This window comes from Pseudonocardia asaccharolytica DSM 44247 = NBRC 16224, assembly GCF_000423625.1.
GTDB lineage: Bacteria > Actinomycetota > Actinomycetes > Mycobacteriales > Pseudonocardiaceae > Pseudonocardia > Pseudonocardia asaccharolytica.
Window position 1 is genome coordinate 56,900 of sequence record NZ_AUII01000008.1, and the last position, 55,931, is coordinate 112,830.

General features: G+C 72.5%; 59 protein-coding genes, 1 pseudogene and 1 riboswitch (2 of these 61 running past the window's edge). Of the genes and pseudogenes, 35 read left to right on the forward strand and 25 right to left on the reverse strand.

Annotated elements, in window-relative coordinates; genetic code table 11:
• The 13 genes from G567_RS0111295 to proB form a co-directional block, all read left to right on the forward strand.
• Positions 1-62 carry the end of an ABC transporter ATP-binding protein gene (locus G567_RS0111295; protein WP_028930078.1) on the forward strand. It extends 862 nt beyond the left edge of the window, so 62 of the gene's 924 nt are visible here — the last part of the coding sequence; its start codon lies beyond the left edge, outside the window; its stop codon occupies positions 60-62.
• A gap of 13 nt (positions 63-75) precedes the next feature.
• On the forward strand, positions 76-918 hold the full coding sequence (locus G567_RS0111300; protein ID WP_037056836.1) for an ABC transporter permease: 843 nt from the start codon (positions 76-78) through the stop codon (positions 916-918).
• Positions 915-1,742, forward strand: a complete 828-nt coding sequence (locus tag G567_RS0111305) for an ABC transporter permease (protein ID WP_028930080.1) — start codon at positions 915-917, stop codon at positions 1,740-1,742. Before G567_RS0111300 ends, G567_RS0111305 begins: the two co-directional genes overlap by 4 nt.
• A 103-nt stretch (positions 1,743-1,845) precedes the next feature.
• Positions 1,846-2,724, forward strand: a complete 879-nt coding sequence (gene dapA, locus G567_RS0111310) for a 4-hydroxy-tetrahydrodipicolinate synthase (protein ID WP_028930081.1) — start codon at positions 1,846-1,848, stop codon at positions 2,722-2,724.
• A gap of 132 nt (positions 2,725-2,856) precedes the next feature.
• Positions 2,857-4,812 (forward strand): TIGR03960 family B12-binding radical SAM protein, encoded by a 1,956-nt coding sequence (locus G567_RS0111315; protein WP_028930082.1) that lies wholly within the window; start codon positions 2,857-2,859, stop codon positions 4,810-4,812.
• Entirely contained in the window at positions 4,805-5,305 is a 501-nt protein-coding gene (locus G567_RS0111320) for a GNAT family N-acetyltransferase (protein WP_028930083.1), read from the forward strand. The genes G567_RS0111315 and G567_RS0111320 overlap by 8 nt, the downstream gene beginning before the upstream one ends.
• Before the next feature lie 612 nt (positions 5,306-5,917).
• Entirely contained in the window at positions 5,918-6,268 is a 351-nt protein-coding gene (locus tag G567_RS0111330) for a hypothetical protein (RefSeq protein WP_147200917.1), read from the forward strand.
• Positions 6,269-6,341: 73 nt separating this feature from the next.
• A complete protein-coding gene (locus G567_RS0111335; RefSeq protein ID WP_028930086.1) occupies positions 6,342-7,124 on the forward strand; it encodes a TIGR03936 family radical SAM-associated protein in 783 nt (260 codons plus the stop codon).
• Between the two features lie 157 nt (positions 7,125-7,281).
• Complete coding sequence (locus tag G567_RS0111340) at positions 7,282-10,431, forward strand: translation initiation factor IF-2 N-terminal domain-containing protein (RefSeq protein ID WP_028930087.1); 3,150 nt, start codon at positions 7,282-7,284, stop codon at positions 10,429-10,431.
• Positions 10,432-10,558: 127 nt separating this feature from the next.
• Positions 10,559-10,867 (forward strand): 50S ribosomal protein L21, encoded by a 309-nt coding sequence (gene rplU / locus G567_RS0111345; protein WP_028930088.1) that lies wholly within the window; start codon positions 10,559-10,561, stop codon positions 10,865-10,867.
• A 13-nt stretch (positions 10,868-10,880) separates the two neighbouring features.
• On the forward strand, positions 10,881-11,138 hold the full coding sequence (gene rpmA, locus G567_RS0111350) for a 50S ribosomal protein L27 (RefSeq protein WP_028930089.1): 258 nt from the start codon (positions 10,881-10,883) through the stop codon (positions 11,136-11,138).
• 92 nt (positions 11,139-11,230) lie between these two features.
• The gene (obgE, locus tag G567_RS28215) at positions 11,231-12,718 is read left to right on the forward strand and encodes a GTPase ObgE (protein WP_037056841.1); all 1,488 of its coding nucleotides are present in this window, start codon (positions 11,231-11,233) and stop codon (positions 12,716-12,718) included.
• The gene (gene proB, locus G567_RS0111360) at positions 12,715-13,845 is read left to right on the forward strand and encodes a glutamate 5-kinase (protein ID WP_028930090.1); all 1,131 of its coding nucleotides are present in this window, start codon (positions 12,715-12,717) and stop codon (positions 13,843-13,845) included. The genes obgE and proB overlap by 4 nt, the downstream gene beginning before the upstream one ends.
• A 43-nt stretch (positions 13,846-13,888) precedes the next feature.
• On the opposite strand, the gene G567_RS0111365 is transcribed toward proB, so the two are convergent.
• Positions 13,889-15,676, reverse strand: a complete 1,788-nt coding sequence (locus G567_RS0111365) for a helix-turn-helix domain-containing protein (protein WP_084796059.1) — start codon at positions 15,674-15,676, stop codon at positions 13,889-13,891.
• Positions 15,677-15,793: 117 nt separating this feature from the next.
• On the opposite strand from G567_RS0111365, the gene G567_RS0111370 reads away from it, so the two are divergent.
• From G567_RS0111370 to G567_RS0111380, 3 genes are all read left to right on the forward strand, one after another.
• Complete coding sequence (locus tag G567_RS0111370; protein ID WP_028930092.1) at positions 15,794-16,888, forward strand: LLM class flavin-dependent oxidoreductase; 1,095 nt, start codon at positions 15,794-15,796, stop codon at positions 16,886-16,888.
• Positions 16,889-16,991: 103 nt separating this feature from the next.
• Positions 16,992-17,600, forward strand: coding sequence for a TetR/AcrR family transcriptional regulator (locus G567_RS0111375; RefSeq protein WP_028930093.1), 609 nt, complete (start codon positions 16,992-16,994; stop codon positions 17,598-17,600).
• Positions 17,601-17,653: 53 nt separating this feature from the next.
• The gene (locus G567_RS0111380) at positions 17,654-18,061 is read left to right on the forward strand and encodes a nuclear transport factor 2 family protein (RefSeq protein ID WP_028930094.1); all 408 of its coding nucleotides are present in this window, start codon (positions 17,654-17,656) and stop codon (positions 18,059-18,061) included.
• Between the two features lie 38 nt (positions 18,062-18,099).
• Here the strand turns inward: G567_RS0111380 and G567_RS0111385 are convergent, their stop codons facing one another.
• Positions 18,100-18,849 carry an SDR family NAD(P)-dependent oxidoreductase gene (locus G567_RS0111385; RefSeq protein WP_245585631.1) on the reverse strand — a complete coding sequence of 250 codons (750 nt, stop codon included), beginning with the start codon at positions 18,847-18,849 and terminating at the stop codon, positions 18,100-18,102.
• Positions 18,850-19,059: 210 nt separating this feature from the next.
• Complete coding sequence (locus G567_RS0111395) at positions 19,060-20,103, reverse strand: LLM class flavin-dependent oxidoreductase (protein ID WP_084796060.1); 1,044 nt, start codon at positions 20,101-20,103, stop codon at positions 19,060-19,062.
• Positions 20,104-20,216: 113 nt separating this feature from the next.
• On the opposite strand from G567_RS0111395, the gene G567_RS0111400 reads away from it, so the two are divergent.
• Complete coding sequence (locus tag G567_RS0111400; protein ID WP_037056843.1) at positions 20,217-21,281, forward strand: phosphotransferase family protein; 1,065 nt, start codon at positions 20,217-20,219, stop codon at positions 21,279-21,281.
• A 141-nt stretch (positions 21,282-21,422) separates the two neighbouring features.
• Positions 21,423-22,631: a methyltransferase domain-containing protein gene (locus G567_RS32000; protein ID WP_051232790.1), complete on the forward strand. Its 1,209-nt coding sequence runs from the start codon at positions 21,423-21,425 to the stop codon at positions 22,629-22,631.
• Here G567_RS32000 and G567_RS0111410 read toward each other — a convergent pair.
• Positions 22,619-24,727, reverse strand: coding sequence for a RecQ family ATP-dependent DNA helicase (locus G567_RS0111410; protein ID WP_037056902.1), 2,109 nt, complete (start codon positions 24,725-24,727; stop codon positions 22,619-22,621). The genes G567_RS32000 and G567_RS0111410 overlap by 13 nt on opposite strands.
• Positions 24,728-24,900: 173 nt before the next feature.
• On the opposite strand from G567_RS0111410, the gene G567_RS0111415 reads away from it, so the two are divergent.
• The 3 genes from G567_RS0111415 to nadD all read left to right on the forward strand — a co-directional run bounded on the left by G567_RS0111415 (position 24,901) and on the right by nadD (position 28,176).
• Positions 24,901-25,785 carry an AAA family ATPase gene (locus tag G567_RS0111415; RefSeq protein WP_028930099.1) on the forward strand — a complete coding sequence of 295 codons (885 nt, stop codon included), beginning with the start codon at positions 24,901-24,903 and terminating at the stop codon, positions 25,783-25,785.
• 253 nt (positions 25,786-26,038) lie between these two features.
• Complete coding sequence (locus G567_RS0111425; RefSeq protein ID WP_028930100.1) at positions 26,039-27,487, forward strand: vWA domain-containing protein; 1,449 nt, start codon at positions 26,039-26,041, stop codon at positions 27,485-27,487.
• 74 nt (positions 27,488-27,561) lie between these two features.
• Positions 27,562-28,176 (forward strand): nicotinate-nucleotide adenylyltransferase, encoded by a 615-nt coding sequence (gene nadD, locus G567_RS28230; RefSeq protein WP_037056846.1) that lies wholly within the window; start codon positions 27,562-27,564, stop codon positions 28,174-28,176.
• Here the strand turns inward: nadD and G567_RS28235 are convergent.
• Positions 28,169-28,897, reverse strand: a complete 729-nt coding sequence (locus tag G567_RS28235) for a GPR1/FUN34/YaaH family transporter (protein ID WP_084796063.1) — start codon at positions 28,895-28,897, stop codon at positions 28,169-28,171. The genes nadD and G567_RS28235 overlap by 8 nt on opposite strands.
• 316 nt (positions 28,898-29,213) lie before the next feature.
• On the opposite strand from G567_RS28235, the gene rsfS reads away from it, so the two are divergent.
• The 6 genes and pseudogenes from rsfS to G567_RS28240 form a co-directional block, all read left to right on the forward strand.
• Positions 29,214-29,621 (forward strand): ribosome silencing factor, encoded by a 408-nt coding sequence (gene rsfS / locus G567_RS0111440; protein WP_028930101.1) that lies wholly within the window; start codon positions 29,214-29,216, stop codon positions 29,619-29,621.
• A complete protein-coding gene (locus G567_RS0111445) occupies positions 29,618-30,250 on the forward strand; it encodes a histidine phosphatase family protein (protein ID WP_028930102.1) in 633 nt (210 codons plus the stop codon). Before rsfS ends, G567_RS0111445 begins: the two co-directional genes overlap by 4 nt.
• A gap of 2 nt (positions 30,251-30,252) precedes the next feature.
• On the forward strand, positions 30,253-31,002 hold the full coding sequence (gene octT, locus G567_RS0111450) for a diglucosylglycerate octanoyltransferase (RefSeq protein ID WP_028930103.1): 750 nt from the start codon (positions 30,253-30,255) through the stop codon (positions 31,000-31,002).
• A gap of 8 nt (positions 31,003-31,010) precedes the next feature.
• Positions 31,011-31,862, forward strand: a complete 852-nt coding sequence (locus G567_RS0111455; protein WP_028930104.1) for a DegV family protein — start codon at positions 31,011-31,013, stop codon at positions 31,860-31,862.
• A gap of 147 nt (positions 31,863-32,009) precedes the next feature.
• Complete coding sequence (locus tag G567_RS0111460) at positions 32,010-32,852, forward strand: ComEA family DNA-binding protein (protein WP_245585633.1); 843 nt, start codon at positions 32,010-32,012, stop codon at positions 32,850-32,852.
• 74 nt (positions 32,853-32,926) lie between these two features.
• Positions 32,927-34,999 (forward strand): annotated as a pseudogene (locus G567_RS28240) (ComEC/Rec2 family competence protein); the annotation flags it as partial.
• A 249-nt stretch (positions 35,000-35,248) separates the two neighbouring features.
• On the opposite strand, the gene thrC reads toward G567_RS28240, so the two are convergent.
• Complete coding sequence (gene thrC, locus G567_RS33125; RefSeq protein WP_084796064.1) at positions 35,249-36,514, reverse strand: threonine synthase; 1,266 nt, start codon at positions 36,512-36,514, stop codon at positions 35,249-35,251.
• A 9-nt stretch (positions 36,515-36,523) separates the two neighbouring features.
• Positions 36,524-36,644, reverse strand: a riboswitch (SAM riboswitch).
• 136 nt (positions 36,645-36,780) lie between these two features.
• Here thrC and holA point away from each other — a divergent pair.
• Positions 36,781-37,770 carry a DNA polymerase III subunit delta gene (gene holA / locus G567_RS0111470; protein WP_037056848.1) on the forward strand — a complete coding sequence of 330 codons (990 nt, stop codon included), beginning with the start codon at positions 36,781-36,783 and terminating at the stop codon, positions 37,768-37,770.
• Between the two features lie 120 nt (positions 37,771-37,890).
• On the opposite strand, the gene rpsT is transcribed toward holA, so the two are convergent.
• The 5 genes from rpsT to G567_RS0111495 form a co-directional block, all read right to left on the reverse strand.
• The gene (gene rpsT, locus G567_RS0111475; RefSeq protein WP_028930107.1) at positions 37,891-38,163 is read right to left on the reverse strand and encodes a 30S ribosomal protein S20; all 273 of its coding nucleotides are present in this window, start codon (positions 38,161-38,163) and stop codon (positions 37,891-37,893) included.
• 112 nt (positions 38,164-38,275) lie between these two features.
• A complete protein-coding gene (locus tag G567_RS28245; protein ID WP_037056850.1) occupies positions 38,276-39,460 on the reverse strand; it encodes an MFS transporter in 1,185 nt (394 codons plus the stop codon).
• Between the two features lie 72 nt (positions 39,461-39,532).
• Positions 39,533-39,997, reverse strand: a complete 465-nt coding sequence (gene cynS, locus G567_RS0111485) for a cyanase (protein WP_186814179.1) — start codon at positions 39,995-39,997, stop codon at positions 39,533-39,535.
• 76 nt (positions 39,998-40,073) lie between these two features.
• Positions 40,074-40,271: a type II toxin-antitoxin system antitoxin gene (locus G567_RS0111490; RefSeq protein ID WP_028930109.1), complete on the reverse strand. Its 198-nt coding sequence runs from the start codon at positions 40,269-40,271 to the stop codon at positions 40,074-40,076.
• Between the two features lie 3 nt (positions 40,272-40,274).
• Positions 40,275-41,210 (reverse strand): SPFH domain-containing protein, encoded by a 936-nt coding sequence (locus G567_RS0111495; RefSeq protein ID WP_028930110.1) that lies wholly within the window; start codon positions 41,208-41,210, stop codon positions 40,275-40,277.
• A gap of 172 nt (positions 41,211-41,382) precedes the next feature.
• Here G567_RS0111495 and mscL point away from each other — a divergent pair, with 172 nt between their 5' ends.
• Complete coding sequence (mscL, locus tag G567_RS28250) at positions 41,383-41,838, forward strand: large conductance mechanosensitive channel protein MscL (RefSeq protein WP_051232792.1); 456 nt, start codon at positions 41,383-41,385, stop codon at positions 41,836-41,838.
• A 79-nt stretch (positions 41,839-41,917) separates the two neighbouring features.
• A complete protein-coding gene (gene lepA / locus G567_RS0111505; protein WP_028930111.1) occupies positions 41,918-43,759 on the forward strand; it encodes a translation elongation factor 4 in 1,842 nt (613 codons plus the stop codon).
• A gap of 41 nt (positions 43,760-43,800) precedes the next feature.
• Here lepA and G567_RS0111510 read toward each other — a convergent pair whose 3' ends face one another.
• Together G567_RS0111510 and G567_RS0111515 are read right to left on the reverse strand one after the other, a co-directional pair.
• Complete coding sequence (locus G567_RS0111510; RefSeq protein WP_028930112.1) at positions 43,801-44,253, reverse strand: MarR family winged helix-turn-helix transcriptional regulator; 453 nt, start codon at positions 44,251-44,253, stop codon at positions 43,801-43,803.
• A 114-nt stretch (positions 44,254-44,367) separates the two neighbouring features.
• Positions 44,368-45,333 (reverse strand): zinc-binding dehydrogenase, encoded by a 966-nt coding sequence (locus G567_RS0111515; protein WP_028930113.1) that lies wholly within the window; start codon positions 45,331-45,333, stop codon positions 44,368-44,370.
• A gap of 44 nt (positions 45,334-45,377) precedes the next feature.
• On the opposite strand from G567_RS0111515, the gene G567_RS0111520 reads away from it, so the two are divergent.
• A complete protein-coding gene (locus tag G567_RS0111520; RefSeq protein ID WP_028930114.1) occupies positions 45,378-45,569 on the forward strand; it encodes a hypothetical protein in 192 nt (63 codons plus the stop codon).
• A gap of 4 nt (positions 45,570-45,573) precedes the next feature.
• On the opposite strand, the gene G567_RS0111525 is transcribed toward G567_RS0111520, so the two are convergent.
• Positions 45,574-46,452: a Sir2 family NAD-dependent protein deacetylase gene (locus G567_RS0111525; protein WP_028930115.1), complete on the reverse strand. Its 879-nt coding sequence runs from the start codon at positions 46,450-46,452 to the stop codon at positions 45,574-45,576.
• A gap of 68 nt (positions 46,453-46,520) precedes the next feature.
• On the opposite strand from G567_RS0111525, the gene G567_RS28255 reads away from it, so the two are divergent.
• A complete protein-coding gene (locus G567_RS28255) occupies positions 46,521-47,123 on the forward strand; it encodes a TIGR03086 family metal-binding protein (protein WP_147200918.1) in 603 nt (200 codons plus the stop codon).
• Positions 47,124-47,139: 16 nt separating this feature from the next.
• Here G567_RS28255 and G567_RS0111535 read toward each other — a convergent pair whose 3' ends face one another.
• Positions 47,140-47,934: an enoyl-CoA hydratase-related protein gene (locus tag G567_RS0111535; RefSeq protein ID WP_028930116.1), complete on the reverse strand. Its 795-nt coding sequence runs from the start codon at positions 47,932-47,934 to the stop codon at positions 47,140-47,142.
• A 28-nt stretch (positions 47,935-47,962) separates the two neighbouring features.
• Entirely contained in the window at positions 47,963-48,769 is an 807-nt protein-coding gene (locus tag G567_RS0111540) for a helix-turn-helix domain-containing protein (protein ID WP_245585634.1), read from the reverse strand.
• A gap of 87 nt (positions 48,770-48,856) precedes the next feature.
• On the opposite strand from G567_RS0111540, the gene G567_RS0111545 reads away from it, so the two are divergent.
• Positions 48,857-49,258 carry a PaaI family thioesterase gene (locus tag G567_RS0111545; RefSeq protein WP_028930118.1) on the forward strand — a complete coding sequence of 134 codons (402 nt, stop codon included), beginning with the start codon at positions 48,857-48,859 and terminating at the stop codon, positions 49,256-49,258.
• Here G567_RS0111545 and G567_RS35460 read toward each other — a convergent pair.
• The 9 genes from G567_RS35460 to G567_RS0111590 all read right to left on the reverse strand — a co-directional run bounded on the left by G567_RS35460 (position 49,230) and on the right by G567_RS0111590 (position 54,360).
• Positions 49,230-49,832, reverse strand: coding sequence for a phosphoadenosine phosphosulfate reductase domain-containing protein (locus tag G567_RS35460; RefSeq protein WP_084796066.1), 603 nt, complete (start codon positions 49,830-49,832; stop codon positions 49,230-49,232). The two genes, G567_RS0111545 and G567_RS35460, sit on opposite strands and share 29 nt — an antisense overlap.
• Positions 49,829-49,996 carry a hypothetical protein gene (locus tag G567_RS0111555; protein ID WP_028930119.1) on the reverse strand — a complete coding sequence of 56 codons (168 nt, stop codon included), beginning with the start codon at positions 49,994-49,996 and terminating at the stop codon, positions 49,829-49,831. The genes G567_RS35460 and G567_RS0111555 overlap by 4 nt, the downstream gene beginning before the upstream one ends.
• Positions 49,993-51,669, reverse strand: a complete 1,677-nt coding sequence (locus G567_RS0111560) for a nitrite/sulfite reductase (protein ID WP_028930120.1) — start codon at positions 51,667-51,669, stop codon at positions 49,993-49,995. The genes G567_RS0111555 and G567_RS0111560 overlap by 4 nt, the downstream gene beginning before the upstream one ends.
• A gap of 121 nt (positions 51,670-51,790) precedes the next feature.
• Positions 51,791-51,943 (reverse strand): putative leader peptide, encoded by a 153-nt coding sequence (locus G567_RS37150; protein ID WP_373865879.1) that lies wholly within the window; start codon positions 51,941-51,943, stop codon positions 51,791-51,793.
• Positions 51,944-51,962: 19 nt separating this feature from the next.
• Complete coding sequence (locus tag G567_RS0111570; protein ID WP_028930121.1) at positions 51,963-52,490, reverse strand: hypothetical protein; 528 nt, start codon at positions 52,488-52,490, stop codon at positions 51,963-51,965.
• A complete protein-coding gene (locus G567_RS0111575) occupies positions 52,487-52,990 on the reverse strand; it encodes a hypothetical protein (protein WP_028930122.1) in 504 nt (167 codons plus the stop codon). Before G567_RS0111575 ends, G567_RS0111570 begins: the two co-directional genes overlap by 4 nt.
• A 121-nt stretch (positions 52,991-53,111) precedes the next feature.
• Complete coding sequence (locus tag G567_RS0111580) at positions 53,112-53,393, reverse strand: hypothetical protein (protein ID WP_147200919.1); 282 nt, start codon at positions 53,391-53,393, stop codon at positions 53,112-53,114.
• Positions 53,390-54,127 (reverse strand): PIN domain-containing protein, encoded by a 738-nt coding sequence (locus G567_RS35465; protein ID WP_211223899.1) that lies wholly within the window; start codon positions 54,125-54,127, stop codon positions 53,390-53,392. The genes G567_RS0111580 and G567_RS35465 overlap by 4 nt, the downstream gene beginning before the upstream one ends.
• A complete protein-coding gene (locus G567_RS0111590) occupies positions 54,112-54,360 on the reverse strand; it encodes a type II toxin-antitoxin system Phd/YefM family antitoxin (RefSeq protein ID WP_028930124.1) in 249 nt (82 codons plus the stop codon). The genes G567_RS35465 and G567_RS0111590 overlap by 16 nt, the downstream gene beginning before the upstream one ends.
• A gap of 87 nt (positions 54,361-54,447) precedes the next feature.
• Between G567_RS0111590 and hemW the strand changes: the two genes are divergently transcribed.
• Positions 54,448-55,617, forward strand: coding sequence for a radical SAM family heme chaperone HemW (gene hemW / locus G567_RS28270; RefSeq protein ID WP_037056853.1), 1,170 nt, complete (start codon positions 54,448-54,450; stop codon positions 55,615-55,617).
• Between the two features lie 139 nt (positions 55,618-55,756).
• A protein-coding gene (hrcA, locus tag G567_RS0111600; RefSeq protein WP_245585635.1) for a heat-inducible transcriptional repressor HrcA crosses the window boundary here: on the forward strand, positions 55,757-55,931 show its start. It continues 848 nt past the right edge of the window; the window shows 175 of its 1,023 coding nt (coding positions 1-175); it begins with the start codon at positions 55,757-55,759; its stop codon lies off the right edge, out of view.

Sequence of the window (55,931 nt, forward strand, 5' to 3'; positions counted from 1 at the left end):
TGCGCCGTTCGTCGCTGGAGGACGTCTTCCTCCGGCTCACCGGCCGGAGCCTGGTGGATTGAGGAGGATGGACCGATGGCCGAGGTGACCGCCGCGGTCGTCCCCGCCCCCAGCGCGTCCGGCCGGGTTCCGGGCCGCGCCGGTGGGATCGGGATCGTCGTCGAGCACCACTGGCGCTGGTACCGGCGCAACTGGCGAGCCACGGTCGTGTCCTCGGTGCTGCAGCCCCTGCTGTTCCTGCTGGCGTTCGGCGTGGGTTTCGGCGCGCTGGTGAGCGGTTCCGGGCGGGTCGAGGTGGCCACCGGCGGCGTCGGCTACCTGGTGTGGCTCGCGCCCGCGCTGCTCGCGATGTCGGCGGTGCAGAGCGCCGCGTTCGAGTCGACCTATCCGGTGCTGTCCGGATTCAAATGGCAGCGGGTGTACCACGCGATGGCGGCGGGCCCGCTGTCCGCCGCCCAGATCGGGCTCGGCCACCTGACCTGGATCGCGCTGAAGATGTTCGCCTCCGGTGCGGTCTACGTGATCGTCATCGCGGTGTTCGGAGGAGTGACCGGTCCGGGGGTCGCCGTGTCGCTGGTCGCCGCGACGTTCACCGGCACCGCCGTGGCCGCGCTGGTGATGGCGTTCGCGGCCACCGTGGAGAACGAGGGTTCGGCCTTCACCGGGCTGTTCCGGTTCGTCGTCATCCCGATGACGCTGTTCTCGGGCACGTTCTTCCCGGTCGACCGGCTTCCCGCCGTCGTGCGGCCGCTGGCCTGGGTCTCCCCGCTGTGGCACGGCACCGAGCTGGCCCGATCGGCGGCGCTGGGCCGGTGGCAGCCGCTCGCCGCCGCGGGCCATGTGGCGTTCCTGCTGGTGCTGCTGGTGATCGGGGCCGTGCTGGTGGCGCGGCAGTTCCGACGGAGGCTGACACCATGAGCGCCCCCTCCGCCGTCCCGGACGTCCCGCTCGCGCCGCGGCTGCTTCCGGCCGGCAGCTACGCGGGCCGCGCCCGGATGCTGCTGCTCCGATCGGCCACCGCGTCGCGGCGGACCTGGCTGGCGTTCGTGTCCGGGTTCTTCGAGCCGATCTTCTATCTCCTCGCGATGGGCCAGGGCCTCGGGTCGCTGGTCGGGGAGCTGCCCGGCCCCGGCGGCGCGTCGCTCAGCTACGCGGCGTTCATCGCGCCCGGACTGCTGGCCGCGTCGGCGATGAACGGGGCGGTGTTCGATTCCACCTACAACGTGTTCTTCAAGCTCCGGTACGCCCGGCTCTACGACGCGATGCTGGCCACCCCGCTCGGGCCGATCGACATCGCGCTCGGTGAGATCGGCTGGGCGCTGCTGCGCGGTGGGCTGTACGCCACCGGGTTCCTCTCGGTGATGGCGGCGTTCGGGCTGATCGCCTCGCCGTGGGCGTTGCTCGCGCTGCCCGCGGCGCTGGTGGTGGCGTTCGCGTTCGGCGCGATCGGGATGGCGGCGACGTCGTTCATGCGCTCCTGGCAGGACTTCGACCTGGTCACGCTCGCGGTGCTGCCGATGTTCCTGTTCGCGACGACGTTCTACCCGCTGTCGGTCTACCCGCGATGGTTGCAGCTGGTGGTCGAGTGCCTGCCGCTGTACCACGCCGTCGAGCTGATGCGTGCGCTGACCACCGGCGCGGTGCATCTCGGTCTGCTCAGCCACCTCGGGTACTTCGCGGTGATGATCGCGGTCGGGGTCGTGCTGGCTTCTCGGCGGCTCGACGCGCTGCTGCTGAAGTAGGGGGCTCTGCGGGCCGGGCGCGGCGAAACACCGGCACTGCGCGCGTGCCGTCTCCCGTGCGGGTAGCGTTCGACGTCGGTACACACGGCGGAGGAAACGAACCATGATCACCGGCAGTATCGTCGCGCTGGTCACCCCGATGCGGGCCGACGGCTCGCTCGACCATGAGGCGCTCGCGAAGCTCGTCGACCGCACGATCGAGGCCGGCACGTCGGCCATCGTGTCGGTCGGCACCACGGGCGAGTCGGCGACTCTCGACGTCGACGAGCACACCGACGTCATCCGGCGCACCATCGACGTCGCCGGGGACCGGGTCCCGATCATCGCCGGCACCGGCGCGAACAGCACCAGCGAGGCCATCCACCTCACGCGGGCGGCGAAACAGGCGGGTGCGGACGCGGCGCTGCTCGTCACCCCGTACTACAACAAGCCTCCGCAGGAGGGCCTGTACCGGCACTTCCGGGCCGTCGCCGAGGCCGTCGACATCCCGCAGATCCTCTACAACGTCCCCGGGCGCACCGCCTGCGACATGCTGCCGGCGACCGTGGCGCGGCTGGCGGCGGTGCCGAACATCATCGGGATCAAGGAGGCGCTCGGCGACCTCGGCCGAGTGCGGGATCTCGTCGCCCTCGGCCTCGACGACTTCGCGCTCTACTCCGGTGACGACGCCACCGCGCGCGAGAGCATGCTCGCCGGGTTCCACGGCAACATCTCGGTGACCGCCAACGTCGCCCCGGATGCGATGGCGAAGATGTGCGCGGCGGCGATCGCGGGCGACGCCGAGACCGCGGCGGCGATCGACGCCGACCTCGCCGAACTGCACCGCAAGCTGTTCATCGAGCCGAACCCGATCCCGGTGAAGTGGGCGCTCGCCGAGCTGGGGCTGATGGAGCCCGGCATCCGGCTGCCGCTGGTCCCGCTCGACGAGGCCCATCACGAGGCGGTCCGCGCCGCGCTGCGGACCGCGGGCCTGCTCGGCTGAGCGCACCCGGCCGCACGTGAGCGGCGCAAGCACCCCTGAATGACGCTTGCGCCGCTCACGTGCGGGCCGGGCGAGGCGGCAGGTGCGGTGTGGGTGCGAGGCCGTCCGGAGCCGGGGCTACCCTGGGGCAGCGTGACCCCCGCGTCCGTCTTCCCGATCCTCGAGCCGCTGCTGCCGCATGTCGCCAAGCCCGTGCAGTACGTCGGCGGCGAGCTGAACGCGCAGCAGCGAGACTGGGAGTCCGCCGCGGTGCGATGGGCTCTGCTCTACCCCGACGCCTACGAGGTCGGGCTGCCCAACCAGGGCGTCATGATCCTCTACGAGGTGCTCAACGAGCGGGACGACGCCCTCGCGGAGCGCTGCTACGCCGTCTGGCCCGACCTCGAGGCGCTGATGCGCGAGCGCGGCGTGCCCGCGTTCACCGTCGACGCGCATCGCCCGGTCGACGCGTTCGATCTGCTCGGCGTGAGCTTCCCCACCGAGCTGGGCTACACGAACCTGCTCACCACGCTCGACCTGGCCGGCATCCCGCTGCACGCGACCGAGCGCGGTCTCGACCATCCGGTGGTCGTCGCGGGCGGGCACGCGGCGTTCAACCCCGAGCCGATCGCGGACTTCATCGACGTCGCGGCGATCGGGGACGGTGAGGAGGTCGTCGGGGACATCACCGACGTGGTGAAGGGGTGGAAGGAGCAGGGCCGTCCCGGCGGACGCCGCGAGCTGCTGCTGCGGCTGGCGGCGACCGACGGCTGCTACGTGCCGTCGTGCTACGCCGTCGACTACGCCACCGACGGCGTCATCGCCGCGGTCGTCCCGGTGCACGAACGCGTGCCGCGCACCGTGCAGAAGCGCACCACCGTCGAGCTGGACGACTGGCCGTACCCGAAGAAACCGCTGGTCCCGCTGGCCGACACGGTGCACGAGCGGGCGAGCGTGGAGATCTTCCGGGGCTGCACCCGGGGCTGCCGGTTCTGCCAGGCCGGCATGATCACCCGCCCGGTACGCGAGCGGTCACTGGCCGGCATCGGCGAGATGGTCGATCAGGCCGTGCGCGCCAGCGGCTTCGACGAGATCGGGCTGCTGTCGCTGTCGTCGGCCGACCACTCCGAGATCGCCGAGATCACCAAGGGGCTGGCCGACCGCTACGAGGGCACCAACACGTCGTTGTCGCTGCCCTCGACCAGGGTCGACGCGTTCAACATCGACCTCGCCAACGAGATCTCCCGCAACGGCCGTCGCTCCGGGCTGACCTTCGCCCCCGAGGGCGGGTCGGAGCGGATCCGGCGAGTGATCAACAAGATGGTGTCCGAGGACGATCTCATCCGCACCGTCTCGCAGGCGTTCGCGCAGGGCTGGCGGCAGGTCAAGCTCTATTTCATGTGCGGGCTGCCGACCGAGGAGGACGAGGATGTCGTGCAGATCGCCGGGATGGCGCACCGGGTGATCGAGGCGGGACGGGCGGCGTCGGGGCGCAACGACATCCGCTGCACCATCTCGATCGGCGGGTTCGTGCCCAAGCCGCACACCCCGTTCCAGTGGGCCGCGCAGGCGTCGCCCGAGGTGGTCGACGACCGGCTGCGCAAGCTCCGCGCCGCAGTCAACAGCAACCGCAAGCTGGGGCGTAATGTCGGTATGCGGTATCACGATGGGCAACCGTCGCTCATCGAGGGTCTGCTGGCCCGCGGCGACCGCCGGGTCGGGCGGGTGATCGAGCGGGTGTGGCGCGAGGGCGGCCGGTTCGACGGCTGGAGCGAACACTTCTCCTACGAGCGCTGGATCGGCGCGGCCGCCGCGGAGCTCGAGCCGCTGGGCGTCTCGCTCGGCTGGTTCACCACCCGCGAACGCGAGCGCGATGAGGTCCTGCCCTGGGACCATCTCGACTCCGGGCTCGACCGCGACTGGCTCTGGGACGACTGGCAGGACGCCCTCGGCGGGCGGGAGCAGGACGACTGCCGGTGGACGCCGTGCTTCGACTGCGGGGTCTGCCCCTCGACCGGCACCGACATCCAGGTGGGCCCGAGCGGCACCTCCCTGCTCCCGCTGACGGTGGTGAACCCCGTCGGTGGGAACCGGTTCGCGAGTGGCTGATCGGGTCGCGTCACCGGAGTTCACGATCCGCGTCGCCGACGAGCGCGACGTGGAGGCGCTGGCCGGGCTGCGCCGTGCCTGGCTCGAGGAGCGCCGGGGCCACCCCGTGGACGACCCCGGATTCGAGGCTGCGTTCGCCCAGTGGTGGCGGATCGAGCAGCCGCGCCGGACGTTCTGGCTGGCCGAGGCTGGTTCGGAGCGGGCGGGCTGGACGGCCGTCGGCTCGATCAACGTCGTCGAGACCGTGCACATGCCGCGCCCGGGCGCCCGCAGCGGGCGGGTCGGCCAGGTCGGTAACGCGTTCGTGCTGAACGCCTTCGCCGACCGCGGGGTGCCGCGGGCGCTGCTCACCTCGGTCGTCGAGCACGCCCGGCAGCGCCGCTACCGCAGGCTGCTGCTGGCCCCGACGCCGGGCAGCGCCGCGTTCTACCGGCGCGCCGGGTTCGTTCCGGCGGGGGATTCGGTGCTCGTGCTGCACCCGGCGGCGCAATAGCCCGAGCGGAGCCGGGATCATGTGCGCTCGTGTGGCTCATGGCCGTGCCGGCGCTCCTGTTCACCGGGATCGTCCTGTGGTCCTCGGCGCTGTCGCTCGACCAGTTCCCGCTGTTGGCTCAGCTCGGTGCCTACCGGGTGCAGGCGATGGTCGTTGTGCTGGCCGCCGGGACGCTGTTGCTGGTGTGCCCAGGGCGTCGCCGGCGAATCCGGGGGCTCGCCCTCATGATGCTCGCCATCAGCCCGCTGCCCCGGATCCTGCCGAGGCTGGTCGCGGATGGGTCTCCGGGCGCGGTCGGTGAACTGACCGTGGTCAGCGTGAACGTGAGCGCCGACGGCGCCGACGCGGCGGAGGTCGCGAGCCTCGCGGTCGCCAGGCGGGCCGACGTCGTCGCGCTCCCGGAGGCGTCGGCGAGCAACGTGGTCGAGATCGTCGCCCGGGCGGGCGCCGCGGGTCTCGACTACGTCTCCGCCACCGACGACCCGCTTGTACCCACCTCGCGGGACTACGAGACCTACGAGAAGCGGTCCAGCGGTCCCTACCCGACGTCGCTGCTGGTGCGCCGTGACCTGCGGCCCCAGTTCGATGTGCAACGGCCGGCGGGTCGGTTGGGTGGCGTCACCGCCGTGCTGTCACGGCCGGTGGGCCGCTCACCGTATCGAGCTGGCCGCGGCGATCGCCCGGGTGCCCGCGCCCGCCCTGCGCGTCGACCTGGAGGTCGCGACCTATCCCGCGGTCGTGACCAGAGCCCTCGCACCGGTGCTGGTGGGGGTGCTGGGCGCGGCCCCCGCCCCGGTCCGGTTGCGCTGGCTCGACCAGAGCGCCGTCGGCCGGGCGCGGTGGCTGCTGGTCGACATGCTGGCCGACCCGGGCGACTGGCTGGTGCTCGTCCCGCTCGCCGCCGGAGCGGTCGACGTCATCCCGTTCAGTCAGTTGGTGACCGCGGCCGAAGGCGGGCGGTGAGCTACCGGGTCGAGGTCAGCCGACGCGCGGTACCGCACGGCGGCCGGGGGCACCGGGATTCTAGACTGGCGGCATGGCACGTGTCCGGCCCGGTGAGGCGGCGAACCCGGCCCCGCCCACGGTCCAGCGGATCCGGGTGCGCTTTGCGAAGCGCGGCCGGCTGCGCTTCCTGTCTCATCGTGATATCGCTCGCAGTTTCGAACGAGCCGTCCGGCGGGCGGGGGTACCGGTGGCGCATTCGCACGGGTTCAGCCCGCACCCCCGGATCTCCTGGCTCGGCGCGGCCCCGACGGGCGCGGCGAGCGAGGCGGAGTACCTGGAGATCGGCCTGACCCGTGAGCTCGATCCCGCCGGGCTCGTCGCCGAGCTCGACGCGGCGCTGCCCGCCGGGCTCGACGTGCTGGCCGCCGTGGTCGCCGAGCCGCCCCCGCTGGCCGATCGGATCAACGCCAGCCGCTGGCGGATGGAGCTGCCGGGCGTCGCGGTGGCGGAGCTGACCGCGGCGGTGGACGCGTTGCTGGCGCGCGACAGCGTGGTCGTCGAGCGGATGACCCCGTCGGGCCGTCGCGAGGCCGATGTGCGGGCGGCGCTGGCGTCCGCCGCGGTCACCCAGGGGGCCGGGCCCACATCCGTGAGCGCGGCCGAGATAGTTGCGGGCTGTGCGATACTGACGGCGGTTGTACGGCAGACGACACCTGCCGTTCGACCCGACGACGTGTTGGGCGCACTCGACGTTGTCGCAGGTCTCAGGCCGCCGGTGCCCGCGAAGGTGACCCGGATGGCCCAGGGCTTGCTCGACGACCGAGGCCGCCTCGCCGAGCCGTTCGACTCCGACCGGGTCACCGCCCGAGTCTGACCGGGCGCGTTCGGTGCGTTGCCGGCGCCCGCCGGCCTCCGGTACGGCGTCGAAGCACCGCAGCTGAGGATTGCTCCCCGTGCACCGCGGGGAGAGAACGCAAGGCCCCTGCGCGGCCGCCTCCCGATTCGGGGGCGCCCGGGGGCGAAGGAGCTGAATGTCGAACGATGACGCGCCCGCCGGTAGCGCCGGCGGGCCCTCTGCGCTGGCCGACCTGCCCGAACGACTGCGGGTACATGCGCTCGCCCGGCTGATCGGGCGGACGAGCCGTGAGGTGCTGGCGATCCTGAACGAGCAGGGCATCGAGGTGCGCAGCGCGCAGTCCAGCGTCGAGCGGAGGGTCGCCGAGCAGGTCGTCTCCGCCCTGCTGCCTGAGGCGGAGCCCGAGAACGGCGAGGACGTCCGCGGCGCCGACGTGATCCCGGAGGCCGCTGAGGCCGTTGACGCCGCCGAGCCGATTGGGATCAGTGAGGCCGCTGCGGCCGATGAGACTGCTGAGACTGCCACAACCAGCGAGACGGTTGAGGCTATTCGGGTCGCTGAGGCCAGTGATACCGCTGAGTCCGGCGAAGCCCTCGCCGAGTCGACCAGCGCCGAGGCGGCAGGCCCGGAGCAGGCGGAGCCCGCCCCGGCCGCCGAGACCGTCGCCGACGAGACGCCGCTGACCCCGCTGTTCGCCCCGCCCGCCCCGGTGTTCCAGCCACCGGAACGGCCCACCCGCGCCCGCCGCGGCGATGCGGCTCCCGAGGCTGCGCCCGAGCCGGCCCCGACTTCGACGGACGCGGCCGACGAGCCCGTCGCGGCGGTCGAGACGCCCGCGTCCGAGGTCTCCGAGGACTCGGGCGACGAGGACGAGGGCGGTGCCCGTCGCCGCCGTCGCCGCGGTCGGCGCGGCCGGGGTCGCGGCCGCGGCTCCGACGGCGCCCAGTCCGGCGACGATGAGACCGGCGAGTCCAGCACCGAGGCCGACACCGAGGTGGACACCGAGGCCGACACCGAGGCCGAGGACGACATCGCCGGCGTCGAGGCCGATGCCGGCGCCGATGCCGAGAACGACGCCGAGGGCGAGGGTGAGGACACGGGCGAGGGTGAGGCCGGGGCGTCGCGTCGGCGGCGCCGCCGTCGTCGTCGGGCCTCCGGCGACGACAACGGAGACCTCGACGCCACGCCTGACCCACCCGACACCGTCACCAAGATCCGGCCGACCCGCGATCGCTCGGCCGAGGACGAGGGATCCGACGGCGTGCAGAGCGTCCGCGGTTCCACCCGGCTGGAGGCCAAGCGGCAGCGTCGCCGGGATGGTCGGGACGCCGGGCGCCGCCGGGCCCCGATCCTGTCCGAGGCCGAGTTCCTCGCCCGTCGCGAGTCCGTCGATCGCTCCATGATCGTGCGGGAGCAGGGTGACCGGGTCGAGATCGGGGTGCTCGAGGACGGCATCCTCGTCGAGCATTTCGTCACCGGAGGTGACGGCTCGAACGCCAACGCCGGCAACTCGATGGTCGGCAACATCTACCTCGGGCGCGTGCAGAACGTCCTGCCGAGCATGGAGGCCGCGTTCGTCGACATCGGCCGCGGCCGTAACGCCGTGCTCTACGCCGGCGAGGTCGACTGGGACGCCGCGGGGCTCAACGGCAAGGCCCGTCGTATCGAGCAGGCGCTGACCAGCGGCGACAGCATTCTCGTCCAGGTGACCAAGGATCCGATCGGGCACAAGGGCGCCCGGCTGACCACCCAGATCAGCCTCGCGGGCCGGTTCCTGGTCTACGTACCCTCCGGTGGCGCCGCCGGGATCAGCCGCAAGCTGCCCGATACCGAGCGCCGCCGGCTCAAGGAGATGCTCAAGGAGATCGTCCCGAACGAGGCCGGAGTGATCATCCGGACGGCCTCGGAAGGGGTGAGCCAGGAGGCGCTCGAGCGCGACGTCCGCAGGCTGCAGGCGCAGTGGGAGGTCATCAAGAACAAGGCGGAGGCGACCGGACCGAACAAGCCCAAGGCCCCCGCGCTCCTCTACGAGGAGCCCGACCTGCTCATCAAGGTCATCCGGGACCAGTTCAACGAGGATTTCTCCCGGCTCGTCGTCTCCGGCGACGACGCGTGGGACATCGTGTCGAACTACATCGGGCACGTCGCGCCCGAGCTGTCCGACCGGTTGCACCGTCACGTCGGCCCGACCGACGTATTCACCGAGTACCGGATCGACGAGCAGTTGCTCAAGGCGCTCGACCGCAAGGTCTGGCTCCCGTCGGGCGGCACGTTGGTGATCGACCGGACCGAGGCGATGACGGTCATCGACGTCAACACCGGGAAGTTCACCGGGTCCGGCGGCAACCTCGAGGAGACCGTCACCCGCAACAACCTGGAGGCGGCCGAGGAGATCGTCCGCCAGCTGCGGCTGCGCGATATCGGCGGCATCATCGTCATCGACTTCATCGACATGGTGCTCGAGGCCAACCGCGATCTGGTGCTGCGGCGGCTCACCGAGTGCCTGGCTCGCGACCGGACCCGCCACCAGGTGGCCGAGGTGACCTCGCTCGGACTGGTGCAGATGACCCGCAAGCGGGTCGGCGGCGGGCTGCTGGAGCATTTCTCCACCCCGTGCGAGCACTGCCGGGGTCGCGGCGTGATCGTCTCGACCGAGCCCGTCGAGCACCGCGACACGCGTCGCTCGCGGGCAGCACGGGCGCGCCGCGCCGACGAGAGCGCTCCCGATGAGCGCGCTCAGCAGGAGTACCGCACCTCCGGTGCCGCCACGGCGGCGGCCGCGGTGGCGGCGGCCGCCCCGGCCGCCGCGAGCCGGGTGCGGATCCCGGCGCCGAATGGCCACACGGGCGAGGACCGTTCCGCGACCAACGGGACCTCGCTGGGCGGGACGAGCACCGTGGCCGTCGATCGCCCGGCTCCTGCGAGCGACGCACCGGCCCCGTCGCAGCAGGCGCCGCCCGTGCCGGCCCCGTCTGGATCAGTCCCGTCTGAATCGGCTCCATCCGCAGGTGCACCATCCGCACCGACGCTGCCCGCGCCGCGCCCGGCCGCCGCCGACACGGACCCGGCCGCCGACACCGAGCCCGCACCGCGCCCGCGCCGCCGCGGACGGGTGACCCGTTCGGCAGGCGCCCCCTCCGAGGCCGCCGCCGCGGTGATCACCGCGCCCCCTCCGGGCGAGGCCCCCCGGGCTGCCGCCGTTCCGGTCGGCATCCCGGAGCAGCCGAAACCGTCGACGGCTGTGCGCCCGCGGCGCGCGCGCCGGGCCGCCTCGCGCCCGGCCGGGCCGCCGACGGGCGCCGACGCCGGGGGGGACCCGGTTTGACCCGTTCAAAATCCGTTCCGTACCCTGGGATATCGGAGCCGCTCCTGCGAGCAGTCGTGGGCGCTGGTGGCGTGCTGTGATGAGCGCGTATGTGGTGTCCCCCGATTTCAGGAGTCGTGCGTCAACGATGTACGCGATCGTCAAGACCGGCGGTAAGCAATACAAGGTGGCCGTCGACGACGTGCTCACCGTCGAGAAGCTCGACGGCGAGCCAGGCGCCGAGATCAGCCTGCCAGCCGTGCTGCTCGTCGACGGCAACGAGCTCACCACCGATGCGGACGCCCTGGCCCGCGCCTCGGTGACCGCCACGGTCCTCGAGCACACCAAGGGCCCGAAGATCCGCATCCACAAGTTCAAGAACAAGACCAGGTACCACAAGCGGCAGGGGCACCGCCAGCCGCTGACCAAGGTCCAGGTCACCGGGATCGCGAAGTAAGGAGACTTGGGCAATGGCTCACAAGAAGGGCGCGTCCAGCTCTCGCAACGGGCGCGACTCCAACGCGCAGCGCCTTGGTGTGAAGCGCTTCGGCGGCCAGGTCGTCAACGCCGGGGAGATCCTCGTCCGCCAGCGTGGCACCAGGTTCCACCCGGGCACCGGCGTCGGCCGCGGCGGGGACGACACGTTGTTCGCGCTGGTCGAGGGATCGGTGGAGTTCGGGACCAAGCGCGGTCGCAAGACCGTGAATGTGGTGTCGGCGCAGTCCTGAGGCTGCTCCGCACCAGTCGAGAACCAAGAACGGCGGGCCGCCCACAGGGTGGCCCGCCGTTTGTGTTGAGAATTACGAGGGGACGTCGTCCGATGTCGCGGTTCGTGGACCGGGTCGTGCTGCATGCCACCGCGGGGGCGGGCGGCAACGGCTGCGCCTCGGTGCACCGGGAGAAGTTCAAGCCGCTCGGGGGCCCTGACGGGGGAAACGGCGGCCGCGGCGGATCCGTCGTTCTCGTCGTCGACCCGGGCGTGCACACCCTGCTCGACTTCCACCACCGGCCGCACGCCACCGCTCGCAACGGGAAGTCGGGGCAAGGCGGGTTCCGCGCCGGCTCAGGAGCCGAGGACCTCGAACTGCGGGTACCCGACGGCACGGTCGTGTTCGACCAGCGCGGCACCATCGTCGCCGACCTCGTCGGGGCGGGTACCCGGTTCGTCGCGGCCGAGGGTGGCCGCGGCGGGCTCGGCAACGCCGCACTGGCCTCACCCGCCCGCAAGGCACCGGGGTTCGCGCTGCTCGGGGAGCCGGGGGAGAGCCGGGACCTGGTGCTCGAGCTGCGTTCGATGGCCGACGTCGGGCTGGTCGGCTTCCCGTCAGCGGGTAAGTCGTCCCTCGTCGCCGCGCTGTCCGCGGCCCGGCCGAAGATCGCCGACTACCCGTTCACCACGCTCGTCCCGCAGCTCGGCGTGGTCAGCATCGGCGGCGAGGACGGCGTCGTGTACACCATCGCCGACGTGCCCGGCCTGATTCCCGGCGCGGCCGAGGGCCGCGGGCTGGGGCTGGACTTCCTGCGGCACATCGAGCGCTGCTCGGTGCTCGTCCACGTCGTCGACTGCGCCACCTACGAGCCGGGTCGCGATCCGATCTCGGACGTGCAGGCCCTCGAGGACGAGCTGGCCCGCTACATCCCGGCGCTCGGCGGGGCGCTCGCCGAGCGGCCCCGGCTGATCGCCCTGAACAAGATCGATGTTCCGGACGCCGCCGAGCTGGCCGAGCTCGTCACCCCCGAGCTGAAGGAACGCTTCGGGTGGCCGGTCTTCCCGATCTCGACGGCGACCCGGGCCGGGCTGCGCGAGCTGTCGTTCGCGATGGGCGAGCAGGTCCGGGCCCATCGGGCGGCCCAGCCGGGCGCCGAGCCGACCAGGGTGGTCCTGCGCCCGCGGGCGGTCGACGACGCCGGTTTCACGATCGAGCCCGACCCGCAGCTGCCCGGCGGGTTCATCATCCGCGGCACCCGTCCGGAGCGGTGGATCCGGCAGACCCCGTTCGACAACGACGAGGCCGTCGGCTACCTCGGTGATCGGCTCGCCAGGCTGGGGGTCGAGGAGGCGCTGGCCGAGGCGGGGGCCGAGCCCGGCTGCCCGGTGACCATCGGCGACATCACATTCGACTGGGAGCCCAGCACTCCCGCGGGTGTGGCGGTGGCGCTGTCGCGGCGCGGCACGGACCGCCGGTTGGCCCAGAGCACCCGGGTCAGCGCGGCCGAGCGCAAGGCCGCGAAACTGGAGCGGCGCCGGCACCGCACCGACGAGGAGCTGGCCGCCGAGGTCGAGCAGGCGGACGGCGAGCCCCGGTGAGCGCGCGCGCCCGGATCGCGGCCGCCCGCAGGCTCGTCGTCAAGGTCGGGTCATCGTCGCTGACCAGCCTGGACGGGGGCCTCGACGGCGAGCGGCTCGATCGGCTCGTCGACACGATCGCCGCTCGCCGCGCCACCGGGACGCAGGTGGTGCTCGTGTCGTCCGGGGCGATCGCGGCTGGGCTCGCCCCGCTCGGGCTGAGCCGCCGTCCCCGTGACCTCGCGACCCAGCAGGCCGCGGCCGGCGTCGGGCAGTTGCTGCTCGCGCACGCCTACGCGGCCTCGTTCGCGCGCTACGGCCAGACGGTCGGTCAGGTCCTGCTCACCGCCGATGACATGATCCGCCGCGCGCACTACCGCAATGCCCAGCGCACCCTGGAGCGGCTGCTCGGCCTGGACGCGCTGCCGGTGGTCAACGAGAACGACACGGTCGCGACCGACGAGATCCGGGTCGGCGACAACGACCGGCTCGCCGCGCTCGTCGCGCACCTGCTTGGCGCCGACGGACTCATTCTGCTCTCCGACGTCGAGGGGCTCTACGACGGTGACCCGCGCCGCGCCGGATCGAGGCTGATCGCCGAGGTCGACGCGCCCGCCGATCTGGAGGCCGTCGAGATCGCCCGCCCCGGCGCCGCGAGCCTCGGGCGTGGCGGGATGGCGACCAAGATCACCGCGGCGGCGATGGCGTCGGCGTCGGGAATCCCGGTGCTGCTGGTCTCCGCCGAGGAGGCTGCGGCCGCGCTGGACACCGCGGTCGACGGGCCGAAGCCGGGCACCGCGTTCCGGCCGTCGGGGCGGCGGATGTCGGCGCGCCGGTTCTGGTTGCGGCACGCGGCCGACGTGCGGGGCAGGCTGGACATCGACGCGGGCGCCGTCGCCGCCGTGATCGACCGCAGGCGCTCCCTGCTCGCCGCCGGGATCCACGGCATCTCCGGGGACTTCGTCGCCGGCGACGTCGTCGACCTCGTCGGGCCGTACGGGGCGGTGGTCGCGCGCGGCGTCGTCGGCTACGATGCCGCCGAGCTGCCCGCGCTGATCGGCAAGCGCAGCCACGAGTTGCCACCCGAGCAGCGCCGCGAGGTGGTCCACGCCGACGACCTCGTCCCCTTCGCCAGCGACCGGCGCTAGGAGCGTTCAGGCACGGCACAACTCGACCGCGTCGCCGGAATGGTCATCGGGTGTCCTCGGCGGCCGTGAGCCCCTCGACCTGGAAGGCCAGCTGGGCGGCGAGCAGCGCGTCGAACCGGCGCATGTCCATCCCGGTGACGTGCTCGATGCGGCCCAGCCGGTACCGCACGGTGTTCTCGTGCACGCCCAGCGCCTTCGCCGTTGCCCGCACCTGGGCGCCGGAGGCCAGGTAGCTGCGCAGCGTCTCGACCAGGTCGCCGCCGGTGGTCTGGTCGCTGCGGCGCAGCGGCCCGATGCACTGCTCGGCGAAGCGGACGGCGACGTCGGCACGGTCGCCGTTCACCACCAGCCGCAGCGTGCTCAGCTCGGTGACCGGGACGACGTCGGCGCGCCCGCCCAGTGCGGTGACGATCCCGTCGATCTCGCGGGTCTCGGCGAGCGCGGTGGGGAAGTCGGGCACGTCGCGGCAGACGCCCGATACGACGGCGCGGCGCACGCCGGTGTGCGCGGCCACGGTGGCGAGGGCGTCGCGGAGCCCGCGGTGCACGGCGCGCAGTACCGGTGGGCCGGGATCGTCGGGTAGCCGCACGAGCAGGACGACGGCGTCGGGCTCGGCGTACGCGGGCGGCGGGGCGTCGAGCACCCTGGCCACCGCAGCGGCGACGCGGTCGCGGCAGCAGGCGGGGCTGCGGCCCGCCGCGACGGGCATCCGCACGAGCAGGTGCGGGCTGTGCAGGTCCAGGCCCACATGCTGGGCGACGCGGCGCACGTCGTCGGCGGCCCGGGAGCCCCGCAGCAGGTCGGCGAGGACGTCGTCGCGGGTCTGTGCCGCGGCGCGCGCGGTGCGGGTCTCGCCGAGCACCTGCAGCGAGAGCACCGCGGCGGCCTGCTCGGCGACCGGGGTGTCGGCAAGGTCGAGCGGGCGGCCCATCTCGATCACGTCGAGGTAGCCCGCGACCTGGCCCTCGGCGACGAGCACGGCAACCAGGTGGCGGCGGCTGAGGCCGGAGGCCGGACGCGGGGTCAGCAGGACCGAGGGACGGGCGGGACCGAGGCGGTCGAGGGCCGCGCGGACGGCGGGCACCCCGAGCGCGGCGGGGGGCAGGCTCGGCGCCGAGTCGAGGCGCAGTCCCTGCGGCGCCGTCCACGTGCGTACCCGCAGGTCGGGACCGAGAAGGGCGACGGGCCGCCCGAGCAGGTCGCCGAGCAGCGTGACGATGTCGTCGATCTCAGCCCCGTCCAGCACCGCGCCGGTCAGGGCGCCCAGCAGGTGGCGGACCTGCTCGGCGCCGGCCAGGCCGCGTTCGCGCCGTGCGGTGCGCGTGGCCTGCGCCGCCTGGGCGAGCGCGGCCTCGGCCAGCGCGGCGAAGCCCGTGACGGCGTGCTCGTCCCGGGCACCGCACTGGCCGTCCTCCATCTCCAGGATGCCGAGGACCTCGCCGTCGACGAGAAGCGGGACCGCGACGGCGGGCCGTATCCTCCCGGGCCGGACCAGGGTCAGTTCACCGGGCACCTCGCGGGCCCGCGCGAGGCGCCCGGTGCGGATCGACTCGCGGGCCAGCGGCGCCCGGTCGAGGGAGCGGACGTCATCGCCCGACGGCTCGAGCCCGGGTGCGGCGGCCCACATGACGCGCTGCAGGGTCGCGCCGGGCCGGAGCAGATACACCGCGCAGCGTGCGACGCCGAGCTCGGCGCGGGCAGCGCGGGTGACGAGCGCGAGGAGGTCGGTGAGAGCGGGATCGGTGACGTCTGCGCTGGTCCGGATGGGTGTGAGGACACCGAGCTCGGCGTCCGTCGACGTGCTCGGCTCGACCATGGTCGGACTCGGCATGACGTCCCGTCACCTCCATCGATGTCTTGACCGCCTGTGAGCAGCAGCACTACCGTGACAGCCCTAACGTTCGTTAGGCAAGTCCCAGGAACGACACTCCCATGAAGGGACACCCACATGGACGTCGGTGTGCTGCTGGTCTTCCAGAACTGGCACGAGAACCTCAGCGACGGCGAGATGTTCCTGCAGGAGGCCGAGCTCGGCGTCCTGGCAGAGCAGTACGGCTTCGACTCGGTCTGGTCCACCGAGCACCACTTCGACGACTACTCGATGTGCCCGGACCCGACCCAGCTGTTGTCCTACCTCGCCGCGCGCACCAGCCGGGTGAAGCTCGGCACCGGCGCGATCATCGTCCCGTGGAACGACCCGATGCGCGTGGTCGAGAAGGTGACGATGCTCGACCACCTCTCGGGCGGCCGGGTGATCTGTGGCCTCGGCCGGGGCCTGGCGAAGATGGAGTACGAGGGCTTCGGGATCGACATGGGCGAGGCGCGCGGGCGCTTCGACGAGGCCGCCGCGGTGATCATCGACGGTCTGCGCAACGGCTACGTGGAGAACGACGGGCCGTTCTACCCGCAGCCGCGGATCCAGGTCCGCCCCGGCCCCAACCCGGACTACTCCTGGGACGACCGGCTCTACGGCGTCGCGATGTCGCCGGACTCGGTGCCTGTGATCGCCAAGCTCGGGCTGCGGATGATGACGTTCATCCAGTACCCGATCGAGATGCACGCCGAGCCGATCAACAAGTACCGCGAGGTCTTCCGCGAGGCGCACGGCGTCGAGCCCGGCCCGGTACACACCCAGGACTTCGTGTACTGCCACGAAGACCCGGAGGAGGCCGAGCGGGTTGCCCGGGAGTACCTGGGCCGCTACTTCCTGTCGGTGATCAAGCACTACGACTTCGCGGGCTCGCACTGGCGCGAGACCAAGGGCTACGAGGCCTACCAGGTCGGCGCGGACATGATCCGCGAGGCCGGCATGGAGGCCGCGGGCGCCGGCTACGCCGACACCCAGGCCTGGGGCACACCCGAGCAGATCATCGAGAAGTACCGCCACCGCATCGACGTCATCGGCGACTTCTCGCCGAGCATCGCGCCGTCCTTCGCCGGGCTGCCGTTCGACAAGGTGCGGGCGAGCCTCAAGCTGTTCGGCGAGAAGGTCGTGCCCGAGCTGCACAGGATGGGCGTCACGACGGCGGCGGTACCCGCCTGATCCGTGGTGGCGGGGCGCGGAGGTAGCGGCCCTCGGCACCGCCGTCACCGGGAGTGGGATCCTGGCCTCGCAGGGAAGGACCCGCGATGAGAAGGACCCGACCATGACCGCCACGCAGCACCGCGAGGAGTCGCAGAGCAGACGAAACGGTGCCCGCAGGGCCGAGCTCATCGCGCTGGCCTCCCGCCTGTTCCGGGAGCGCGGCTACCACGGGGTCGGCATGCGGGCGATCGCCGAGGCCGCCGATATGCAGGCCGCCTCGCTCTACCACCACTTCCGCAGCAAGGAGGAGCTGCTGCTCGAGGCCATCTTCGTCGTCGACCGCGACATGGTCGTCGACCAGATGCCGATCCTGGACGGTCCCGGCTCGTACCGGGAGCGGCTCGCGCGCCTCGTGCGCGCCCACGTGATGCACATCGGCGTCAACCGCGACGCCTGGTGGGTCGCCGGGCGCGAGTTGCGGGCGCTCTCGCCCGAGAAGCTCGACACCGTGCAGGTCTACCGCCGCGCCTACCAGCACCGGATCGCCCAGCACCTGGCCGACGGCGCCCGCGCGGGCGAGTTCCGCTGCGACGACCCGCGGCTCACCACCCTGGCGGTCCTGGACATGATCAACGGTCCGAACGAGTGGTTCGACCCCGCCGGGCGGCTGTCGATCGACCAGATCGCCGACCACTACGCCGAGCTGGTCGTCCGCCAGCTCACCCCCTGATCCGCGGCCCGCCTCCGCTCCGGCGTGACCGCGCCCGTCCACCGGAGGTTCGCATGAGCACGCTCGAGGAGCGCAACAAGCAGATCGTCGCGGAGTTCATGGAGGTGTTCTCCAGCGGCGACGTCGACGGGATCCTGTCCTGCCTCGCCGACGACGCCAAATGGTGGGTGGCGGGCAGCATCCCCGGCATCTCGGGGACCAAGGACAAGGCCGGGTTCAAGGAGATGGTCTCCGGGATCGCGGAGTCGACGACGACGGGCGCGATCCGGCTGACCCCGCTCGGGTTCACCGCCGAGGGCGACCGGGTCGCGGTGGAGACGGAGTCCTACACCGAACTCAAGAACGGCCGGGTCTACAACAACCTCTACCACTTCCTGTTCGAGGTGCGTGACGGCAAGATCGCCGCGGTCAAGGAGTACCTCGACACCGAGCACGCCACCGCGGTGTTCGTCGCGCCCTGAGACGGTCGTTCCGCTGCGGGACTCACGCGTGTCAGCCGTCAGCGCGGTGTCTCGCGGCCGCCTCTCGGCGGCGCCCCGAACGAGGCGAGCAGCCCGCCGTCGACGGCGACGGTCGAGCCCGTCATGTACGACGCGCCGGCCACCGCCCACACGACGTCGGCGATCTCCTCCGGGCGGCCGGGGCGTCCCAGCGGGATCCCGTCCACGATCGTGGCCCGGGAGACATCGGTGAGGCCCGCGGTCATCGTCGTGTCCACGAAACCGGGGATCACCAGGTTGACGCGGATGCCGTGCGGAGCGAGTTCCATCGCGAGCGTCTGGGTCAGGCCGTACAGGCCCGCCTTCGCCGCGCCGTACGCGGCGTCGCCGGGGTAACCGCGCAGCCCGACCACCGCCCCGATGTTGATCACCGCGCTGCCGGCGGACAGTAGCGGCCGCGCGGCGCGGACGGCGGTGAACGCGCCGGTCAGGTTGGTCGCCAGCACCTGGCCCCACGTCGCGTCGGTCAGCTGGTCGATCCGGCCGCCACGGTGCACGCCCGCGGAGTTCACGAGCACGTCGATCGATCCCGTCGTCTGCTCGACCGTGACGAACGCCGCGGCGACCGAGTCGGGGTCCGTGATATCGACCGGGACGGGCAGAACCCGCTCGCGGACCACGGCAGGCCATGACTTCCGGTCGACGGACCGGGCCAGGACGTGGACCGTGTCCCCCTCGGCGAGCGCGCGGTCGACGACCGCGCGCCCGATGCCGCGGGAGCCCCCGGTCACCACCCAGGTCCGACCCACGATTCACTTCCTTTCCGTCGGGGCCTGTCCGGCATACTGCGCGCGCAGCCGCCGCTTGTCCGTCTTTCCGACGCCGGTGCGCGGCGGCTCGCCCACGACCACGACATCCTCGGGTAGCGGAGCACCTCCTCACCGTGCTCGTACGCGACGATCGGGCGGTGGGATGGTGCAGGCGCGCCCGCGCGACGAACTCGGTGACGAGGAGCTCGGTCACGGCACCGCCTGCAGACGTTCCCGCACGGCGGGCATCACCTTGTCGGCCAGGTAGGCGACGCGCTCCGAGCCGCTCTCGACCGGCTCGCCGGGCAGCTGGGCCCAGAAGTGCACGTCCTTGATCTGGGGCTTCGCGCGCAGCATCGCCGTCAGCTCCGACACCGCCCCCTCGGCGTCCATGAGCTGGTAGGCACCCGCCTCCACGATCTGGGCGGGGTCGGTGAACCGCGGAACCCGGTCCGGCGGGCCGAAGGCGCCCCAGGAGATGTACTCGTTGAGCTGGTAGAGCGCGTGGCGCCCGATCCGGGACCAGACCTCCTCCGGGTCGTCGGCGATGATCGCCCACTGCCCCGCGTAGATCCTCGCCTCGGCCACCGGCCTGCCGAGCCGCTCCACCGCGGCGAGATAGCTGTCGTGGTGGGAGTTCTGGGTGCTGAGGAAGCCGTCGCCGATGCGGGCGGCCCGCGCGATCGCGACGTCGGCCATCGCCCCGACCAGCAGCTGGGGCAGCTGCTCCGGCGTGGGGGTCACGGAGACAGGGGGGAGCCGGTAGCGCTTGCCCTCGAAGCCCTCCGTGGAGCCGGACCAGGCCCTGCGGATGATCTCCACGCCCTCCTCCAGCAGGCTCGGCCGATGGTGGATCTCGCGGCCGAACGCCGCGAACTCCCGCGCCCAGTAGCCCTGTCCGACGCCCAGGTCGAAGCGGCCACCCGACAGCAGCGACAGCGTCGCCGCGTCCTCGGCGAGCCGCACCGGATTGTGCAGCGGGGAGACGATGAGGTTGGTGCCGATATGCATGCGCGAGGTGCGCTGAGCGATCGCGGAGGCCAGCACGAACGGTGACGGGCTGTACCCGTCGGCGCAGAAGTGGTGCTCGGTCAGCCACACCGAGTCCAGACCGCGCCGCTCCGCCCAGGCGATCTGGTCGAGGACCTCGGAGTAGAAGGAGCTGAACGGGCGGTCGGGGTCCGGGTTGCGGAAGTCGTACCAGAGCCCGAAGGCCGGGCCCGCCCCCGCGGACATGTTGCTCTGGCTGCTCATAGCGGCAGCGTGATCGCGGGAGTGGCGGTTGTCACTCCCGGGCCCGCGCGATCGTTGTGGACTCCTTCAACGGGCAGGCGCGTCTGCAGAGCCGCGGCGTTAGCGTGCCGGGCATGGCGCGGACCGTGACCCAACCGGACTGGCTGACCCCCGATATCGTCGACATGGCGGCCGTGGCCCGGTGGGGCGCGCAGGCCGGGCTGCCCGAGGGCCCGGTGGAGGACGTGGGCCGGATCGGCGGCGGCACCCAGAACGTGGTGTTGCGGATGCGCTGGGCCGGCCGCGACCTCGTGCTGCGCCGCCCGCCCGAGCACCCCAGGACGGGCAGCAACGCCGCCCTGCTGCGCGAGATGCGGCTGCTCGCCGCGCTCGCCGGCACGGATGTCCCGCATCCGGGCTACGTGGCCGGGTGCACGGACGAGGACGTGCTGGGCGGTGTCGTCTTCTACCTGATGGAGGCGGTGGACGGGATCAACCCCGGCGCGGCGATCGAGGAGCCCTACCTCTCCGACGCCGCCGCCCGGCACGCGGCCGCCCTCGACACCGCCGCCGCGCTCGCCCGGCTCGCCTCCGTCGACCACGTCGCCATCGGGCTCGGGGACATGGGCAAGCCGGAGGGTTTCCTCGCCCGCCAGGTTCCGCGCTGGCTCGACCACCTCGCTTCGTACTCCCAGCTGCCGGGCTACCCGGGCTCGACTCTCCCGCACATCGACGCGCTCGCGCGCTGGCTCACCGCGCACCGCCCGCCCGACGCCCCCGCAGGGATCGTGCACGGCGACTACCACCTCAACAACGTGCTGCTCGCCCGCGACGCGCCGCGGGTCGCGGCCATCGTCGACTGGGAGATGTGCACGATCGGCGACCCGCTGCTCGACCTCGGCTGGCTGCTCGTCACCTGGCCGGAGGGCAGCCCGGACCTGGTCACCGGCGGCCCGCTCGCCGAGCTCGGTGCGCTCCCCGGCCCGGACGAGCTCGTGGCGCACTACGCGGCGCGCAGCGACCGGGACCTGTCCGCCGTCGAGTGGTACACCGTGCTCGCCGGGCTCAAGCTCGCGGTGGTCATCGAGGGTACCCACGCCAGGGCGCTGGCGGGCCAGGCCGACCCGGCGGTCGGGCTGCGGCTGCACCGGGCCGCCGTCGCCGGCCTGGAGCGCGCCGCGGTGATCGCCGGTGTGTGAGGCCCGCTCCTGAGGCGTCCACCGGATCCCTGACACCCCGCCGGGCTGCTGCCACACTGGGCGGCGATGGTCTCCTCGGAACGGGCACGTTCCCGTCTGGTCGATGAGCTGCGTCGGGGCTCGCGGGTTCGGTCCCCGGCGGTGGCCGACGCGTTCGCGACGGTGCCGCGCCATCTGTTCCTGCCCGGGAGCACCGTCGAGACCGCCTACTCCGACGAGGCGATCGCCACGAAGTTCGCCGACGGCGTCGCGATCAGCTCGGCCTCGCAGCCCTCGATGATGGCGATCATGCTCGAGCAGCTCGGCCTGCGCCCCGGCCAGCGGGTGCTCGAGATCGGCGCGGGGACCGGCTACAACGCCGCGCTCATGACCCATATCGTCGGGCCGTCCGGGGCGGTCATCTCCATCGATATCGACGGCGAGCTGATCGCCCAGGCCGAGGACAACCTGCGCGCCGCCGGCGTCGCGGGGATCGAGCTGGTGGCGGGCGACGGGGCCCTCGGCCACCCCGACGGCGCCCCGTACGACCGGATCATCCTCACCGTCGGAAGCTGGGATGTACGCCCGGAATGGGTCGAGCAGCTCGCGCCGGGCGGGCGGCTGGTGCTGCCGCTGGCCGTGCGCGGCAGCCAGCTCTCGATGGCGCTGGACCTCGGCAGCGACGGTGTGCTGCGCAGCGACTCCGTACGCAGCTGCGCCTTCATCCGGCTGCGCGGGGTCGGTGCCGGCCCCGAGGCCCCCGTCGCGACGACCGACGACGGGCTGACGGTGCAGGTTGCCGAGGACGCGACGGTTGATCCGGTCGCGGTCGCCGCCGCCCTGGACGACGCCGCGCTGGACGATCCGGGCCCGGTGCAGGCGACCGGGGTACGGGTCGGCCCGGCCGACGTGTGGGACGGGCTCGGGCTCTGGCTCGCGCTCGCCGACCGGGCGACCGTCCGGGTGCTGGCCAGCGGCGAGGCGGTCGACGGCCCGCTCGCGCGGCGGCTGCTGAGGATCGGCCCGGACCGCGGCACGGTGGCGCTCGTGGATCGGGAGCCGACCGCGACGGGCGAGCCGGTCGAGGGTCTTGCCCTTCTGGTGCTCGATCCGCCCGGCCGGCCCGGGGACGGGGGCCTGCGCCCGGCGGGGGTGCAGGCGTTCGGCCCGGCGGGCGGCCCGGTGGCCGAGTGGCTGGTCGGCATGGTGCAGCGCTGGGAGGCGCTGGGCAGGCTCAACGCGGCCGACCTGCTGATCGCGGTGGTGCCCGCGGCCGGTGAACCACCCGAGGCCAGACCGGGGACGACGGTGGTCGGCAAGGAGCTGAGCCGGCTGCTGGTGGGGTGGGCGCGGCCGGCTCAGCCCACCTGAGCCAGCGCGAACGGCAGTACCGCGGGCGCTCCGGCCAGCCGCACCGCCCTGGCGGCGACGGTCATCGTCCAGCCGCTGTCGACCAGGTCGTCGACGAGCAGGACCGGACCGTCCAGACCGGACAGATCGGGCAGCGAGCCCGCGTCGAAGCCGACCCAGACGGCGGCGAGCCGTTGCGCGGAGTTCTCGTGCGCGCCGGGCCGCGGGCCGGCCGGGGCGAGCGTGCCGAGCAGCGGCAGGCGTCCGATCTCGGCGAGGCGCCCGACCAGGTGGTCGAGCCGGTGGGGGTGGGTGCGCGAGCCGACGCCGAGCACCGCGGCCGGCCGCTGCGCCCAGCTCCACGCCGCCAGCACCCGGACGCACGCGTCGAGCACGTCCTCCGGGAGCGGGGCGTCCTTGTCGGTGATCAACGCACGCAGCCGGGTGCCCCAGCCGATATCGGACAGCCGCCCGATGACCCGGCCCGGCTCGGCCAGCTCGCCGGCCGGGATCCGGCCCGATGCGGCGACGCCGAGCTCGCGCATCCCGGCCGGCCATTGTTTGCGCGGGGCCAGCTCGACCCCGGGTCGGCCGATCCGCTCGGCGGCCGCCTCGATCGCGGTGGCGTCGGCGTCCGGGGACCAGACCGTCCCGGTGCAGACGTCGCACCGCTCGCACGCGGTCGCGTCGTGGTCGTCGAGCTGCCGGCGGAGGAAGACGAGCCGGCACCCGTCGGCGTCCAGATAGTCGAGCATCGCCTGCTGCTCGGCCCGGCGGGCGGCGGCGATGCGGCGGTGCCGCTCACCGTCGTAGACCCACGGCTCGCCGGTACTGATCCAGCCGCCCTTGACGCGCCTGGCCGCGCCGTCGCTGTCGAGGACCTTCAGCAGCATCTCCAGACGGGTCCGCGACAGGTCGATGCGGGTCTCCAGCGCGGCCGTCGACTGTGGGACCTGCGACAACACCTCCAGCGTCTGCCGTACCAGGGATTCGGGCGGGAAGGCCAGCGAGGCGAAGTAGGCCCAGATATCGCGGTCCTCCCGGCCGGGCAGCAGGATCACCTCGGCGCGGTCGAGCGCGCGCCCCGCCCGGCCGATCTGCTGGTAGTAGGCGACCGGTGAGGCCGGCGCGCCGAGGTGGATGACGAAGCCGAGGTCCGGTTTGTCGAAGCCCATACCGAGCGCGCTCGTCGCGACCAGTGTCTTGACCCGGTTCGCCAGCAGGTCGGCCTCCGCGGCGAGCCGGGCCTCAGGGTCGGTCTTGCCGGTATAGGATCCGACCGCGTGCCCGCGCTCGCGCAGGAACTCCGCGACCTCCTCCGCCGCCTGGATCGTGAGCGTGTAGACGATGCCGGCGCCGGGCAGCGCGTCGAGCCGGGAGGCGATCCAGGCCAGCCGCGCCGCGGGGGTCGGCAGCCGCACTACGGCCAGCCGCAGGCTGGCCCGGTCCAGTGAGCCGCGCAGCACGAGCGTGTCGCCGGTGTGTTCGCTGCCCAGCCCGAGCTGTTCGGTGACGTCGGTGACCACCCGGTCGTTGGCGGTCGCCGTCGTGGCCAGCACCGGTATCCCGGCGGGAAGCTCGGCGATCAGCGCGCGCAGCCTGCGGTAGTCGGGCCGGAAGTCGTGCCCCCAGTCCGACACGCAGTGCGCCTCGTCGACCACCAGCATTCCGGCGGTCGCGGTGAGCCGGGGCAGCACCCGGTCCCGGAAGTCGGGGTTGGTGAGCCGCTCCGGGCTGACCAGCAGCACGTCGACCGCGCCCGCGTCGATGGCCGCGTAGGTGGCGTCCCAGTCGTCGATATTGGCGGAGTTGACCGTCGCGGCCCGGATGCCGGCGCGGGCGGCCGCGTCGATCTGGTTGCGCATCAGCGCCAGCAGCGGCGAGACGATCACCGTCGGCCCGGCGCCCTGGGCCCGCAGCAGCGCGGTGGCCACGAAGTACACCGCCGACTTGCCCCACCCCGTGCGCTGTACGACGAGGGCGCGCCTGCGTTCGGCGACCAGCGCGCGGATCGCCGTCCACTGGTCCTCGCGCAGCCGGGCCCCGGGGCCCGCCAGCGTGGCCAGCACCTGCTCGGCCCGCTCGCGCAACTCGGTCTCGGTCTCGATCGACGTCACCACCCCATGGTGGACTCCGCCCCCGACGTTCTGGGCGACCGGCCACGCAGGGCTCCGACAATTACGGGCCGACACGGGACGATCGCTGCGCGATAGTCCCGGGCGGAGTTCTGGTGTCCTGATCGGTGGCCGGTGGCGCTCGGGTTGGCCGCGGGGCCCGCCGCCAGGGCAGGATGGCCCGGGTGAGCGTTCCCCAGTCCCCGCTGTTCGGCTCGGTCGCGGAGGTGACCGAGCGGCTGGCCGAGGCCGGCTACCTGGCCTCGACCGCCGTGGCGACCACCGTCTACCTCGCCGACCGGCTGGGTAAGCCGCTGCTCGTCGAGGGCCCGGCCGGCGTCGGCAAGACCGAACTGGCGAAGGCCGTCGCCGCGGCGACGAGCTCGGGGCTGGTCCGGCTGCAGTGCTACGAGGGCATCGACGAGGCGCGCGCGCTCTACGAGTGGAACCACGCCAAGCAGCTGCTGCGGATCACGGCGGGGCAGGGGCGCGAGTCCTGGGACGAGACGCGCGACGACGTCTTCTCCGAGGAGTTCCTGCTACCCCGGCCGCTGCTGACCGCGATCCGCCGGTCCGCGCCGACGGTGCTGCTCGTCGACGAGATCGACAAGGCCGACGTCGAGGTCGAGGGCCTGTTGCTGGAGGTGCTCTCGGACTTCCAGGTCACGGTGCCGGAGATGGGCACCATCGTCGCGTCGCGGCGCCCGTTCGCGCTGCTCACCTCGAACTCGACCCGCGAGCTGTCCGAGGCGCTCAAGCGGCGCTGCCTGTTCCTGCATCTCGACTTCCCCGACGCCGAGCTGGAGCGGCGCATCGTCGCGAGCCGCGTCCCGCAGCTAGCGGAGTCGCTGGTGGAGGCGCTGGTGCGGACCGTGCGGGTGCTGCGCGAGTTGGAGCTGCGCAAGGCGCCGTCGGTGGCGGAGACGATCGACTGGGGCCGCACCCTGCTCGCGCTGGGCCTGGACACCCTCGACGACGACGCCGTCCGCACGACCCTGGGTGTCGTGCTCAAACACCAGTCCGACCAGCTCAAGGCGGCCGCCGAGCTGCGCCTCAACTAGGGCGGCTCACCCGCCCGCGACGATGACGCTGGTCAGTCCTGTTTGGTCGGCTGGCCGGCCCGCTGGTCGGGGAATCGGGATCATCAGCCCGTCGGGCGAGTACACCGTGTGGTTGGCGCCCTCCCGATGGAGAGCGAAGTCGAGGCCCTGTCGCTTCGCTTCACGGGTGATCCGCTTGACGATGTCCCTCGACCGCCGGCGTGGGTGACCCGCAACATCCCCGTATCGGCCCGCCGGCGGGCATGATGACGCGATGAGCACCGCCGGGACCATCGGCCCGGGAGCAGGTCCCGCGCACGGGCTGCCCGGGCACCTGGTCGATTTCGTCGGCGCGCTGCGCCGTCACCGTGTGGCGGTCGGCCCGGGGGAGACCGTCGACGCCGCCGAAGTCGTCACCGTGCTCGATCTGCTGCACCGCGAGCAGGTCCGCGAGGGTCTGGCTGCGGCGCTGCTGCGCCGGTCGGGTCAGCGCCAGGTCTTCGACGCCCTGTTCGATCTCTATTTCCCGGCCGCGATCGGCGCGGGGAGCGGCGAGGTCGACGTCCCCCGCATCGGGGACGGCGACGCCGGTCCGGTCGACATCGGGGCACTGCGCGACCTCCTCGCCGATCTGCTGCGCAACGACGACGATGCGGCGTTGGCCGAGCTCGCCCGCGCCGCCGTCGAGGCGCTCGGCCGGTCGGGAGCGGCCGGCGTCGGTGCGGAGCGCTCGGGAGCCGCACCCAGCTGGTCGGCCTACCAGGCGCTGCGGCTGCTCTCCCCGGAGACGCTGCTCGCCCAGATCATGGATGACCTGCGCGCGGCGCACGACGAGGAGCCCAGCCGGTTCGCGGACGAGATCGCGCGCCGGGCGATCCGCGAGCGGATCGCCCGGTTCCGCGCGATGATCAACGACGAGGTGCGCAGGCGGACCGCGGAGACCCTCGGCAGGGAGCAGGTGGCCCGGACCGCCGTGCCCATGCAGGCCGAGCAGGTCGAGTTCCTCTCCGCCTACGCCGAACAGCTCGCCCAGCTCCGGCGCATCGTGCACCCGCTGGCCCGCCGGCTGGCCTCGCGGCTCGCCGTGCGGCGCCGGCACGCCAAACGCGGGGAGCTCGACATGCGCCGGACCCTGCGTCGTTCGATGTCCACCGGCGGTGTGCCGATCAAACCCGCGTTCCGGACCCGCCGTCCCGGCCGTCCGGAGTTGGTGGTGCTCTGCGATGTGTCCGGTTCGGTCGCCGGGTTCAGCCACTTCACGCTGCTGCTGGTCCAGGCGTTGCGCGAGCAGTTCAGCAAGGTGCGGGTGTTCGCCTTCGTCGAGCGCACCGACGAGGTCACCCACCTGTTCGAACCCGGAGCCGAGCTGTCCGGCGTGATGAACCGGGTGCTGCGCGAGGCGCGGCTCGTCTCGTTCGACGGGCACAGCGACTACGGCAGCTCGTTCGGCACCTTCGCCGAATATTGGGGCGACGCGGTCACCCCGCGCAGCTCGCTGCTCATCCTCGGCGACGCGCGCAACAACTACCGCGACCCGAACCTCACGGTGCTGCGCAGGCTGGTGGGCCAGACCCGGCACGCGCACTGGCTCAACCCCGAACCGCGCAGGCAGTGGGGCAGCGGCGATTCCGCCGCGCTGCGCTATGCCGATATGCTGCCGATGCACGAGTGCCGCACCGCCGGGCAGCTCGCCGACGTCGTCGAGGCGTTGCTGCCGGTGTGAGGAGACGGCGGGGCGCAGCCCGGTCCGCGGCCACAAGACATTAGTCTTCGCGGGTGCAGCGCAGGATCGGGGTCATGGGCGGGACGTTCGATCCGATTCATCACGGGCATCTCGTGGCGGCCAGCGAGGTCGCCGACCTTTTCACCCTCGACGAGGTCCTCTTCGTGCCGACGGGGCAGCCGTGGCAGAAGACCGAGCGCGACGTCGGCCCGGCCGAGGACCGCTATCTGATGACCGTGATCGCGACGGCGTCGAACCCGCGGTTCTCGGTCAGCCGGGTCGACATCGACCGCGGCGGTCCCACCTACACCACCGACACCCTCGCCGACCTGCATGCGGCACTGCCCGACGCCGAGCTCTACTTCATCACCGGCGCCGACGCGTTGGCCCAGATCCTGTCCTGGCGCAACGTCCACGAGCTCTTCGGCTACGCGCATTTCATCGGGGTCACCCGGCCCGGCTACGAGCTCGGCAATGAGCATTTGCCGGACGGCGCCGCGACGCTGGTCGAGGTCCCGGCCATGGCCATCTCCTCCACCGACTGCCGCCGTCGGGTCGCCAAGGGCAGACCGATCTGGTACCTGGTGCCCGACGGCGTCGTCCAGTACATCTCCAAGCGCGGGCTGTACCGGCCTGCGGCAGCCGCTGACCGGCCCGCCCGGCGCGACGGCGCCGGCGGCGTTACTTGATCAACGGCGGCCCCAGCGCCGGCCGCGGCGGCCCGCCGAGCGCGACCGAGCCGATGTGCAGGAAGACCCACAGCCCCAGGGCGCCGAACGCCAGAACACACGCGCCTGCCGCCATGAACAGCGGCTGCGTGACACCGGGGAACTCGATCCCCAGGATCACGAGGGTGACCGCACTCACCGCGAGCACGAGGATCGCCGGGTAGACGGCGGGCAGTCGCAGCATCGTGAGCAGGAGGAAGAAGAACAACACGTCCCAGGCGATGAAGAAGATCAGCTGCACCTGGCTCGAAGCCTGGACCGCGGCCGTGCCATACCAGTTATGGGCCTGACCGACCAGGAGCGCGGCGAGGCTGGCCCAGAATCCGGAGAACAGGGCCATGATGCAGGCGACCATTCCCTGGCCGAGCAGGACCGCCCAGATCGTGGAGATGAGCTGGAATACCGCGGTCGATGCCAGGATCACCGGGACGATGCCGGGTAGCGCGGCCGCGGGTACCGCCCCGATCAGGGCCATCCCGAGCACCAGCGAACCGACGACGAAGACCGGAATTCCGATCATCAGCGGATCTCCGCCGGCGCCGACCTGAACCTCCTGCGGGCCGGCGGGCTCCGCCCCGGCCCCGAAATCGGCCTCGGTCACCCTGGTGCCGACCGGAATGTCCCTGGTCACCTTCGTGCCTGCCGGGATCACAGGAGCCTCACGATCGACGTGTTCAACCATGATCAGTTGCCTCCCTGTCCGTGTAAGCTCCCGGCGGGGAACGGCTCCACCGCCGGACCTTCCGCATACCGCCCGCCGGGAACGGATTCAGTCGAGATGGACATGGACGATCTCGGATTTCCAGGCCGTTCCCGGTGAGTCCGAATGTTGTCGGTACGAACACGCGTTTTCAGGATGGTCGTTCGAGTATCAGCGCCGTGGCCAGGCCTGTCCAGCACAGGGCCGCCCGGCGAACCCTGCGCGTCAGCGGCGCTGCGGGCTGGGACAATCGGGATGTTGCGGCGGTGAAGGACCGGTGCGGACGGGAAGGGGAACTGTGACGGCGACCGATCAGGCGCTCGATGTGGCCCGGGTGGCCGCGGTGGCCGCCGCGAACAAGAAGGCCAGCGACATCGTCGTCCTCGATGTGTCCGACCAGCTGGTCATCACCGACTGCTTCGTGATCGCCTCGGCGCCCAACGAGCGTCAGGTGCAGGCGATCGTCGACGAGGTCGAGGAGAAGCTGCGCGAGCACGGCGTCAATCCGACCCGGCGCGAGGGCGCCCGCGAGGGACGGTGGGTGCTGCTCGACTTCACCGACGTCGTCGTCCATGTGCAGCACGCCGAGGAGCGCGGCTTCTACGGGCTGGATCGGTTGTGGAAGGACTGTCCGCGGATCTCGTTCCCGGAGGCCGGTTCCGCCGACGCCGGCGATGCCGGTGGCAGTACGGGTGTCGCCGGGTGAGCGTCCGCAGGTTGATTCTGCTGCGCCATGGGCAGACCGGTCACAACCTGGCCGGTCGGATGCAGGGACATCTGGACTCCCAGCTCACCGACGAGGGCCGGGCCCAGGCGGTGCGCGCCGCCCCGGTGCTGGCCAAGTTCCAGCCGGTGCGGCTCATCAGCTCCGACCTGAGCCGCGCCGTCGACACCGCCCGCGAGATCGCGGCGGCCACCGGCCTGCCCATCAACCTCGACAACCGGCTGCGCGAGACCCATCTGGGGGAGTGGCAGGGCCGTTCGGTCGAGGAGATCGAGGACGACTGGCCCGGCGCGATCGCCACGTGGCGGTCCGACCCGAACTGGGTGCCGCCCGGTGGCGAGTCGCGGGTGCAGGTGGTCGCCCGCTCGCTGCCGGTGGTGCGCGAGCTCGACGCCGAGTTCGCCGTACCCGGCTGCGGTGACGAGCCGACCGTGCTGCTGGTCGCACACGGCGGGCTCATCGCCGGCCTGGTGTCGGGGCTGCTCGAGCTGCCCGAGGCCGTGTGGCCGTCGATCGGCGGGATCGGCAACGCCCGGTGGGCAGTGCTTGCCCGGCGCAGCGATCACCCGCGCTGGCGGCTGTCCGGATACAACGTGGGAGTCGCGGGGTAGAGGTGGCCGGGCCGGTCCTGCTCGTGCTCGCCGACTCCCTCGCCTTTCACGGCCCGGTGCGCGCCGAGCCCGCCGACGAGCCGCGGCTATGGCCCAATGTCGCCGCCGCCGCGTTGGGCGGACGCGCGGAACTGGTGGCCGGTATCGGCTGGACGGCTCGGCACGCCTGGCACGCGCTGACCCACGATCCCCGCGTCTGGTCGGTGTTATCCCAGGTCGACGCGTTGGTGCTCGGCGTCGGCGGGATGGACAGCCTGCCCTCGCCGCTGCCGACCGCGTTGCGGGAACTGATCCCGGTGCTGCGGCCCGAACCGCTGCGCCGCGCCGTCCGCTCCGGCTACCAACGGACGCAACCGGCGCTCAGCCGGGCGCTGGGTGTGTTGCCCGGCGGCGGCCCTGTCGCGTTGCCCCCGCGGCTCACCGTCGGCTACCTGGAGCGTTGCCGGCGCGCGGTGACGATGATCCGGCCGGGCATCCCCGTCGTCGCGATGCTGCCCTCGGTGCATCGAGCGCCCGCCTACGGCGGGATGCATCCCGGCCGGCGTGCCGCCGAGCGGGCGACGCGGGGCTGGGCCGCCGCGGCCCAGGTCGCGCTCCTGGACCTCCCGGCGCTGGTCGGGGAGCATGTGCACAGCGGTCGCGGTAACCCGGACGGCCTCCACTGGGGATGGGAGGCCCACGCGCGGGTAGGTGCGGCGCTGGCGGCGCGGCTCGCCGGACGGGTCCGCGACCGGTCCACGCCTCTGTCATAGGGTGGCTCGTGCCCGTCGCCGTGGTGACCGATTCGACCGCCTACCTTCCCCCTGGCCTTGCCGCCGAGCGCGGCATCCGCATCGTTCCGCTCGAGGTCCGGATCGGTGACCGGATCGGTCGTGACGGCGCCGACATCGGACCGGCGGAGCTGATCGCCGCGCTCGCCGACCGGTGCCTCGACGTGCAGACCTCCCGCCCCACGCCTGCCGCCTTCGCCGCGGTGTTCCGCGAGGCGCTCGACGCGGGGGCCAGCGGGGTGGTGTCGGTGCATCTGTCCCGTGAACTGTCCGGGACCTGGGAGGCGGCTCGGCTGGCCGCCGAGGGGGTCGGCGCGGGCCGGGTGCGGGTCGTCGACTCCAGAGCGCTGGCGATGGGACTCGGCTACGCGGTGCTCGCCGCGGCCGACGCCGCCGACGCCGACGCCTGCGAGGCAGAGGTCGAGGCGGCGGCGGCCGATGTGGCCGGGCGCTGCCGGGTGTTCTTCTCCGTCGACAACCTCGACCGGTTGCGCCGCGGTGGCCGGATCGGCGCGGCGGCCGCACTGTTCGGCACGGCGCTGGCGGTCAAGCCTCTGTTGCACCTGGCCGAGGGCCGGATCATGGCCCTGGAGAAGGTGCGGACCACCGCGCGCGCGGTCCAACGGCTCGTCGATCTCGCCGCACAGGCGGCGGGGGCGGGCGCCGACCTGGCCGTCCATCACCTGGGAGCCGCGAGCCGGGCGGACGAGGTGGCCGAACGGCTGCGGGAACGGCTGCCGGACGCGGCGCGGCTGCTGGTGTCCGAGGTCGGCGCAGTGATCGGTGCGCACGCCGGGGTGGGACTGCTCGGGGTGGTGGTGGTGCCGCGCCGGGACAGCTGACGCCCCCGGCCCAGCCTGCCATTCGGCACCGACGATTCCGGGCCGGCGGGTCGCGGGCTGGCCGGGTTGTCCCCATCGGGGTCCGGCTGTCCACAGTCTCCGACGATCTGGGGCCGCCGGGCATCCGCCGGCTCTAACGTCGGCGCCGTGGTTCGGTCAGGGGATGCCGGAGGGCGCCTCGCGAGCGTGCTGGGCGCGCTCGCGACGCGTCCGGAGCTCGCCGAGGAGTCGCCGACCGTGCCGCTGCCGATCACGGCCGCCCCGGCCGAAGCCCAGCGGGCCGGTGTCGGAACCCGGGTCGGGACGGCCATCCGCGGCAGGGCCGGTTCGGCCGTGCGCCGGTGGGTTCCGGAGGGCTGGCGTGGTGCGCGACTCGATCCCGGCCGCCCCGGCGCCGTCGCGCTGACGCTGGTCACGGCGATCGCGGCGATTGTCGCCGCGGTGGGGGTGTGGGTGGGCCGGCCCCGGCCGGAGCCGGTGCCCGCGTTGCCCGCGGCCGGTCTGGTCACCGTCAGCCCGGATCCGACCGGCGCCGCGGCGCCGGCTTCAGCCGATGCGGCGGCGCCGCTGGTGGTCAGCGTCGTGGGCAAGGTGGTTCGGCCCGGTCTGGTGCGGGTGCCGGAGGGGTCGCGGGTCGCCGACGTCATCGAGGTGGCCGGCGGGCCGCTGCCCGGGGCCGATCTCACCGCGACGAACCTGGCCCGCCGGGTCGTCGACGGCGAGCAGATCGCGGTCGGCGTGCCCGGGGCGCCCGACGGGGGCGGTGGCGCCCAGGGCGCAGGCCGGCCCGCAGCCCGCGGCAAGATCGACCTGAACCGGGCCACCGTCGAGCAGCTCGACGGGCTGCCCGGGGTGGGGCCCGTCACCGCATCGCGGATCGTGGAGTGGCGGACCCGCAACGGCCGGTTCAGCCGGGTCGAACAGCTGCGGGAGATCGAGGGCATCGGTGCCCGCCGGTTCGGTCAGCTGCGCGATCTGGTGACCGTCTGATGGCCGCGCCCGACGAGCCGCGGGCGCCCGTCGACCTGCGGCTCGTTCCGGCCGCACTGGCGGCCTGGGCGACGATGCTGCTCGGGCTGCTGGCCGGGACCCTCGCCGCTCTTGTCGTGACCGGCGTGGCGACCGTCGCGGCGGCCGCCGCCGCCCTGTTGACCCGGCGGCGCCGGTGGCCGGCCGCCGTGCTCGCGGCCGCCGGAGCCGCCGCCGCGGCCGGCGTTCTGGTGAGCACGCACGCGTTCCTGGTCCAGGGCCACCCGCTGGCGGCGGCGGCCGAGCGCGGTGCGTCGGCCACCCTGCGGGTCGAGCTGTCCGACGACCCGAGGCCGCTGCGCGGCGCAGGCTACGGCTCGCGACCCGGCGGCGTCACGCAGGTGCTGGTGCCCGCCGAGTTGGTCAGCATCCAGATCGGAGCCGAGACCTGGGTCTCCGCCGGCCGGGTGGTGTTGCTCGCCCCGCCCGAGGGGTGGGCCGAGCTGCTGCCCGGCCAGCAGGTCACCGCGGACGGGCGGCTCGTTCCCGCCCAGCGCCGGGACCTGACGATCGCTGTGTTGCGGGTGGCGGATCCACCGCGCGATATCGGCCCGCCCTCGTGGTGGCAGGGTGCGGCCGGAGTGCTGCGCGACGGACTGCGGGACGCCGCGCGGGTGCTGCCGGACGGCTCGGCGGGCCTGCTGCCCGGTCTGGCGATCGGCGACACCCGCGGGGTCCCAGCCGAGGTGGAGGAGGATTTCCGCGCCGCCGGGCTCACCCATCTGACGGCCGTCAGCGGCGCAAATCTCGCGATCATCGGTGGTGCGGTGCTCGGACTGCTGCGGCTGCTGCGGGCCGATCCGCGGCTCGCCGCGGTCTGCGCCGGCGCGGCGATCCTCGGGTTCGTGGTGCTGGCCCGGCCGTCGCCGAGCGTGCTGCGCGCCGCCGTCATGGGCGGAGTGGTGCTGCTGGCCCTCGCGCTGGGCAGGCGCCGCTCCGCCGTCCCGGCGCTCGCCGCCGCGGCGCTGGCCCTGCTGCTGGCCGATCCGCGCCTCGCGATCGATCCGGGCTTCGCCTTGTCCGCGCTGGCCACCGCGGCGCTGGTGCTCGTCGCGCCGGGGTGGGCGGGCGCACTTCGCCGCCGCGGCGTGCCGCCCGGCGCGGCCGAGGCGCTGGTGGTGCCGACCGCGGCCGGCCTCGCCACCGCCCCGCTCATCGCCGGCCTCAGCGGCCAGGTCAGCCTGGTCTCGGTCGTCGCGAACCTGTTGGTGGTGCCCGCGGTCGCGCCCGCCACCGTGCTCGGTGTGCTGGCCGCGGCGCTCTCCCCGCTGAGCGCCCCGCTCGCCCAGGGGTGTGCCTGGCTGGCCGGGCCCGCCGTCGGCTGGCTGGTCACGGTGGCCGACCGAGCCGCCGCGGTCCCGGGAGCATTGGTGGCCTGGCCCACAGGGTGGGGCGGTGCGATGCTGCTCGCCGGTGTGCTGCTGGCCGCGATCGCCCTCGGGCGTTCGCCGCGGCGGCGCACGGTGCTGCTGGCGGCGCTGCTCGGGCTGCTGCTGGTGCTGGTCCCGACCCGGATCGTGCCGCCGGGCTGGCCACCCATCGGATGGGCCGTCGTCGCCTGCGATGTCGGCCAGGGCGACGCGCTGGTGCTCGCCACCGGCCGGCCGGGGCGGGCCGTGCTGATCGACGCCGGCCCGGAGGACGGGCCGGTCGACGGATGCCTTCGCCGGCTCGGGATCCGCGCGCTCGATCTCGTCGTGCTCAGCCACCTGCACGCCGACCACGTCGGCGGGTTGGCCGGGGCGCTGCGCGGGCGGGCGGCGGGCGCCGTTGCGGTCGGGCCGTCCCGACAGCCGGGTTGGGCGCTTGAGCTGGTGGGCAGGCAGGCCGCGGCGGCAGGCGCGCCGCTCGTCGGGCTGGTGGCCGGGCAACGGTTGGCATGGCCCGCGTTGACGCTCGAGGTCATCGGTCCGGCCCACCCCGCGGAGTGGGTCGATCCCGACGACGGCACCGCGGTGAATGACGGTTCGCTGGTCGTGCGGGCAGCTACCGCGGCGGGCACGGTGCTGCTCACCGGCGACGTCGAGCTGGCAGGCCAGGCAGACCTGCTCGCGGCGGGGATTCCGCTGCGCGCCGACGTGCTCAAGATGCCCCACCACGGCTCGCGCTACAGCTCCGCGGCCTTCCTGAGCGCCGTCGCACCGCGGGTTGCCCTGGTCAGCGTGGGTGCGGGCAACACCTACCGCCATCCGAGCCCGCATCTGATGGATGTCCTCATCCGGGCCGGGGTAGCGGTGCGCCGAACCGATCTGGCCGGCGACACCGCCGTCGTCACGGCGCGCGACAACGCCGGGACGGACGAGCTGACCCTGGTCAGCCGCGGCGACCCGCTACCCGCCCGCCGGCGCCGACGCCGCTCAGCCGCGCCCGGCCAGAACCTCGCGGACAGCCTTGGTGGTGGACGGCACGCTCGCGGTCGGGCCGACCTGACCGGACACTGCGTCGAGGGTCTTGAGTCCGTCCCCGGTGATCAGCAGGACGGTCTCGGCGTCCGGGTCGAGCTTCCCGGTTTCGATCAGCTTCTTCGCGGTCGCGACGGTGACCCCGCCCGCGGTCTCAGCGAACACGCCCTCCGTGCGGGCGAGCAGCCGGATCCCCTCGACGATCTCCTCGTCGGTGACGTGACCGACCGCCCCGCCGGTGCGGCGGACGACGTCGAGCACGTAGGGGCCGTCGGCCGGATTGCCGATGGCCAGCGATCGCGCGATCGTGTCGGGGCGGACCGGCGCGACGAGATCGTGGCCGTCCTCGAACGCCTTCGCGACCGGCGAGCAGCCGGCGGCCTGGGCGCCGAACACCCGATACCCGGTGGGCTCGACCAGACCCAGCGAGGCGAACTCGGTGAAGCCCTTGTCCACCTTGGTCAGCTGCGAGCCCGACGCCACCGGGACGACGATCTGGTCGGGCAGCCGCCAGCCGAGCTGCTCGGCCACCTCGTATCCCAGGGTCTTGGAACCCTCGGCGTAGTACGGCCGGACGTTGACGTTCACGAACGCCCAGTCGTCATGTTCGGCGGCGAGCTCGGTGGCGAGCCGGTTCACGTCGTCGTAGGTGCCGTCCACGGCGATCAGGGTGCCGCCGTAGACGGCGGTGGTGAGGATCTTGGCCGGTTCCAGAGAGGAGGGGATGAGGACGACCGAGTCCCAACCCGCCCTGGCCGCCGCGGCGGCGACCGCATTGGCGAGGTTCCCGGTGGAGGGGCAGCACAGCACGGTGAAGCCGAGCTCACGGGCCGCGGCCAGCGCGACGGCGACGACCCGGTCCTTGAAGGAGTGGGTGGGGTTTCCGGTGTCGTCCTTCACCCACAGCTTCCGTACGTCCAGCTCGGCGGCGAGCCGGTCGGCCTGGATGAGCCGGGTCAGCCCGGGCTCGGTGTTGGGGTGGGTCCGGACGTCGGAGGGAACCGGCAGCAGATGGCGGTAGCGCCAGATCGACTTCGGGCCGGCCTCGATCGACTCGCGGGTGACCCCGGCGAACTCGTAGGCGACCTCGAGCGGGCCGAAGCACTGCGGGCAGGCGAACTCGGCGGCGAGTGCGGTCCGATGGCCGCACTCGCGGCAGGAGAGGGCACGAGCGGGCCCGAGATCGAGAGCGGTGGCCTGGACGTCGGCAGTCAGTGTCATCGTGAGGTCTCCTCATCTTCCCCGCGCGCTGCGGGTCGGAATTGGCACCGTGATCGTCGCGCGCGATGCTCGCGCGACGCCGGTTGCCGGGGCTTCGTCGGGCCGTTCCCTCTGCCCCTCTGGATGAGCCATATGCGGTTGTCTCCCGGGTACCAACGGCGGGTCCGGCGGGATCGCGGACACGTTACGATACGAACGCCCGTTCCGCCCAGCCGGGGTTCGATATCCGGCAGCCGGATCACCTCCCCGGGCGCCGGTGGGCCACCATGGCGAGCGTGACCCGCTGCGCTTCCGCACCGTCCGTCCCCGCACCGCTGCAGCTGATCGTGGGCGAGGAGGAGCTGCTGGTGGAGCGCTCGGTGCGGGCGGTGGTGGCCGCGGCGCAAGCGGCCGACCCGCAGACCGAGGTGCGCCGCCTCCGTGCCACCGACCTCACCCCCGGACAGCTGTCCGAGTATCTGAGCCCCTCGCTGTTCGACGAGGGCCGGGTGGTGGTGGTCGCGGGCGCGCACGAGGCGGGCAAGGAGCTGACCGCGGCCCTCACCCGCTACGCCGCCGAACCCGCCGAGCGCATCGTGCTGATCGTCCTGCACCCCGGCGGGGCGCGCGGCAAGTCGCTCGCCGACGATCTGCGCAAGGTGGGCGCCGTGCTGACTCGCTGTGAGCGACTCACCCGTCAGGAGGAGCGGGTCGGTTTCGTCCGGGACGAGGTACGCCGTCTCGGCGGGAAGATCACCGGTGCCGCTGTCGCCGCGGTCATCGAGGCCGTGGGGTCCGACCTGCGCGCGCTCGCCGCCGCGACGGCGCAACTGGTGGCCGACACCGGCGGGGTCGTCGACGAGCAGGCCGTGCGTCGCTACCACCGTGGCCGTGCCGAGGTCTCGGGATTCGTGGTGGCGGACAAGGCCGTGGCGGGCGACCAGGCGGGTGCGCTCGAGGCGCTGCGCTGGGCGCTGGTGCTCGGGGTGGCCCCGGTGCTGGTCGCCGACGCGCTGGCCGACGCCGTGCGGACGCTGGCCAAGGTCGGTGCGGCCGGGCGGGGCGACCCCAACCGGCTCGCCGGCGTCCTCGGCATGCCGCCGTGGAAGATCCGCAAGGCCCAGGGGCAGGTGCGGGCGTGGCGTCCCGAGGGGCTGTCGACGGCGTTTGCGGCGGCCGCCGCGGTCAACGCCGACGTCAAGGGGGCGGCGGTCGATCCCGGCTACGCGCTGGAGCGGGCGGTGCGCCGGATCGTCGAGGCCCGCGGGATGCACTGAGCCCGTCGCGGGCGGTTCCGAGCACGCCGATGGCGCTGCCCCGCGGGAGTGGGCAGCGCCATCGGCGTCAGGCCGGCTCGGACCGGCCCTACGGGGAACTCGCTCCGGACCGGCGCGGGGTTACGCGCTCCCGACCAGGGAGTGGGCCCGCTTGGCCATCGCGGACTTGCGGTTGGCCGCCTGGTTCTTGTGGATCACGCCCTTGCTGGCAGCCTTGTCGAGCGCCTTGGCGGCGGCCTTCTGCAACTCGATGGCCTTGTCAGTGTCGCCGGCCTCGGCGGCCTCACGGAAGCGCCGAACCGCCGTCCGCACGGCGGACTTGACCGACTTGTTGCGCTGCCGGCGCTTCTCGTTGGTCTTGACCCGCTTGATCTGGGACTTGATGTTGGCCACGCGTCTGCCTCGAGTTCTTCCTGCCTGGGACGTTTACGGGGCTTCGGCGGCGCGACCCGGATCAGGGGCAGACCCGGATCGAGCGAGCACGCCGAACACTCGGCTGACCATGCTAACAGCGCTGCGGCGACGTCGGAGAACCGCCCCGGCCCAGGGGCAGGAGTGCGGCGAATGCGCCGACACCGCACAGCATGGCGGCCGCGATGGACCATCGGTAGCCCCCGGTGAGGTCGATCAGCGCCCCGGCTGCGGGCGGACCGAACAGCGCCCCGATCCCGCCCGCGGTGTAGATGAGCCCCACCAGGCCGCCGAGGCCACGCAGCCCGAACACCTCGGCGACGACCGCCGGCTGCAACGCGACCCAGCCGCCGTAGCCGACGCCGAGCACGGTCGCGAACACCAGCAGCACGGGAAACGACGTCGCCACCAGCCAGAACGGGAAGCTGACGGCGATGATCGCGTAGCTGATCTGGTAGGTGCGGATGCGGCCGATCCGGTCGGCGAGTCCGCCGATCGCGAGCCTGCCGGGGACGCTGGCCATGCCGATCGCCCCGACGAGGCCTGCGGCGAGCACCGGCGACACGCCGATGCCGCTGGCGAACGCGGGCAGGAACACGAACGGCACGAACAACGCGAGCGAGGCGAGCAGCGTCGAGGCGTAGAGCGAACGGAACGCGCCGGTGCGCACGAGGGCGCGCACCGGCAGCGGCGGATCGCCGTGCGCCTCGGGTGGGCGCTGCGCGACGGCGGCGCACGCCAGTAGCAGCAGCGCCCCGCCGAGGCCGAACACGACCTCGGTCCGCCGCCAGCCGTGGGCGTCGATGAGCGCGGCGGCCAGCGGCGCCCCGGCGAGGGTGCCGACCCCGATCCCGGCCACGGCGACGGCGAGCGCGATCCCGCGGCGCCGGTCGAACCAGCCGCTGACCGCGGCGACCATCGGTACGTAGCCGCACGCCACCGCGATCCCCACACCGAGGCCGTAGGTGAGATAGCCCACCCAGAGCCGGGTCACGGTGGCGGTCGCCAGCAGCCCGGCGGCCAGTGCCACGGCGCCGATCAGGAGCACCGGGCGGGGGCCGAACCGATCGGCGGCGCGCCCGCTGACCGAGCCGAGCACGAACCAGCAGAACGCGGTGAAGGAGAAAACGACGGACGTGGCGCCGCTCCCGCTGCCGAACTCCGCGGCGATCGGCTCGAAGAACGCCCCGAAGCTGTAGGCCACCCCGAACACGACACCCATGGACAGGAACGCCGCGGCGACGGTGAGCCAACCCCGGATGGAGTCGGTCTGGGCCATGAATGCGCAGCCTACGTACCCCTGTGAGTGCGTAACAGTGTTCTAACACTGTTACGCACTCACAGGGGGCGGTCACCACACGCGATAGGGCAGGAACTTGCCGTTCAGGGTGATCTTGACGCGGTCGCCCTTCGGGTCGGCGACCCGTTCGAGGTCCAGCTCGAAGTCGATGGCACTCACGATGCCGTCGCCGAACTCCTCACGGACCAGCTCGGAGATCGTCGCGCCGTACACCTGGACGACCTCGGTGAGCCGGTAGACGAGCGGGTCGGTGGTGTCGACGGCCTCGGCGCCGCGGACCGGCGGCAGGGTGAGCGCCTCGACGACGGCCCGGTCGAGGTCGAGCGCGGATCCGACCGCGCCCGCCTGCCCCGCGGTGAGCGTCTGCTGGCCCAGCAGCGCGGAGGTGGTCCACTCGACGGAGCGGCCGACCGCCTTGGCGAGTGCCTCCCAGCGCAACCCCAACCGCTGCTTCGCGGTGAGGACGGCGTGCGCCGCCTGCTTGCGGTCCAGCGGCGGAATGGGCGTGACGGACATCGATGGATACCTCCCGGCTCGTGCGCCCCGATTCGGTGGTGCTGCCGACGATGGTTCCCTACCCCGCGCGGCGCTGCTAGCTGTCCGCCTTCGGGCGGCCCCGCGGGCGCGGACCGACGGCGCCCGCGGGCAGTCGGCCCGCCTGTCTGAGCGCTTCCCGCAGTAGATAGTCGATCTGCGCGTTGGTGCTGCGCAGCTCGTCGGCGGCCCAGTGGGCCAGCGCGTCATGCACCGCAGGGTCCAGTCGCAGCAGGAAGCTCTTCCGGTCAGCCACGGATCACTGGTAGAGCGAGCCCGCGTTGACGATCGGTTGCGTGGCCCGGTCGCCGCAGAGCACGACGAGCAGGTTGCTCACCATCGCCGCCTTGCGCTCCTCGTCGAGATCGACGATCTCACGCTCGGACAGCCGGACCAACGCCATGTCCACCATCCCCACCGCGCCCTCGACGATCCGCTCCCGCGCGGCGACGACCGCCCCCGCCTGCTGGCGCTGCAGCATCGCGCCGGCGATCTCGGGGGCGTAGGCGAGGTGGGTGAGTCGCGACTCCACGATCCGCACCCCGGCCGACTCGACGCGCTCGCTGATCTCCATGGACAGCCGCTCGGTGATCTCCTCCGCATTCTGCCGCAGCGAGAGACCGGCGTCGTGGGCGTCGTAGGGATAGCTGGTGGCGATGTGCCGGACGGCGGTCTCGGTCTGGGTGTGCACGAACTCGACGAACGAGTCGACCTCGAACACGGCGCGGGCGGTGTCGGCCACCTGCCACACGACGACGGCCGCGATCTCGATCGGGTTCCCGTCGGAGTCGTTGACCTTGAGCACGTCGCTCTCGTGGCTGCGGATCCGGGTCGAGACCTTGCGCCTGCTGGTCAGCGGGTTCACCCAGCGCAGCCCGGAGGTGCGCACGGTCCCGGTGTAGCGGCCGAAGAACTGCAGCACCTTCGCCTCGCTCGGGGCGACCGTGGTGAGCCCGCGCAGCACGAGGGCGCCGGCCGGCACCCCGACGATGGCCAGCGCCCCGCCGATCGCCTCGAGGCCCGCGGCGGCCATGGCGAGCCCCCCGCCGCCGACCCCGAGAACGAGGACGACCCCGGTGAGCAGGCCGAGGAACCCGTTGCCCCCCATGGCGGGTCGCTCGCGGACGGCGGGCTCGGGCATCCGGACCGATACCAGTGGGAGGTCGGCCACGGGCCGGACGTCGTTGATGGTCATCGTTCCCCCTCTTCCGCAGCCGACGAACGCAACCGCTAGCGGAATGATATCAATTTTTCGGCGGCGACGGCCGATGGTCGGCGCAGATGTGGCAGGACGGAACGCGGTCGCGCATCATCTCCCCGCCGATGCCGATGATCCGGGCGTTCCGCCCGGAGGAGGGAAGTGCGAGATGAGAGGTCTCTGGTCGGAGTTCAAGGCGTTCGCGCTGGGCGGCAACATGCTGGACCTGGCGCTCGGATTCATCATCGGCACCGCGTTCGCCACCCTGGTCGACAGCCTGGCGGGCGACGTGATCATGCAGTTCGTCGCGGCGATCTTCCGGCAGCCCGACTTCACCCAGCTGGCGGTCACGCTGAACGGTTCGGAGATCCGTTACGGAGCGTTCCTCACCGTGCTGGTCAACTTCCTGCTGCTGGCCCTGGTGCTGTTCGGGCTGGTCAAGCTGCTGAAGAAGATCGGGCTCGGGAACTTCCGGGCCCAGGGCAGCCACGAGTGCCCGTACTGCAAGGAGTTCGTGCCGATCGACGCGGTCAAGTGCAAGTGGTGCACCGCCGACATCGAACCGGGGCAGGCGGAGGACGAGGACCTGAAGCTGGTCGCCGACCGGCAGCGCACCGCGGAGTAAGGGCCGGCGCCCGTACCTGCGAGGCCCGACGGGCGGCGTGGGACGATGGAACCGAACCCGCGCCTGAATGGAATCGTGAGTGACGACGTACGCCGACCGCACGTTCACCCCGCCGGAGCGCATCCGGAACTTCTGCATCATCGCCCACATCGACCACGGCAAGTCGACGCTGGCCGACCGGATGCTGCAGCTCACCGGGGTCGTCGAGGAGCGCGCCATGCGGGCGCAGTACCTCGACCGGATGGACATCGAGCGTGAGCGCGGCATCACGATCAAGGCGCAGAACGTCCGGCTGCCGTGGACCGTCGACGGCACCGACCACGTGCTGCACCTCATCGACACCCCGGGCCACGTCGACTTCACCTACGAGGTCAGCCGGGCGCTGGAGGCGTGTGAGGGTGCGATCCTGCTGGTCGACGCGGCGCAGGGGATCGAGGCGCAGACGCTGGCCAACCTGTATCTCGCGCTGGAGAAGGACCTGGTGATCATCCCGGTCCTCAACAAGATCGATCTCCCGGCGGCCGACCCGGACCGCTACGCCGCCGAGATCGCCCACATCATCGGATGCGACGCCGACGACGTGCTGCGCGTGTCCGCCAAGACCGGGCTGGGCGTTTCCGCGCTGCTCGACGAGGTCGTCCGGCAGGTCCCACCGCCGGTCGGCGACTCGAACGCGCCGGCGCGCGCGATGATCTTCGACTCGGTCTACGACACCTATCGCGGCGTGGTCACCTACATCCGGGTCGTCGACGGCAGGATCACCCCGCGCGAGCGGATCCGGATGATGTCCACCGGCGCCACCCACGAGCTGCTCGAGGTCGGCATCGTCTCCCCGGAACCCAAGCCGTCCGCGGGTCTCGGCGTCGGCGAGGTGGGGTATCTGATCACCGGGGTGAAGGACGTCCGGCAGTCGAAGGTCGGCGACACGGTGACGAGCCAACGCCACGGCGCCACCGAGCCGCTCACCGGCTACCGCGAGCCGCGGCCGATGGTCTACTCCGGGCTCTACCCGGTGGACGGCTCGCAGTACCCCGAACTGCGCGAGGCGCTCGACAAGCTCCAGCTCAACGACGCCGCCCTCACCTACGAGCCCGAGACGTCGGTGGCGCTCGGGTTCGGATTCCGCTGCGGCTTCCTCGGCCTACTGCATCTGGAGATCACCCGCGACCGGCTCGAGCGCGAGTACGACCTCGACCTGATCTCCACCGCGCCCAACGTCGTCTACCGGGTGATCCTCGACGACACCCGCGAGATCACCGTGACCAATCCGTCGGACTGGCCGACCGGTAAGGTCGCGCAGATCTTCGAGCCGACCGTCAAGGTGACGATCCTGGCGCCGTCGGAGTTCATCGGCGCGATCATGGAGCTGTGCCAGAGCAGGCGCGGCCAACTCGGCGGCATGGACTACCTGTCCGAGACCCGGGTCGAGCTGCGCTACACGATGCCGCTCGCCGAGATCATCTTCGACTTCTTCGACGCCCTCAAGAGCCGCACCCGCGGTTACGCCTCGCTCGACTACGAGGAGGCCGGCGAGCAGGAGGCGGATCTCGTGAAGGTCGACATCCTGCTGCAGAGCGAACCGGTGGACGCCTTCTCCGCGATCGTGCACCGCGACGCCGCCTACGCCTACGGCACCATGATGGCCACGAAGCTGCGTGAGCTCATCCCGCGCCAGCAGTTCGAGGTGCCGATCCAGGCGGCCATCGGATCCCGGATCATCGCCCGCGAGACGATCCGCGCGATCCGCAAGGACGTGCTGGCCAAATGCTACGGCGGTGACATCAGCCGCAAGCGCAAGCTGCTGGAGAAGCAGAAGGAGGGCAAGAAACGGATGAAGACCATCGGGCGGGTCGAGGTTCCGCAGGAGGCCTTCGTCGCGGCGCTGTCCACCGACTCCAGCGGGGACAAGGCCAAGAAGTAGCCCGTGCCCACGCTGCTGGAGCGGCCCGAGCGCCCGCCCCGCTAGATCCCCACCGGCTCCTCGGTCCGGCGGTCGGCGAGGAGCTGAAGGAGCTTGGCGAGCTGGGCGCGTTCGGGGGTGTGTGCGGAGCCGAGTGCTGCCCCGACCCGCCGTTCGACCCGCCCGCACACCCGCTCGACCAGCGCCCGCCCGTCCCTGGCGAGATGTACCAGCACTCTCCGGCGATCGACCGGATCGTTCCGCCGATAGGCGAGGTCGCTCGCCACCAATCGGTCGACCACTCTGGTCGCGGTGGGAGCAGGCAACGTGGTGTGTGAGGCGATCTCTCCCATACTGCATCCGCCGGTGCGGGCGAGCATCAGGAGGACCCGCCAGCCGTCCCGGCTGACACCCTCCGCCGAGGTGACCGGGATGAGGGCAGCGGCGACCGCGCGCTCGAGCCGGTCGAGCAGCTCGACCAGACCTGGTACTCGCGGCGCCGGGACGGTGGTCACCGATCCCGACGCCGATCGACAGTGTGGCTCAGACACGATGCCTGACTGTACTTGCTATGTCGAGCATGTGGGTGTCCCGCATACCAGACGCCTCGCCATACCCATCGTCCGGTCTCAGCGAGTAAACACGATCTTGCCGGCTGTGTTCCCGTCCAGCATCGCGCGGAATCCCTCCTCGGCCCGGTCCATCGGCAGCTCCAGCCCGACTTCCGGGGTGATGCCCGCCGCCGCGACGAACGAGAGCAGATCGGTGAGCTCCTGGCGGGTCCCCATCGTCGAACCCTCCACCCGCAGCTGCAGGAAGAACAGCCGCTGCAGGTCGGCGCCGGGGTTCGGGCCACTCGTGGAGCCGCAGACCACGATCGTGCCGCCCGGGCGCAGCGCCCGCATCGAATGCGACCAGGTGGCCTCACCCACGGACTCGAACACGGCGTCCACCCGCTCGGGCAGCCGCTCGCCGGACGGGAACGTGGCGTGCGCCCCGAGCTTGTCGGCGAGCGCGCGCTTCTCCTCGGTGCGTCCGGTCACCCACACCCGCATGCCGGCCGCCCGGCCGAGCTGGATCAGCGCGGTCGAGACGCCGCCCGAGGCGCCCTGCACGAGCATCGTCTGGCCGGGTCTGAGCCCGGACTTGGTGAACAGCATCCGGTAGGCGGTCAGCCAGGCCGTGCCCATCACCGCCGCGTGCACGGCCGAGATGCCCGCGGGCTTCGGGATCGCGTTGCGCGCCGGGATGACGACGGTGTCGGCGAACGTGCCCTGGTGCTTCTCGGTGAGCAGGGTGCGCCGGGGGTCGAGCGTCTCGTCGCCGCTCCAGCCCGGGTCGCCGATGATCGAGTGGATGACGACCTCGGTGCCGTCTTCGAGTGTCCCGGCCCCGTCGCACCCGAGGATCATCGGGAACTGGTCGGGCTTGATGCCCACCCCCCGCAAGGTCCAGATGTCATGCAGGTTGAGGCTGGCGGCGCGGACGTTCACGGCCACCCATCCCTCGGGGACCTGCGGGTCGGGGCGCTCGCCGACGGTCAGCGAATCAAGCGGTGCGTCGGCGTTGGGCTCTGCGGCGTACACGGCGAACATGCCAGGGACCCTAGTCGTGGCGGTGCCGGTCTACTGTGTGATGCGTGCGAGCGGTGGCCGACTGGTGGGACGCGGTGGAGCTGTGGGTGACCCAGCTCGCCTTCCCGTTCCAGGTGCTGCTGGCCGTGGTGGTCGTGCTGCCGCTGTGCTGGGGTGCCGCGGGCGTGGTCGACCGCATCGTCGACATGGTGGCGGGCCGGTGGCGGCGGGTGGTCCGCGGGCGCGAGGGCCGCTGACCCGTTATCCGCCCGCGCCGAGGGCACCGGCCGCCGCGGCGGCGACGACCGGGAGCACCTCGGAACATCCGCCGTCGACGAGCACGCTCGCGAACTCGTCGCCTCGGGTGCGGCCGCGGTTGACGATCACGACGGGGATGCCGCTGCGCTGCGCGTGGCGGACGAACCGCAGCCCGGACATGACCGTCAGCGAGGAACCGGCGACCAGCAGCGCACCGCCGCCCGCGTCCGGGGCCAGCCCGTCGACCAGGGCGTAGGCCCGCACCACCCGGTCCCGAGGGACGTTCGCGCCGAAGAACACGACGTCGGGTTTGAGCACGCCGCCGCACGCGGCGCAGGGCGCGATGCGGAAGCCCGTGGTGTCCTCGAGCAGCGCGTCGCCGTCTGGCGCGGTCTCGATCCGGGTGCCGGCGGCCGTGGCGAAACCGGGGTTCAGGGCGGCCAGCCGTTCCTGTAGCGCGTCGCGCGGGGTGACCTGCCGGCAGCCCAGGCAGACGACGTCGGCGATCCGGCCGTGCAGGTCGATCACCGCCCGGCTGCCCGCGGCCCGGTGCAGCCCGTCGACGTTCTGGGTGATCACGCCGCGGAGCACCCCGGCCCATTCCAACGTGGCCATCGCGCGATGCCCGGGGTTCGGCTGGGCCCGGCACATCCGGGCCCAGCCGACATGGCTGCGTGCCCAGTAGCGGCGTCGCGCGGGCTCACCGGAGCGGAACTCGTCATCGGTCATCGGGGTGCGGGCGGGCGAGCCGGGGCCGCGGTAGTCGGGGATCCCGGAGTCGGTGGAGAGGCCGGCCCCGGTCAACGCGACCAGCGGTCTGCCACCCAGCACGCCCAGCGCACGGTCGAGAGCGGGCCCGACGGCCGGGGCGGCGAGAGACACGATGCCAGGGTAAGCGGGTGTCGCGTTCCTACAAGACCGGTGCCGCGGGCGGCGGGCAAGCTCGCGGCATGGACCGTACCGATCACCTGCGCCAGAGCGTCGATCTCGCCGTCGCGACCATCCGGGCTACCCCCGTCGAGCGCTACGCCGACCCGTCACCGTGTGCAGACTTCACCGTCCGCCTGCTCGTCAACCACCTCGCCTTCGGGCTGCTGCTCGCCGAGCGTTCAGCGACCCGCGAGCCGTGGGACAAGACGTGGAGTTTCGACGACGACGCCCCGTTCCTGCGCGGCCTGCCCGTCGAGCAGTGGGCGCAGGCCTGTGCGCGGCAGGGCGAGCGCACCGCCGCGGCCTGGGCCGACCCGGCCGCATGGGACGGCGACTCGCACATGGGTGGAACGCCGATGCCCGCCGCGGCGATCGGCTCGCTGATGACGGCCGAGTTCGTGTTGCACGCCTGGGACGTCGCGGCGGCGACCGGCCGGGAGCTTCAGGTCCCGGCCGGGCTGGCCGCGGCCGTGCTCGACGGGGTCGCGGGCATCGCGCCGATGGGTCGCGACGGTGGCTGGTTCGGCCCCGAGGTGCCGGTGCCCGCCGAGGCTCCGGTCTTCGAGCGTGCGCTGGGGCTCAGCGGCCGAAACCCCAGCTGGCGAGCCCCCGTGAGTGCGTAACAGTGTTCTAACACTGTTACGCACTCACGGTCCAGGAGGGACTGCGCTTTTCGGCGAAGGCGCGGATCCCCTCCTGGCCCTCGGCGCCGGCGAAGAAGCCGGCCGACAGCTCCTGCATCTGCGCGAAGTCCTCGGCCATCGACGACGGACGCTCGCGGCGCAGCAACTCCTTGGTCGCGGCCAGCGCGACCGGACCGCCCAACCGCAATGCCTCGACGTAGCGGGCGACCTCTGCGTCGAGGTCGGCGGCGGGGACCGCGGCGTTGAGCAGGCCGATGGCCGCGGCGCGGGCCGCGTCGAACGTTTCGCCGGTGAGGAACAGTTCGTGCGCGGCCCGCGGCAGCAGCCGCGGCAGCACCGTCACCGAGATGACCGCGGGCACGACGCCGATCCGGACCTCGCTGAACGCGAACGTCGCCTCCTGCGCCGCGACGGCGATGTCACACGCCGCGACGAGTCCCACACCGCCGGCCCTGGCCGGCCCGGCCAGCCGGGCGACGACGGGTTTGGGCGAGGTCCAGATCCGTTCGAGGATGGCCGGGAACTCGTTGACGCCCTGGCTCTGCGCGCCCGCCCCGCGGGACTCCTTGAGGTCCATCCCGGCACAGAACACCCGGCCGGTATGGGCCAACACGATCACCCGGACGGCGTCGTCGGCGAGCGCGGTGTCGAGATGACCGAGCAGCTCGCGGCGCAGCTGGGCGGACAGCGCGTTTCGGTTGGCGGGGGAGTCGAGACAGATCGTCGCGACGGCGTCGGCGACGTCGAGATGGACGAGCTCACCAGCGGTGGACGTTGCGGGGGAGGTCATGTCCGGACCGTAACCGTGCCCGCGACCGTCAGCCGAACCGCGTGCGCAGGTACCGCGCGGTCGCGTCGTCGGCCGGGAAGAACGACTCGATGGCGATCTCCTCCAGCGTCACGTCCAGCGGTGCCCCCAGCACCGCGACCGTGCTGAACAGGGTCAACTCCTGGTCGGGATGGCACAGCCGCAGCGGCAGTACGATGCGGTCGCGCGGCTGTGCGGCGGGGTCGAGCCCCGCGTCGCGCAGGTAGCCGGTGAGCTCGGCCAGTAGCTCCGCCAGAGCCGGATCGGCCGCGCGCGCAACCTGCCTGCGCAGCCGCGACACCAGATGCGCGGCGTACTCCGCCAGGTCGGTGACGTGCGGCGCGAGCCCGTCCGGGTGCAGGCTCACCCGCAGCACGTTGAGGGGTGGGGCGAGCAGCCGCGGGTCGACCAGGTCCGTGAGCAGCGCGACCGCGCGGTTCCCGGCGACCAGGTTCCATCGGCCGTCGACGACGACCGCCGGATAGGGCTCGTGGCCGTCGAGGATGCGGTCCAGCGAGCCACGCACCTCGCCGAGCTCGGCGTCGGCGAGGCCGTGCTCGGTGTAGGCGGGTGCGAATCCGGCGGCGACGAGCAGCTCGTTGCGCCCGCGCAGCGGCACGTCGAGCTCCTCGGCAAGGTGCAGGACCATCTCCCGGCTCGGCCGCGACCGTCCGGTCTCGAGGAAGCTGAGGTGCCGTGCCGAGACGTCGGCCTGAATGCCCAGGTCGAGCTGGGTGATACGACGGCGTTGCCGCCAGGTCCGCAGCAGCGCGCCGAAGCCGGAGCCAGGCGCCGGGGCGGTCAGGACGGCAGTCACACCACCGAACCTACTGCGCTCGGGGCGGTCGATCGATGACCTCGGAGGTAATGGACAGCGGCGCATCGGACCGGGGAGGTTGCCGGTATGTCCACGGAGCTCACCGCCCAGCTGCACACCGCGATGCCCTTCACCGCCGTTCTCGGCGCCTCGGCGCTGGCGGCCGGGCCCGACGCCGTCCGGTTGCGGCTGGACTGGGACCCGACCCGGTGCACCGCGGGCGGGCTCCTGCACGGTGGAGCGCTGATCGGCCTCGCGGACGCGGCCGGGGGTTGGAGCGCGTTCCTCAACCTCCCCGAGGGCGCCACCGGCACCGCAACCGTCGATTCGACGGCGCATTTCCTGCGCGGGGTGAGCGACGGTCATGTCGAGGCGACGGCGCGGCCGCTGCACCGGGGCCGGACGGTGATCATCATCGACACCGAGGTGCATGACGCCGCCGGGCGGCTCGTCTGCCGAGTCACCCAGACGCAGGCGGTGCTGCGCTGAGGCCCGGCCGACGCCGGCCCGCGTTATGGAGCCATAACGTGCTGGGAACGTGGGTGGCTGGCACGTTATGGAGCCATAAGGCGCTGGGGCTGCGGGGGTGGCCGACGGCCTCGTGCGCGTTGTGGAGCCACGACGTTCGCCGGGCGGCGGCGTAGCGCTCCAGCAGCGCCGCGGCAACCCGCGGGTGGTCGCCCAGCGGATCGGCGAGCACCGCGGCAGGCTCGGCGGCCAGCGCCGCGGTGCGGACCCGGTCGAGCAGCCTGCCGGGCGTAGTAGATCGACGGCAGTTCGATTCCACGAGCCGCACGTCGTAGGTCGCGGCCACGGCGTCGCGGGTGCCGATGGTCTCGGCGAAGTGGTAGCCGGTGTCCAGGAACAGCACCTCGACGCCCGGCTTCGCCCTGGCCGCAAGGTCGATCAGCACGGCGTCCTGCATGTTCGAGGCCACGATGAACCGGTCCCCGAAGGTCTCCGCGGTCCAGGCCAGAACCTGCTCGGCCGTCGTGTCGGGGCCGAGTTCGGCGGCCCCGCGCTGGGCGAGCGCGCGCAGGCCCGACCGGGTCGAGTCGCTCACCGGACCACCTCCGGGACGCCGACGCCGACGAACGTGAGGGCGAAGGTCCGCAGGCAGGATGCGCAGTACCAGGCGCCGCGGGGCACCCGCTCGGTCGGCTCGGCGGGCCGCAGGTCCTGATCGCCGCAGTAGGGGCAGTGGTAGGGCACGAGGCGTTCGGTCATGTCAGGTCCGCCTCCTGCGCGCGGACGACCCACTGCGCGAAGCGCTCGGCGGGTTCGCGCTGCGCGACGAACCGGCGCACCACCCGCTCGATGTAGTCGCCCAGTTCGGCGCTGGTCACCTTGAGCCCGCGCAGCTTGCGGCCGAATCCGGCGTCCAGCCCCAGGCCCCCGCCCAGGTGCACCTGGAAACCCTCGACTCGGTTCCCGTCGGCGTCGGTGACGATCTGGCCCTTCAGCCCGATGTCGGCGGTCTGGGTGCGGGCGCAGGCGTTGGGACAGCCGTTGAGATGGATCGAGACGGGGACGTCGGGGTGCAGGTCGGCGAGGCGGCGTTCGAGCTCGCCGACCAGCCGGATGGCCCGCTCCTTCGTCTCGACGATCGCGAGCTTGCAGAACTCGATCCCGGTGCAGGCCATGGTGGTGCGCCGCCACGGCGACGGATCGGCGGACAGCCCGAGCGCGGCGAGCTCGTCGAGGAGCTGGCCGACCTGGTCGTCGGCGACGTCGAGCACGACGATCTTCTGCTGCGGGGTGAGCCGGACCCGGCGCGACCTGGCCGCCTCCACCGCCTTCGCCAGCCCGATCAGCGTGGAGCCGCTGACCCGGCCCGAGGCGGGGGCGACGCCGACGTAGTTGCGCCCGTCGACCTGCTTGTGCACCCCGATGTGGTCGACGGGACCCGCGGGGACGTCCGGGGCGGGGCCGTCGATCAGCGGCTGGCCGAGGTACTCCCGCTCCAGCACCTCGCGGAACCGGGCGGCTCCCCAGTCGGCGACGAGGAACTTGATCCGGGCGCGGTGGCGCAGCCTGCGGTAGCCGTAGTCGCGGAAGACCGCGACGATGCCGGCCCACACCTCGGGGACTTCGTCGAGCGGGACCCACGCGCCGAGCCGCTGGGCGATCTTCGGGTTCGTCGAGAGCCCGCCGCCGACCCAGACATCGAACCCGGGGCCATGCTCGGGATGCACCACGCCGACGAACGAGACGTCGTTGACCTCGTGCGCGACGTCCTGGTGCCAGGAGATCGCGGTCTTGAACTTGCGGGGCAGGTTGGAGAACTCGGGGCTGCCGATGTAGCGCTCGCGGATCGCCTGGATCGCGGGCGTGGCGTCGAGCCGCTCCGCTGCGCTGACCCCGGGGAGCGGCGACCCGAGGACGACCCGCGGGGTGTCGCCGCAGGCCTCGGTGGTGGACAGGCCGACGCCTTCGAGGTGCTGCCAGATCGCCGGCACGTCCTCGACCCGGATCCAGTGGTACTGGATGTTCTGCCGGTCAGTGACGTCCGCGGTGTCGCGGGCGTAGGTCTCGCTGATCTCGCCGACGGCGCGCAGCTGCTCGGTGGACAGCGCGCCACCGTCGATGCGCACCCGGAGCATGAAGTACCGGTCATCGAGCTCCTCGGGATCGAGCGCGGCGGTGCGGCCGCCGTCGATCCCCGGCCTGCGCTGGGTGTAGAGACCCCACCAGCGGAACCGGCCGCGCAGGTCGGACGGGTCGATCGAGTCGAACCCGCCGCGGGCGTAGATGGTCTCGATCCGGACCCGGACGTTGAGCCCGTCGTCGTCGCGTTTGGTCCGCTCGTTGGGGTTGAGAGGTTCGCGATGGCCGAGCTTCCACTGGCCTTCGCCGCGGGTGCGCGCGGGCTCGGGGGGTGCAGAGGTGGCAGGGGGCATGTCGGGGCCTCCAGGGTCGCGGCCGGCGCACGCCGCGACTCCTGATCGACCCAGGACCCGGCGCACCCGGCGCACCCGGCGCCGGGACGGTCAGTCCGTGAGAGGAGAGGTCGGCGCGGGATCAGCGGGCGGGCCGACAGCTCGCGCTCGTGACGCGCTGCAGATCGACGTGGCGACGGGCCACGAGCTGCAGGGTCCACGAGATCACGGCGAACAGGCTGCCATCTCCGGCCTCCGTAGACCACACCGGGATTCCGGCTGTGAGCCGGGCCACACGACGCGGGTGGGCCGGCTCAACCCGAACTCGCGGGCGGGGGACCCACCGGGTGCAGGGGCGTCGCGCCCAGCGCTTCGCGATGCGTCGTGGTGAAGCCGGACCACAGGACCGCCGTCGTCACCAGCAACCCACCGAACACGGCATACAGGGCGGTGCCGCCGAAGCGGTCGAACGCGAACCCGGTCGCCGGGATCGCCGCCGCACAGGCGACCCGCTCGACCGCATCGATCAGCCCGTGCCAGGTGCCGAGCAGCGCCGAGGGCGCCCGCAGCCGCACGACGAGGCCCGTCGACCTGAGGTACACGGTGAAGCCGATTCCGAACAGGACCATCGTCGTCGCCAGCACCCATCGCGTGTGCCCGAGAACCGGAGCGATCAATGCGCTGGCCCCGGCCTGCGCCGCCGACATGTCGTAGACGCCCTCGCTCATCGCGCGGGCCAGGACAAGGGCGGCGAAGACGACGAAAAGCAGAAGCAGCCAGCGGGGCGGAGCGGATACCCCGGCCATCCGGTTGGGCGCAGGCTCCTGCCGCACGGTGCTCACTCGTACGCCAACTCCCGGACGACGTCATCCTCGATGACATTTCCAGGGGATTCGAACGTGGGTAGCGATGCGCCGCTCGGCACCGGAACGAAAAGCTCGGGCATCCGCGCGGTCCCGTGATGCACATCGTATTCCACGCGGTAGTGAAATCGGCCGTCACCGCGAACCCTCATCAGCACGCCCGGCTCGATGGTCACCACGGCGCGCGGATCACGTGGGAACGGCAGTACCTGCGTGGCTCCGAACGTCGGAGAATCCATACGACGGTCGACGACCTCGTGCTCCATCTCGGGGTTGTGATACATCAATGGCGACAGCTTCTGCGTCAGGCTGGGGTGCGCGCTGAAGTACGCAGGCCACTCCGCGTTCGCGTCGTACACCATGGGGTCGGCCAGGCCGCTCGTGATGTTGGAGACCACCGCGAACGACTCGTTGCGGATCGATTGGAAGGCCCCGACCCCGATCGCGACGATGGCGAGCCTCGATTCGGGGAGTTCCACCTGTTCGGGGATAGCTGCCGGTCGATGAAGAACCGGTGCCGCTTGCCTTCGATCGCGGCCGTGGTCACCATGCCTTGCTCCGTCGCTCCGCCGCGCCAGCTCATGGCCACGGCTTTCGAGATCATGAACTGCGCCGGGCGAGAATGGAATAGTCGTTGCGCGACGTGATGTTCCCGAGGTTCTCGAACCAGTGCGCATAGCCGGGTGAGATGCCGATCGCGCACGATCCGTCCGCCGGCATGGTGATCTCGAACTTCCGGTCGTACTCGGGTGAGTTCTCCCGGCAGTCGTACAGATGTACCGTCACCGGCCCGGTTCCGGGCTCGCCGAAGAACGAGAGCCGGTCGTACTGCCCGAGGTGGAGTGCGTAGTCGTCGTACACGAAGTGCGGACTATGGATCACGTATTGGTAAGGAAAGTTGTTGCGCGAGGACCGCACATTGCGGGCATGCGGAACTCCGCACGCGTCTGCCGACGGCAGGGGTCACGCCCTCGGGCAGCGCAGCCTTGAGCTCGTCCAGGTTCGAGAACGAGCAGACGGTGATCTCGGCCTCGGCGTCGCGGGCGAGCATCGGCGACGCGCGCCAACGCATGGAGGGCGGCCCCGGGCAGGTAGCGGTCGCCGTCCTGCTCAGGTCTGCTGGGGTCGAGCGCGGCGGCATCCGCGGTCATGGCGTCGCGACCGAGTGGGTGCCGCAGGTTCGGCAGGTCGAGGTCGAGAAGCTCCATCTCCGATCTGAGCCAGACCCGGCCGCTGCCGGTCAGCCGGTACCACGTGCCGGAGGAATGCGGACCGCGATCGTGGGATCCCCAGTGCGACAACGGACCGTTCGCCGGTCGTGGCCACGATCTCGATGTGCGGGCCTGTGACCGGCGGCCGGCGTCAACCATGGCGGCCGCCAGTTGGCCATAGCCGGCGGCGACGGCGTCGTCGATCGGCAGGGCGTCGAACCGGCGATACGGTATCGACAGCCGCCGTAGCCGCTCGGCACGGACGGCCGGCTCCCGGGCGATGAGAACTCCGAAGTTCAGCTCGGCCAGGGTGGCCACGCTGATGGCCAGCTCCCCGGTCAACGGGCCGACGTCGGTGGCGATGACCACGCTCGTGTCCAGGACCGCCCTCACCGCTGTGCCCACGGGTCCCGCACCGCGTGGTCGATGCGTTCGCGATCCTGCTCCCAGGTGGTGTCGGCCGGACCGCGGAAGAGCTCCTGAACATCGTCCCAACGCCGCCACCTGGCGGGCGCGATGGGCACCAGCCGCGCGCTGGGGCGACCGGCGACGGTGATGGTGATCTCCTCGCCGTCCTCGCCGCGCCGCACCAGTCCGGAGGCTTGTTGCCGCAGCTCGCGCAGCCCTACGGTGCCCATTTGCCCGATGGCAGCACAAGTGCTGCCTCGGTCGGGGAACACGGTCGGTCAACCGCATGACGAGGACCGGGGCGAGGCGAGCGTCGCCTGAGCGCTACCGTTGGAGCGGTGCCGTTCGGGATCTATGTCCACGTGCCGTTCTGCGCGGCGCGCTGCGGCTACTGCGACTTCAACACCTACACCCCGAGCGAGCTCGCCGGGTCCGGGGCGTCGCCGGAAGGGTGGCTCGCCGCGGTGCGCGGCGAGCTGTCCCTGGCCGCAGCGGTGGCCGGGCCGCGGCCGGTCGACACCGTGTTCGTCGGCGGCGGGACGCCCTCGCTGATCGGCGCGGACCGGCTCGGCGCGGTGCTCGACGCGGTCCGCGACGCGTTCGGGCTCGCCCCCGGCGCCGAGGTGACCACCGAGGCGAACCCCGAATCGACGTCGCCGGAGTTCTTCGCGGGGATCGCCGAGGCCGGGTTCACCCGGGTGTCGCTGGGCATGCAGTCCGCCGCGCCGCATGTGCTGCGCGTGCTCGACCGCAGGCACACCCCGGGCCGCGCCATCGCGGCGGTCAGGGAGGCGCGGGCGGCGGGCATCGAGCACGTCAATCTCGACCTGATCTACGCGACGCCGGGGGAGACCGTCGACGATCTGCGCGGCTCGCTCGACTCCGTGCTCGCCGCGGACGTCGACCATGTGTCGGCGTACTCGCTGATCGTCGAGGACGGCACGGCGCTGGCCCGCCGCGTGGCGCGCGGCGAGCTGCCCGCGCCCGACGACGACGTCGCCGCCGAGCGCTACGAGCTCATCGACGACGTGCTCTCGGCGGCCGGCTTCGCCTGGTACGAGGTGTCGAACTGGGCGCGCGGCGCCGGCGCGGCCTGCCGGCACAACCTCGGCTACTGGTGCGACGGCGACTGGTGGGGCGCAGGCCCCGGCGCGCATTCGCATCTGGCCGGACGGCGCTGGTGGAACGTCAAGCACCCGGCTCGCTACGCCGCGCTGCTGGCGGCGGGGCAGTCGCCCGAGGCCGGGGCCGAGGAGCTGACCGAGGCCGAGCGGGCGACCGAGCGGGTGATGCTGGGGCTGAGGCTGGCGGCCGGGCTGCCGGCCGGGCTGCTGGACGAGGCGGGGCGCGCCGCCGCCGGACAGGCCGCCGCCGAGGGCCTGCTCGACCCGGTGGCGCTCGCCGCGGGCCGGGCGGTCCTCACCCGCCGTGGTCGGCTGCTCGCCGACCGTGTCGTCCGGGACCTGCTGGCCGCCACCCCCGCCTGACCACCTCCGCGAGCCGCGGTATTCCCGCGGCCGAGTCGGGAAACCGGGCGCCGGTGTGGGCGGGTGACGCCATCGAGGGCAGGCCGTTTCGGGCGTGGACCGCCTAGACTGGATTCGACATGCAGTGCCGAGGAGGTGGGTGATGAACGCCGACGAGCGCCGGTTCGCGGTGCTGCAGGCGATCGTCGCCGACTACGTCGAGACCAAGGAGCCTGTCGGGTCCAAGACGATCGTGGATCGGCACAACCTCGGGGTGTCCAGCGCGACGGTGCGCAATGACATGGCCGTCCTCGAGGACGACGGGCTGATCGCGC

Excerpts from the sequence above, each read along its gene's own strand:
- G567_RS0111400 (WP_037056843.1), top strand. The coding sequence starts at position 20,217 with ATGGCGCGGACCGTGACCCAACCGGACTGGCTGACCCCCGATATCGTC.
- G567_RS0111380 (WP_028930094.1), top strand. The coding sequence starts at position 17,654 with ATGAGCACGCTCGAGGAGCGCAACAAGCAGATCGTCGCGGAGTTCATG.
- G567_RS0111375 (WP_028930093.1), top strand. The coding sequence starts at position 16,992 with ATGACCGCCACGCAGCACCGCGAGGAGTCGCAGAGCAGACGAAACGGT.
- cynS (WP_186814179.1), bottom strand. The coding sequence starts at position 39,997 with ATGTCCGTCACGCCCATTCCGCCGCTGGACCGCAAGCAGGCGGCGCAC.
- rplU (WP_028930088.1), top strand. The coding sequence starts at position 10,559 with ATGTACGCGATCGTCAAGACCGGCGGTAAGCAATACAAGGTGGCCGTC.
- G567_RS0111370 (WP_028930092.1), top strand. The coding sequence starts at position 15,794 with ATGGACGTCGGTGTGCTGCTGGTCTTCCAGAACTGGCACGAGAACCTC.
- G567_RS0111555 (WP_028930119.1), bottom strand. The coding sequence starts at position 49,996 with ATGACCGAACGCCTCGTGCCCTACCACTGCCCCTACTGCGGCGATCAG.
- G567_RS0111515 (WP_028930113.1), bottom strand. The coding sequence starts at position 45,333 with ATGTTCGCCGTGTACGCCGCAGAGCCCAACGCCGACGCACCGCTTGAT.
- G567_RS0111495 (WP_028930110.1), bottom strand. The coding sequence starts at position 41,210 with ATGACCATCAACGACGTCCGGCCCGTGGCCGACCTCCCACTGGTATCG.
- G567_RS0111395 (WP_084796060.1), bottom strand. The coding sequence starts at position 20,103 with ATGAGCAGCCAGAGCAACATGTCCGCGGGGGCGGGCCCGGCCTTCGGG.
- nadD (WP_037056846.1), top strand. The coding sequence starts at position 27,562 with ATGGGCGGGACGTTCGATCCGATTCATCACGGGCATCTCGTGGCGGCC.
- G567_RS0111300 (WP_037056836.1), top strand. The coding sequence starts at position 76 with ATGGCCGAGGTGACCGCCGCGGTCGTCCCCGCCCCCAGCGCGTCCGGC.
- obgE (WP_037056841.1), top strand. The coding sequence starts at position 11,231 with ATGTCGCGGTTCGTGGACCGGGTCGTGCTGCATGCCACCGCGGGGGCG.
- holA (WP_037056848.1), top strand. The coding sequence starts at position 36,781 with ATGGCGAGCGTGACCCGCTGCGCTTCCGCACCGTCCGTCCCCGCACCG.
- G567_RS0111535 (WP_028930116.1), bottom strand. The coding sequence starts at position 47,934 with ATGACCTCCCCCGCAACGTCCACCGCTGGTGAGCTCGTCCATCTCGAC.
- G567_RS0111415 (WP_028930099.1), top strand. The coding sequence starts at position 24,901 with ATGGCCCGGGTGAGCGTTCCCCAGTCCCCGCTGTTCGGCTCGGTCGCG.
- G567_RS0111590 (WP_028930124.1), bottom strand. The coding sequence starts at position 54,360 with ATGGGCACCGTAGGGCTGCGCGAGCTGCGGCAACAAGCCTCCGGACTG.
- G567_RS0111425 (WP_028930100.1), top strand. The coding sequence starts at position 26,039 with ATGAGCACCGCCGGGACCATCGGCCCGGGAGCAGGTCCCGCGCACGGG.
- dapA (WP_028930081.1), top strand. The coding sequence starts at position 1,846 with ATGATCACCGGCAGTATCGTCGCGCTGGTCACCCCGATGCGGGCCGAC.
- G567_RS0111305 (WP_028930080.1), top strand. The coding sequence starts at position 915 with ATGAGCGCCCCCTCCGCCGTCCCGGACGTCCCGCTCGCGCCGCGGCTG.
- G567_RS0111335 (WP_028930086.1), top strand. The coding sequence starts at position 6,342 with ATGGCACGTGTCCGGCCCGGTGAGGCGGCGAACCCGGCCCCGCCCACG.
- rpmA (WP_028930089.1), top strand. The coding sequence starts at position 10,881 with ATGGCTCACAAGAAGGGCGCGTCCAGCTCTCGCAACGGGCGCGACTCC.
- G567_RS0111545 (WP_028930118.1), top strand. The coding sequence starts at position 48,857 with ATGTCCACGGAGCTCACCGCCCAGCTGCACACCGCGATGCCCTTCACC.
- G567_RS0111340 (WP_028930087.1), top strand. The coding sequence starts at position 7,282 with ATGTCGAACGATGACGCGCCCGCCGGTAGCGCCGGCGGGCCCTCTGCG.
- mscL (WP_051232792.1), top strand. The coding sequence starts at position 41,383 with ATGAGAGGTCTCTGGTCGGAGTTCAAGGCGTTCGCGCTGGGCGGCAAC.
- G567_RS28235 (WP_084796063.1), bottom strand. The coding sequence starts at position 28,897 with ATGGTTGAACACGTCGATCGTGAGGCTCCTGTGATCCCGGCAGGCACG.
- G567_RS0111560 (WP_028930120.1), bottom strand. The coding sequence starts at position 51,669 with ATGCCCCCTGCCACCTCTGCACCCCCCGAGCCCGCGCGCACCCGCGGC.
- G567_RS28255 (WP_147200918.1), top strand. The coding sequence starts at position 46,521 with ATGGACCGTACCGATCACCTGCGCCAGAGCGTCGATCTCGCCGTCGCG.
- thrC (WP_084796064.1), bottom strand. The coding sequence starts at position 36,514 with ATGACACTGACTGCCGACGTCCAGGCCACCGCTCTCGATCTCGGGCCC.
- G567_RS0111365 (WP_084796059.1), bottom strand. The coding sequence starts at position 15,676 with ATGCCGAGTCCGACCATGGTCGAGCCGAGCACGTCGACGGACGCCGAG.
- G567_RS28245 (WP_037056850.1), bottom strand. The coding sequence starts at position 39,460 with ATGGCCCAGACCGACTCCATCCGGGGTTGGCTCACCGTCGCCGCGGCG.